Consider the following 56,467-nt stretch of genomic DNA (forward strand, 5'->3'; position numbering starts at 1 on the left):
GCTCGGCCTGGGAGCCGCAGTGTGCTTCGGGGTGGCCGCCGTCATCCAGCAGCGGGTGGCCTTCCGCGCGCCCCCCGGTGACGTCCTGCGCCTGCGACTGCTGCTGTGGCTGGTGCGCCGGCCGCTGTGGGACTTCGGCGTCGCCATCGGCGCCCTGGGCAGCCTGCTGGCCGGGGCCGCGCTGACCCACGGCGCCGTCGCGCTCGTCGAACCGCTGCAGATCTGTCAGCTCCTGTTCGCCCTGCCGCTCGCCGCGTTGCTCGCGCGCCGCGTGGTGCCGCGGCGGGACTGGACGGCCGCCGCCGCGACTGCCATCGGGCTCGCCCTGTTCGTGTACGCCGGCAACCCGGACGCGGGCGATTCCGAGGCCGCGACCTCCGGCGGTTGGGTGCTGACCGGAGTCCTCGTCGGGCTGATCGTGTTCGGCGCGGTCTGGGGGACGCGGGGGCTCGCGGCCGTGCGGCGGGCGCCGTTGCTGGCCGGCGCCGCGGGCCTGCTGTCCGCGCTGCAGGCCGCGCTCGTCAGCGCCGCCGGCCACCTGGCGACCGCCGACGGCGTCGACGCCCTGGCCCGGTCCTGGTTGCCCTGGGCGGTCGCTTCCGTCGCAGTGATCAGCGCGTTGCTCGCGCAGAGCGCCTACGAGATGGCCCCGCTGCCCGCGTCGCTGCCGGCGTCGGTCAGCGTCGAGCCGCTTGCCGGCGTCGCCATCGGCGTGGGGCTGCTCGGCGGTGGACTGCGGTTGACCCCGCTCGCGCTCGCCGGCGAGCTGCTCGGTCTGATCGTGATGACGGTCGGCGTCCGGGCGCTGGCACGCTCGCCGCTGATCACCGGCCAACTCTCGCGGCTGGCGGCGCGGCAGGCGCAGGGCCGGCTGTCCCGGCTGGAGGAGCAGGTGCACCACGATCTGGAGCGGCTGCGCCACGACCTGCGGCGCAGCCGACAGGCCGGGTCGAGCGGCCCGGCGGTGCGGCGCCTGCGCCGACGCCTGCAACGCGACCTGGACCGCATCGGCGAGGAGCTCGCGAGCCTCGCCGACGAACGGGACCGCTTCGAGGAACAGCTCCGGCCGCGGCGGCCGGCGCGGGCGGTCGCCGCGGTCCAGGCCGTGCGCCCCGATTCCCACCGGCGGCGCCCGATGCCGCGCGCCGCCGGTGCTCCCGGTGCCGCCGGTCCGGCCGGCGCCGGTGTGGTCTGGGCCGGCGCCGCCGCCGCCCGGACAGACCTCGCCGCCCGGACAGACCTCGCCGCCCGGACAGACCTCGCCGCCCGGACAGACTTCGACGCCCGGACAGACCTCGACGGCCGGGTCGTGAGCGCCGGTGCCCACGTGCCGATGCCGGGTGGGCTTCCGGCCGATTCGACCGTGCCGGCGTCCGCGCCGGTATCGGTGCCGGCGCCGGTGCCGCGAGACGTGCTCGGCGGCGACGCGGTGCCCGCCGCGGGACTGATCGCGGCGCGGCGCGAGCTCGACGCGAGAGCTGAGGAACTGCGCCGCCAGGCCGACCGGTTGCGCCGCGCCACCCGCCGGATCCTCGCCGCCGACGCCGGTGGCCGGAGCCCCGACCGGCCGCGTCGTCGTCTGCAGGGAGCGCGCCGCTAGCGGGCGCCGGTGACGCGGTGGTGCAGGTGCACGACGCCGCCGGCGAACCTGTGCTGCCCGAGCAGCTCCAGCCGCACCCGGACGCCCTCCGGCAGCGCGCGCACCCCTGCGCCGACCACGACCGGTGTGAGGAACAGGTGACACTCGTCGACCAGGCCGGCCCGGATGGCGTGGCCGGCGAGGGTGGGCCCGCCGATGGAGACGTCGCCCTCGGCCGACGCGACCAGCCGGCGGATGGCGTCCGGGTCGAATCTCCGCTCGATCCGGGTGCGCGACNTGGAGGGGCCGTCGAGGGTCGTCGAGTACACCACCTTGTCGGCCGCCTGCCAGATCCGCGCGTAGTCCAGCATGACCGGACGCCTGTCGCCACCGGTGGGCCTCCGATCGCCGTCGGCGGGCCGGGCGTCGGTGGGCCGGGCGTCGGTGGGCATCGTCTCCCAGGCCGCCATCACCTCGTACAGGCGGCGCCCGTACAGGTAGGTGCCGATCGTCCGCTCCAGGTCGTTGACGAAGGCGTGCACCTCCTCGTCGGGTACCGCCCAGTCGAAGCGGCCCTCGGCGTCGACCACGTAGCCGTCGAGCGACGTGATCGCCGAGTAGATCAACCTGCCCATCATGCGCTCCCTCGGTTCACCCGACCGGTCGGCAGCGGGTGCAGGACGACGTCGTCGAGGCGACCTCGGACGACCATCGCGGTCATATAGGTGGGCGCGGGCTGGCGGCGACGGTCGGTGGGGGAGCCGGGATTGAGCAGGCGCAGTGGGCTCGCCACCGTCGACGGCGTCCGTGCCCCCGGGCCGCCCGCACCCGCCGGCCCGGGGGAGCGCTCGACCGTCGAGTCCCACGGCACGTGCGAATGACCGAAGACCAGCACGTCGGCGTCGGGGTAGGCGGCGGCCATCCGACGTTCCCGTCCCCGGGCCGGGCCGGTCTCGTGGACGACCACGAAGCGCAGCCCCCCGAGCGTGGCCCGGGCGATCTCCGGCAGGACCGCGCGGACGTCCGGGCCGTCGTTGTTGCCGTAGCAGCCGATCAGCCGCCCCGCCCGCGCCGCGAGCTCGTCGACGGCGTCCCGGCTGATCCAGTCGCCGGCGTGCAGCACGACGTCCGCCTCCTCGACCGCCGTCCAGATCTCGGCGGGCAGCGCGCGTGCCCGCGTCGGAAGATGCGTGTCGGACAGCATGACCAGCCGCATCCGGCCAGTATCCGATGCAGCGTCGGAGCCGGCCGGGTGACCCCGTCGCCGGGCGGCCGGTTGGAGACCGGGTGACGGGATGAGGCGTGCGGCCGTGACCGGCGGGAACAGCCCGTCGCGGCGTCGGAACCTGAGCCGCGCTCGGGTCGCTACCATGATCGCGCTGTTCGTTCTGGCTCTGGTGTTCGCGAGCTGGGCACCGCGGGTGCCACAGATCAAGACCGACCTGCGCCTCGGCGACGGACGGCTCGGGTTGGCCCTGCTCGGCGCGCCGGTCGGTGCCGTCCTGACACTGTGGCTCGTCGGCATCGCGGTGGCCCGCTTCGGCAGCGTCCGGGTGGTGCGCGCGGCCCTGCCCAGCTACTGCGCCGTCGGATCGTTGTTTCCGCTGGTGGGCGGTCAGTGGTCGCTGTTCGCGCTGCTTTTTCTGTGGGGCGCCACCAGCAGCGGCCTCGACATCGCCGCGAATGCCCAGGCCATCGGGATCGAGCGCGGGTACGGTCGGCCGATCATGGCCACGGCGCACGCGGCGTGGACGGCCGGCGCGCTCAGTGGAGCCGGGATCGGCACCGTCGCCGCGGCGCTGGCGGTGCCCGTCGGCGCCCAGTTCGCCACGCTCGGCGCGGCCGGCCTGGCCGTCGCCCTACCGGCCACCTGGTGGATGCTGCCGGACCTGGCGGGGCCGGTCGCCGAACCGTCCGGCGAGCGGTCGGGGGCGCGGCCCGCTGCCGACCAGTCGGTGCCGGCGCGGGTGGCGGCAGGGGCGGCGGCGGCAGGGGCGGCCGCGGCGACCGAGCGGTCGCGCGTGCGGCGCGGCCGCCGGTGGTCGGGGCGGTTCGCCGCGCTGTGCGCAGTCTCGTTCGGAAGCTTCCTGTGCGAGGGGGTGGCCGCGGACTGGAGCGCCGTCTACCTTGCCGAGGTGACGGGCGCGGCCGCCGGGGTCGCCGGGGCGGGCTTCGTGGCGTTCACGGTGTGCATGTTCGCCGTCCGCCTGGTCGGCGATCGCGCGATGGCGCGCTACGGGCCACCGCGGACGGTGCGAGCCTTCACCGCGGTCGCGGGCGTGGGGTTCACGGGCGCGCTCGCGGTCGGCGCCCTGCCGTTCGGCTCCGCCGCCGGGGTGATCGGGTTCGGCGCCCTGGGCATCGGCACCGCCTGCGTGGCGCCGGCGGTGTTCTCCACCGCCGGCCGGCTCGGCGAGTCGGCGGGAACCTCGATCGCCGTGGTCAGCACGGTGGGCTACGCCGGCTGGCTGACCGGACCGCCCGTCGTGGGCGGGCTCGCCGAACTCGTCGGCCTCCACCGTGCCCTGACGGTCGTGCTCCTCCTGCTCGCGACGATCATCGTCTTCGCGCCCGCGCTGCGCGCCCCCCGTGCCGACTCCGCAACGGACGGGCGAGTCTCCGCCCCGCCGGCGACCGACATCGCCCCGCCGGCGACCGACATCGGCGGGCCGGCGACCCCGTGAGCCGCCCGCGCCTTACTTCCGCGCACGCCTGAACCCGGGCAGCAACGTCTGGACCAGAGCGTCCGTCTCGGCCTCGGCCCGGCCTCCCCGGCGGCCTCCACCGGCACCGATGGTCCGATACATCTCCGTGGTCACCGCCTCCAGAGTGCGGCGATCGCCTCGGGCCGACACGGTGCGCAGCAGGTCGCGCCACAGCGCCTCGGACGCGGGCACCNCCCGCAGGCCGGTGCGGCAGGCGGCCATGGCCGTCATCGTGTCTCCGAAGCCCAGGGTGAGCTCGGCGAGGCGGTGGGCCACGTCGACGACGCCGGCCCGGGTGCTGCGCGCGATGGGGCCGGTGGTCGCCCACCGGTACCGGCCGGTGGGCAGGTTCGTCCACAGCGGCCCGCTGACCATCCGCAGGGCCGTCGTCAGGTCCGCCTCGGTGTCGCCTCCGGGCATGCCCGCCCGATGGGTGTAGGCGACGAACAGCTCCCAGTCGCAGCGCACGTCCGAACTCAGTCGCCACCGGCCCTGCGGATCGACGGACAGCCGGGGCCGTCCCTCGACGTCGGCTCCCAGCCAGCGGCGGGCCTCTCCCAGCGCCGCGTCCACGGCATCGTCGTCGGCCTCGGCGTCGGCGGGCCAGATCTCCTCGGCGAGCAGCCGGCGGTGCGCGCCCTCACGGTGCAGCGCGAGGTACACGGCAATTTCGGTGAGCAGATCGAGGTCGTCCGTCGGTTGCCGCCCGGGTCCCTCGACGGTGGGCACCCCCAGGACGCGGACCTGCGCCTCCCCCGTGGCCATCGGCTCGTCGGGGCGCGACTCGCGCACGGGTCGTAGTCCGGTGGCCGATGGCGGTTCTGGCGCTGCGGTCGCCGGCCCTGCGGTCGCCGGCCCTGCTGACGCCGGCCCCGCCGACGGCGGCCCCGCTGACGGTGGGGCTGTCCCCGGCGACGGCGGGACCGGACCGGCTTGCCACGTGCGGCCGCGCGGAGTGGTCGTTTCCCCGTCGGAATAGCTGACCGGCGGCTGCGGGCGCGCGATCTGCCCGGACGGCGGCCCGGAGTGTTCCGGCGGTGCCGAGGATGGCTCCCGGGGCGGCGCGGCGGTGGGATACCGCCCGCTCGGCCTCTCGTTGGGCGGTGGAATCGGCGGGCGCGGTGGGGGCGCCGCAGGCGGCGAGGGAGTTGGGCGTGGCGGGGTTGGTACCCGCTCGGGGGGTATCGAGGACCGGGTGGACCCGAGCGGAGTCCCGGGCATCGCGGTGGCCGGGGCTGGCGCCGCGGGCTGCGGCACGGAGGCGGGCAACGCAGTGGCAGTCGGCGCTGTTCCGGGCGGCGGACTCGCACCCGGGACTGTCGCGGCCGGTGGTGGTGGTGGTGGTGGTGGAGACGGCGTCGCGGCGCCAGCGGTTTGGGCTCCCCGGGCCGCCGGAGCCTGGGGCTGGGCTTGGGCCGCACGGTTGGCCCGCATCCGCGGGGTCTCGAAGTAGAGCACCGGGGGCACCCGGGGAATGTCGGTGGGCCGGATCAGCGGACTGCTCGGATGGGACAGCAGCATGGCGTCGGTGTCGTGCGGGCCGGCGTCCCCGGGTGCTGCCAGGAACGGCGTGGGAGCCGGGGCGGATGGCGTTACCCTTCCGGGCGCGGGCTCAGCGTCGGAGGCTGCGGAGTGTGGCGACGCCGCCCGTTCGGGCGACGCCGGACCACCGGGAGAGATGAGGGGAACAGGCGGCGGCCCGAGCGGCGCCCGGCGACCGTTCGCCGGGGGCCGGGTGAGATCCTCGTCCGCCGACGCCGGAGCGGAAGCCTGCGAGCCGGTCGCGGGTGGGATCGCCGCGAGTGGCGGCGTCCACGGCAGGACGCCGGGAACCGAGTCGGCTCGAGCCGGCGGTCGCGTGATCTCGTCGTCCGGAGTGGGTTGCGCCGGCGCGGGCACCGCCTCGCCCGGGTCTGCCTGCGCCGCCCCGACGGCGCGGGCAGGATCGGTCATCGCCGGTGGTGGCAGGGGTGGCGGCGCCGGCGGGGCCGCGATGGACGAGGCGGGCGCAGGCGTGGCCTGCGGCGGCGGTTCGTCCTCGGCAGGTCCGGCGGGAGCCGGAACGGTCGCCGCGTCGGCCGCGCGGAACAGGGCCGCGATCGCCCGGCATTCGGGCCCGGAGATGGACTGCGCCCACACCTCGACACCCAGCACGCCCAGCGACATCCGGCGGTCCGGTCCGACCGTGAACCGCCACCGGGCGGCCGGGGAGTCGCCCACCGTGAGGACGCCCACCGCATGCCGGCGTCCCTGCGCCATTCTCGCCAGCCGAGCGATGTCGGCCTCGGCCGGCGGCTCCGCGAGGACGAGCAGGTCCGGGGCCAGGGCCCCCGGATTGCCGGCGATCCGCTGGCCCGCTTCGAGGGGAAAGTCGTCACCGTAGGCTCCGACGTCGAGGACCGCGTCCTCGTCGTCGGGACCGGACAGTTCGTCGAGGGCCTCCGCGACGCTGACCGCGGTCCACAGCCGTTCCGGGGCGATCGTCAGNAGCTCGTCGAGGTCGTCGTCGGCGGGAAAACCGATCAGGCAGACCCGCAGGTCGTCCGACCAGACGTTGGTGGCCAGCTCGAGCGCGACGGCGATCACCACCTGCATCGCGATGACGCGGTCGCCGAGGAGGCTGATCACACCGGGTGCGCCCTCGAGGTCGACGAGAATGCGCGACCCGGCGTCGTCATGGCCGAAGCTGACCAGTGCCGGGAACGGCGCGGGCACCCCAAGGACCGGCTGGGCGAAGGAGCCGTCCCCCGACACTGCCAGAAGTTCCGGAGTGCGCTCGATCCACCAGGATCCGGGAACCTCACCGACCGCCCAGGGTGGCGGTGGCGGCTCCTCCTGCGCCGGCGCCATGTGCAGGATCAGNGCATCCTCGGTGAGGATGGCCGCGTAGACCGCGGGAAGCAGACGCGCCTGCTCCGTGAGCGCGGCGGACAGTACCCGCAGTGACCGGTCGATGAAGCGGGCGGCCTCGGTGTCCGAGGCGAGCAGCAGCGCCCGTTCCGTGGCGTCCTGGGGTGGCTGGGCCGGACCGCTTCGGCGCCCGGACAGCGCCACCATCACCCCGGCCGCGAGCAGGCCGGCGGCCGCGACGCCCAGGAAGTCCTGTGGCGGTGCGAGGGAGGCGGCCAGCATCGGACCCGCCGCCTGTTCCGGTGCGTCCGGCCCCGAGGGCAGGCGCGATGACGCGAACGGGTTGTCCGGTGCGTAGCGATCACCTGCTGTTTGCCGGTCATCGGCCGTGTCCCGGTCGTGGGCTGTGTACCGGTCGTCGGCCGCGCCGGGCCAGGCCTCGAAGGCGGCGTCGTCGTCGGCGTCTGCGGCGTCGCCGAAGCTGTCGTGATCGAAAAGCTCGGCCAGTTCGCCGTCGCCAGCGGGGTCAGCCGCAACCTGCGGCCACTCGGCGGTGCCTTCGGGCATCCGCAGGACGCGCAACCCGTCGCCCTGGGCGTCGGCGGGCAGTAGCAGGACCCACCCGGCGTGGATGAGGGACGGCTTGGACAACGTCCGGCCGTCCGGTTGGGTGCGGCCCTCGTTCAGATCGAAGATCTCGCGGTACCGCAGCCCATCACCGAGAAAGCGCTCGGCGATGCCCCAGAGGGTGTCGTGATGACGTCCGTCCGCCGGGCGCACCTCGTACAGCTTCACCATGCGCTCGCCGAGGACCAGGCGGCTGTGCTGGTCCGCGGCCGGGCTGATCAGCTCCGGGCGGTCGCCAGGCCATGGTGGCGGCAGCTCGTCCTGACCGGCGACAGGCTGCTGCGCCGGGAGAACCGGCCCTGCGAACTCCGCCGTCCGCACCCCGGCCAGGCGACCGACACGGTCAGCGCCAGCGACACCGTCCGAACGACCCACGCCGTCCGGGCCGACGCCGTCCGGGCCGACGCCGTCCGGGCCGGTGCCGTCCGGGCCGGTGCCGTCCAGACCGTCGGGATCGGCCACGTCGCCATACCGGTCGCCGGGATAGGGAGCGTGTTCGTATCCGCCGTCGCCCGGGAGCTCGTCAGGAGGCGAGACGCCAGCACGCGGCGAGGCTCCATCGAGGGCCCAGGTGGGGCGCGCGGCAGGTGAGACGGGCAGGGTGGCCCAACTGCGGGAGGCCTGGGCCGTTGAACCAACGCCGTCGGGCGTGTCCGGATGGTCGGGCGAATCCGGGTGGTCGGGGGCCCCAGGTCCGTCCAGGCCGTTCGTGGTGCCGTCCCGCAGGCCGGCCCCGTCCGCGACCCGGGGCGGCGCCAGTTCCGGGCGCGGACCCGGTGCGGGCATCCCTCGCAGCACCCCGCCTGGTCCGGGGCGCTGCCCACGTGCCGTCTCCTGCCCGTAGGTCNCCGGAACCACGAGGGCTGTGGTGCCCGAGAGCAGCAACGCGGTGACGACGAGGCGGCGGGCGAGNATCTGGGGGGCACCGCCGAACGGAATGCGCGGAGCCAGACCGCTGCCGCGAACCTCCGCGCGCCACTCCGCGACGAGACAGGCGATGAAGTGCGCCCACGCCGCCCAGAAAAGCAGGGAAAGGATGGCCCGGACGACCCCGCCTGCCCCGCTGCCGCTCCGGATCGGCGGACCGAGCACCAGCGCGAGGACCACGGGGATGCCGAGGACCGCCACCGTGATCGCCGCGAGCGCGCCCGCCGCCTGCAGCCGCTCGCGCGCGCGATCCTCGGGCGGGACCATAGGCACCGCCTGCCGGGTCGGCACCGCCTGCCGGGTCGGCACCGCCTCGCCGCCGGTGGCGCGCCGGCCGGCCGCACCCCTCGCGGCCGGGCCACGCCGCCGCTTCGCATCCGGCTGCGGCGTGCCTGGCCGCACGGCGGATTCCGGCACGGACGGTGGGGTGCCCGTGGGGTCGGGCGGATGCGAGGGCGACGGTGCCGAGGGCAACGGTGTGGTCGACATGGTTCGTCCCCGATCAGGCGCAGGGTCGGGCGCACGTGCGTGCCGGGCGAGGGGCGTCGTCGGTCCGCTGGGCACGTCGCGTGGCGCTCATGCTAGGTCGACTGCCGCGGCGATCCGGGGCGAAGTGAGAGTTCTCTGGCCTTCTTGTGACGATTAACCAGATCGAGATCCTGGGTGCCCTGATCGTCCAACGTGCAGGCTCTCCGGAGCGGCGGAGAGGAAACAGGGAGCGGCCGGAACGGCTGCCGGGCGGCGTCCGGGGCTCCCTACGCAGGCGGCGCGCAGTGGGCATCCGGCCTCCTCACGCTGCTGCGCCGAGACGGCGACAGCGGGACGAACCCGGTGTAACCGTACCAGTGCGATCGCAGAGCGGGAACGTAGGGATGACAGATACGGGATCTTTCACGCACGATGAGCATTCGGTACCCGATCAAACGCTAAATGTCCGGTTTGAACCTTGCGCTGAGTAATCTCCGCATCCTGAAGCTGCGGTACTGATCGGCGCGTGTCGAGCACAGGGATGTGGCTTGAGTGGATACGCGGCGGCGAGCCGGCGAGCTCCGGATCGTTTCGCCATCACGGTGCCCGAGAGCTGGTTCACGTTGGATCTGAGGTCCGGCCTGACCATGCGTTCGATCGATCCTCTCGTTCACGCCCGTATCCGCGGCACGCCGATGCTGGCCGACCGCCGGGCGGTCATGGCCGCCGTGCTGCGCGACGCGGCACGGNGCGCGACGGCGAGCGGCGCGGTCTACTGCGGCGTGATGGCGGAGGCCATCGACGGTGCAGGCCTGTCAGCCACGGTGTCGGTCAGCTCTTTCCGCCATGACGCGGGGCCGGGGGAGTCGGTCCCCACGGTGGGTGAGCTCGTGGTGGGACTNCAGGAGGAGTCCCTGCCGTCCCTGTCGGGTGCCTGGCGCAAGGTGCAGATCGTGGATCTTCCTGCCGTCGGCCTTGCCGCCCGCATGCTCGGTGCGTCGGCCTCCGGCGGTGGGTTGGACATCGAGCCGAGCCTGGTTGCGAGCATGCGCACGTTGATCCCCGTGCCGGGTGCGCCGCGCGTGGCCCAGGTCGAGTGCCGCAGTCCGAATATCGCGGTGACCGACGCGCTGCACCGTCTGTTCGACGCCGTGACCGCGACGTTCCGCTTCGTTCCCGACGGTCCCGACTTTCGCGCACCCGTCTGACCGCACGTCGCCGGCACAGGTCGGCGGCGCAGGTCGACAGGGGTGTGGCCAGATTCCGGTGCCTTCGCGGCTGCTGTCCGCGGTGCTGGAGCACCAGTCCGGGAGAGATCGGTCCAGCAGGTGCAAAGCATGACCGCCAGCTTGTGGNGCATCATCACCTCCTCCATTAAGTTAGGCGAACTTAAGTAAGGCTCGTGGTTCGACGTGGAGGCATGGATGACGGACCGGCGGCGACGCGTCGACAGTGCACCGATCATGGCGGCCCGGTCCCTGATCCAGGGCGCCCCGTACGGAAGCCTCGCGCTGTGGGGTGGCGCGGTCGCGCATGGCCTGCGTTTCGCGACGGCGCCTGTGGATGTGCCGTTGGACGCGCCCACCGGCCCGGTCGCGGTGCCCCGGCCGCAGTCCGGCGTCTCTCCTGCTCACCCGGTCAGTGGCCGGGTGTCACCGGCGGAGGAGCCGTACATCNAGTCGGCGCCGGGCGGCCCGGCGATTTCCCGAGTGCTCCTGCTCGCCCCGACGCCCTTTGCTGCGGGCCTCGGCGGGGGCGACCTCGCGACCCGGCTGAACCTGTGCGGGTCGGCAACCGAAGGCGGGCGCTGGGTCTCGGTCGCATTCGGGGGATGGGTCTCCCCGCTGCCGGCGCAGGCGTGGCCGGTCGCCGCCGTCGGCTTCTCCCTGCGACATCCGACCGCCGATCTGCTCGATCTCGGCGCCGGCTGGTCGCTGCTGCAGATGGAGGTTGCCGAGGCCGTGGTGCGGACCGCTCGCGCCTGTGTCCTGCTCGCCACCGCTGCTGCCGTCGGTCTGCTGGCGGAAGCGTCCGGGACTTGTCCGTGAACCGGCGGGCTCCCCGAACTGGCGGGTCCCGGGGTCCCTGTGGCGGCGGGGTCCCTGTGGCGGCGGGGTCCCTGTGTCGACGAGGTCGCTGAGCCGATGGGCCCGGTTCGGTCATCCGGCGCTCTGGATCTCGCTCTGGATCTCGGCAAGGCGGGTGCGCAGCTGGTCGAGCCGGGCGTGCAGCTCGGTGAGCGTGCGCTCGTAGCCGGGCCAGACGGTGGTCCGGAACTCGGTCGCGCCGCGGCCGTCCCAGCTCTCCGGATCGGTGAGGGTTCTCGCGGTGGACCGCAGCTCGTCGAAGTGGGTGAGCAGCGGTCCGTTCACAATCGAGGCAAGGTCCGAGATCGCGGCCACGGCCTGCGGGGTGCTGCGAACGGTGACGTCGGACGACAGGGTCACGGTGTCCTCCACGGGGATTCTGGTCGATGGACGAACGGCGCCGGGGGGTCGGGGAACGATGATCAGCTTCCCGCCGCGGCGGTCCGCCTGTTGATCTCGGTGATGCCGCGGGCCAGCTCGGTGAGGTTGGCGTGCAGGTCCGTGAGCGCCTGCTGCACCTCCGGCCAGATCTGCGCGCGGAAGACCTGGGCCTTCGGGCCCTCCCAGTTGCGCGGGTCCGCAAGGGTGTTGCCGTGGTCGATGAGGTTCACCGCCGTCGTCTNCAGGCCGGGTAGTTGCTGACTCATCCGTGCGGCGGCCTGCAGGGCCGCCGGCGTCGTGACAGTTCTCATCCGATTCCCTTCGCACTGTGTCGCGGATGGGGCAGTTGTCGAGAGCGGTGCTGGAGGTGGGGCTGATGCCGGGAGCGGGGCCGGTCGCCAGGTTGAAGGTCGACGGGAACGGTGGCCGGTGGGCAGGCGACCTGCACGGGGAGTAGGAGTCCACGCCGGATGAGAACTCCCCGACCCGGCGGTACGGGGCCGGGGCTCGTCCGAGGGAGCCGGACACCGAGGAGCTCCCCGTCGACCGGTCGTCTCGGGGCGAGGAGCAGTCCGTGCCCCTCACGACGGACGTCGACGACGAAGCCGCGGTACTGCAGCACCAGCTCCTCCGTCGACCCGGCGATGACGAGCGCGCCCCCGGCGTCGCGTGCCTGCTGCCAGAAGCTCGCAAGCTCGGCGGCCGCCTGCTCGCCGATCAGCTCGGCGTCGTCGACGAGGACGACCGGCGGCCGCCTGCCCGGCGGGACGGCCCAGGGCGCGGCCACGCCGGCGCCGAGGTGGGCAGTTCCGGGAGGTGGGATCGGCCGCCCCGGGCCACCCTCGTCGCCGGCCCCGCCCCCGGCCAGGTGGCGCAGAACGGAATCCACCACGGCCAGAACACCCGGTTGGCCCGCCAACGCACGTAGCGCCGAGGGGCGCGGTGTCACCGCGACGACGTCGACACCACCGGCCAGCAGTGACAGTGCGAGGGTGAGCAGCGTCGAGCTGCGTCCCGATCGCGGCGGCCCGCCCACGACGAAGCCGGGCTCCTCGTCGAGCGCGAGGTCGACGACGTCCAGTTCGTCCCCGCCGAGTCCGAGAGCGGCCCGCAGCCGGGGCCCGGGTGGGCGGTGGGGAGCGGTGGCGGATCGACGAGCCTGGGCGGTCGCCATCCGAGCGCTGGTGACGCACTCCGGGAGCGCTTCGACGCGGAAGGGGCGGTTGCCGTCCCGTGCCGGTCCGCTCGTGTGGACGTCGGCCCGCACTCGCGCACCCAGGGCCCGAAACGCCGCCACCTGCGCCCGGCCGGTCGCTTCCAGAGTGAGCACGGCGACCTGAACCTCGACCGGAGCCGTGAAGCGGCCTCCGACCGCGACACCCCGCCCGGGAGACAGCCGCTCGGGCATGTCTGCGGCGCGGATGNCAGCCAGTGCGTAGTCGCCGGGATCGGCCATCCGCAGGATCAGCCGCTCATCGATGAGGGAGGCCAGCCGGCCGGTGAGCCCGCGCCGGTCCGTGGACAGGATCACCCGCAGCCCGGCAGCCGGGCCCTCCCGCAGCAGCCGGAGAAGGCACTCGACGAGTTCGCCGCCGTCGGCATCCTCGGACGCGGCGAGCAGAGCCTCGAAGCCGTCGACGAGAAGCACGAGGTAGGGCGGCCGGACGACGGCACCATCCGGGGCCGGGGCGACGCTGCGCCGTGCCTCCTGCAGATCCGCGACCCCGTTCGCGGCGAGTCGCCGGCGGCGCTGCTCGACGGCGACGGTCAGCCGGGCGAGCAGTCGTCCCACCCGATCGGGATCATCCCGCCCGACGAGCGCGCCGGTGTGCGGCAGGCTGGTCATGGCCGCCAGCGCTCCACCGCCGTAGTCCAGCCCGTAAAGGTGGACGTCGAGCGGGGACAGTGCGCCGGCGATCGCGCCCGCCACCGTCCGCAGGACCGTGGACCGTCCGGACCGCGGCGCGCCGACGACCATCAGGTGGCCGCCGTCCTCCAGGTCCAACGCGAAGGGCTGTTGCGCCTGGCGGTCACAGCGGTCGGACAGGCCGATGGCGACCGGGGTGAGCACCGTGCCGGGAAGCTCTGGCCTGCCCTGGCGGGACTCGGGGCGGCGCCGCCCTGGCGTATCCGCCGGGTGCGGGTAGAGCTCGTCGGAGCCGACGACGGCCGGCAGTGCGCCGAGCGCGATGCGCTCCGGCATGGGTGGAAGCCAGGGACTCGGCTGGGCGGGGATCCCCATGGCCGCGGCGGCCTCGCGGACCGCCCCGACCAGGACGGTCAGCTCGGTGTCGCCGGGTGCGGTATCCCGCGACGTCGCCGCGGGATACGGCCGGGCCGGTTCCGACTCCGGCACGTCCGGCCCGGGCCACGCCAGCAGGCTCACCCGCGGCGCGGCCCCGTCGGGGTCGTCGCCCTCCGTGCGGACCGGGCTGCCCACCCAGGCGGTCTGCACGGTCGTGACCCGCTCGGGCCCGGTGCGCACCACCGCCCGGCCGGGGGTGGCGGCATCGATCGCGGCGGCGTCCGGACACCCGACGACGTCCTCGCTTTCGGCCACGTCCGTGACCCGCAGCGCGACGCGCAGGTTCGTGTTCGCCCGGATCTCGGGGGAGACGACGCCGCTCGGACGCTGGGTGGCCAGGAGCAGGTGGATGCCGAGGGAGCGCCCGCGCTGGGCAAGACTGACCAGGCCGGTCACGAAGTCGGGTAGCTCGCGGGCGAGGGTGGCGAACTCGTCGACGACGAGAACCAGTCGGGGCGGGACCGCCAGCTCGCTCGGACCTGCACCCGACGCCGCCCGACGCAGAGCGTCGAGATCTTTGGCGCCGAACCGCGCGAGGAGCGCCTCGCGGCGGTGCAGCTCGGCGGACAGCGAGATCAGAGCCCGGCGCACGAGGTGCGGATCGAGATCCGTGACGAGCCCCACGGTGTGCGGCAGGGCGGCGCATTCGGCGAAGGCGGCGCCCCCCTTGTAGTCGACGAGCACGAACACCAGCTCGTCCGGCCGGTAGGCCACGGCATGCGCAGCGATGATCGTCTGCAGCAGCTCCGACTTGCCCGATCCGGTCGTGCCCGCGATCAGCCCGTGTGGGCCGTCCCGGGAAAGATCGAGCGCGAACGTGCTGCCGCCGGCGACTCCCACCGGGACGGGACGGCTTCCCGGTGGGGTCTGCGAGCCCGAAGCGAGCGACCATGCCCGCCGGATCGCCGCTGCGGCCTGCCGGCTCTCGCCGCTGATGTCCGACAGCCGCACGGCCACGGGGAGAGCGGCGCGGTCGTCGGCCGCCAGCCGAAGCGGCGCAAGTGCCCGCGCCACCGACTCGTACCAGCGGGCCGCTCCGGACGGAGTGTCGCCGCCGTCCCCGGCCGGACCGATGAGGTCGGGGCGGACGTGCCCGATCACCCCAGCCTGATCCCGACGCACGGTGAGAGACTCGCCGTCGGGTGTGACGACGGCCCGGCATTCAGCCGGGAGATCACGCACGTCGGACTCCAGGCAGATCACGTGGATGCCCACAGCCGGGCCGGCGCGCAGCACCGGGATCAGGCCGGCGATGGATCGCAGCGAACGAGCACCGTCGAGCACGAGCAGGATGTCGGGGCCGGTGGGGCGGCGGTCGGGCGGCAGACTCTGGCGGCGTTGCAGCAGGGACCGCAGTTCGGCGACCCGGGCGACCCGGCCCGCCGCGTCCGCCGCGAACCACGGCCCCGCGTCCCCGGCGGCGGTCCGGCAGTGCGGCAACCAGCGAGTCCACCGCCATCCGGCGGCACGCCCGGCATCGGCCGCCAGCACGCAGATCGCCAGCTCCTCGGGGCTGTGCAGAACGGCGGCCTGGGCGAGGAGCCAGCAGCCGATGTCCTGGGACCGGGCGCTCGCCACCCCGACGACGCCGTCCTCGCGCAGGGCGACCACGGCGGGCAGATCCGCGTGCATCGGCGCGGCCGGCAGGCCGGCGGCGGTGATCCTGACCGTGCTTGGCTGGTTCGCGATTCCGACGCGAAGTCGCAGGTAGTCGGCGTCGCCCTGACGACGCCGCCAGAGCCCGGAGTCCCGCCGCCAGGCCGTGGCGAACAGGCTCGCCGGGTCGGGCTGTTCGGCGTGGCGCTCGGCGCATTCCGTCTCGAGCGCCGCCTGCGCCGCGCGCTCCACGTCGGCACGGAGCCGTCGATGGCGCGCGGTGGCCGCGCGGAAATCGCGGCGGTCCCGCCGGCGCCCGCTCACCACGGACAGAGCGAGGTTCAGCGGCCCGAGGACGGCGAACAGCAGGACGTAGACCGTCCGCAGCACCGCGGCCATGCCCAGGGCGGCAAGCAGGGGGAGGAGGGTGGCCAGCACGGGGACGGGCGCTCGGCGGGGCTCCTCGGGCGCCGCGGGCAGAGCGAAGGCGGTCGCCCGCGGGGGTGGGCGCAGCCGCGGCGGGCGGTTGACGTCGAGCCGTCCCGCAACCGCGGTGGAGGGAAGGGCCAGGGGGGCGACCGCGGTGGGACGCAGGAGCCGCAACGCCGTGCTCGGAGTGTGCACGGAGGCAAGGACCGAGCTGTCTGCCTTCGGCCGGTCCCAGCCGACGATCCTCGCGCCGGGGCCGGGAGTGACCGAAAGGCGTCCGTCGGCGGCGACCCGCACCGTCAGCACGGGTTCATCGGTGGCGGGGCCGGCAAGCAGGATGGCGCTGCCGGGAGCCGAACCGACGGTGTGCTCGCCGACCGGCAGCGGATGGATGACGCCGGCACTGGGGCCGGCGGTGATCATCAGCTCGGCCAGGCCCGCGCCGGAGGCCCGCCGGGCCGGCGGCGCGTCGAGGATCACGACCGAGCCCTCGGTCAACGGTGAGCTGGCGAGCGGCAGATCCGGGCTGAGCGGGCGGCCGCCGCCGGCGAGGGTCAGCGAGGGGCTGGCCCTCGCCGCGGCCCGGCCGGGGCGGGGCGGCCGGACGGCGGTCGCCAGCGCGTCGGCCACGACGCCGAGCGGTGTGTCGGCACCGGCGCGCAGAAGCACGTCGACGTTCGTTCCGGTGCGTACATCGTGAACGGTGAAAGCGATTTGCATGGGCCGAAGATACGACCCGAAAAGCCTCCCGGCGACCTCGGGCGACGCTGCGTATATGAATGTGGCCCTGTGGTTGTCGACCTATTCTTGTCGGCGACCGCAAGGTCGAGTTACGGACCGGAGCGGGATCGGCGGTCGTGGCCGGCCCGTAGCCTGGACCGTGCGCGGGTCACCTCCGCTCCGGCTCGCGCGACCAGGGCGTCCCCCTCCTCGGCCGGGGCGCCGGTGGCCTGGATTCCTGGCTGGCGTCCCCGTTTGTGCTGGTCAGGAGGCTTGTTGCTGGGGTTGGACGGAGCCGCGCCCACGAGGGCGACCCCCACGCTCACCGACAGCCGCAGGCGGTGGCCATGCACGTCGAGCGGTTCGTCGAGGGCCGCCACCAGCCGCTCGGCGAGGTCGGCAACATCCGGCGCGTCACCGGAGCCGACCAGCACGACGAACTCGTCGCCATCCCATCGGCCGAGAATGTCGGCGGGGCCGAGTACGCTCGAAAAGCGGCGGGCGACGGCGTGCAGGGCGGCATCACCGGTCGGATAACCGAAGGAGTTGTTGATTCGACGAAATGCATCCAGGTCCAGGAAGAGAACGGCGGTCCCGGCCTGCTCCGGGGAGGGAGGCGTTCGTGCGGATGAGGCCGCGCTCACGGCACGTGCTCTGGTGGCGTCCAACGCGCCGGATCCGCCAGGGGTGAGCCTGGCCGCGAGCAGGGCTCGCAGTGCCGTCCGGTTCGCCATACCGGTGATCGGATCCGTCGTGGCCTGACGGCGGAGGTCCTCCTCGCGCTGGCGCCGTTCGGTCACGTCCTCGACGACGACGATCAGTCCGTCGCCGCGCATGAGGGTGCTCAGGCGGACGTCGAGCCAGCGGTGGCCGCGCGGCGCCGACTGCGGCAGCTCGATGCGGGCCCGAGTCCGTCGCCGGTCGATCATCTGCCGGGAGAGGAACGCCAGGGTGCGGACCGGCGTGACCGGATCGATCGCGGCGAGGTCGGTCAGTCCGGCGGCGGGTGAGGAGCGGGCCGGGTCCGCGGAAGCGCCGGCCGAGCGCGCCGCGGCCGCGGCCTCGGCCGCGTGATCGCATGCTGCCAACCAGCTCATACCGGGCCGCACGGGGAGCAGGGCCACCCCGGTCGCGGCGCTGCGGCGCCACGCCTCGTTCAGACGGACCACGGTGCCGTCCGGCCCGAGAACCGCAACGGGGGAAGGGAGGGAGTCGAACACGGCCGCCGCGACGTCATCGGTGGGCACGGAGTTGGAATCCTTCCGGCTGCCGCCCCGTGGCGTCGAAGGGGCGCGGGGCGCGACCTCGACCCGCACGGCGCGGGTGATGTGCCGTGGGACCGCCCCGGGCGGGTGTCTCCCGCGCCGAGCAGGGCTGCCGCGGCGGTGCCTTCCGATCCTCGGGCGGCTGCCGACGGGTGGATTCCGTTTTGTCGAACCGTGTGTGGCGAAAGGTGCGGGAGAGAGGAGCGGGTGATGGGGAGTAGTGAATGTGCGGCGTGTCGGAGCCGTCCGTGGCTCGATACAGGCTCGGGAAACCGTCGGCGGGCCCGGCGCGGCNGGATGGTGGCCGACGTCGCAGCCACCATCCCCTCCTGCATCGGGCCGGTCAGATTCTGGTGAGCAGGTCCTGCATCCTGACGATCTCGGCCGCCTGAGTGCGTTGAATGTTCTCGGCGAGCTGTTTCGCCGGGGTGTGGATGCCGTCATGGATCTCGGTCTTCGCCATGGCGACGGCGCCCTGGTGATGCTCGATCATCATCGCGAGAAACATCTCGTCGAAGGCCGGTCCGGTCGCGTTCCGNAGGGCGGTCATGTCCGCGCTGGACATCATTCCCGCCATGGCGGCGTCCGGTGCCTCGGTCTGGACTCCGTGATCGGCCATGCCGTCGTCGCCCAGGCCACCGCCGGCCGTGCCGTGGTCACTCGCGGTGTGGTCAGCCGAGCCGTGGCCACCCGTGCTGTGCCCGGAGACAGCCGGGTCGGTCGGGGAGGCGGTGGGCTGTCCCCAGGCGGTGAGCCAGCCCGCCAGGGTTGCGATCTCCGGTGCCTGCGCCGCCCGGATCTCCTGCGCGAGGGATCTGACCTGCGGGTTCTGCGTGTGGGACGGGGCCAGCTCCGCCATCTCGATGGCCTGCCGGTGATGGGGGACCATCATCTGGGCGAAGGTGACGTCGGCCGCGTTGTGGCCGCCGATCGTGGTCGTCGCTGTGGCGGTGGGTGCACCGGCGCTGCCCCCGCTGCCGCAGGCGCCGACGGTGACCGCGGCGACAACCGCCGGGATGAGCAGGATGAGTCGTTTCATGCTGAAGTTCCTCGTCCTCCAGATGCGTGCGGACTCCGGCTGCGTGCTCAGCCGAATACCGGTCCACCGGTCGGGAGTCGTCGACGACCCACCCGGCGGAGCAGCGGGTCTACACGCGCAGCACGCAGAGGCGGGCGAGTGAAGGCGCGAGGGGGCGAGGCGGTCCCCACGGTGGTGATCGCTCGGGAGGGCGGGGTGCCGGGCGCGAGCGGGCTCGTGCGCCCCCGGCCGTCCGGACGGCGCGGGCGAGCAACAGGGCGACGAGCAGGATGCCCGTCAGGCGAAGGAACGCCAGGCACAGTTCGCCGACGTGCCCGCAGTGACGGTCCGCGGTCGGGTCCGACGCCATGGCCGCGGCTGCGCCCTCGAGGCCGGCCGGGTGGCCGGGGGCGGACCGCTGGTGCGCTGCCCCGCCGTGCGGCGCGCCCGGCCGGCTCCCCGCCGCGACCAGCAGCCCGTCAGAGCCGCAGAAGGCGCCCGGATGGGCGGGGTGGTCGTGGGGGCCGGCATGCGTGGACAGGCCACCGTGCATGAGCAGAATGCCGAGCAGCACGGGCACGAGGAGCACCAGATACGGCCCCCGAGCGGAGATCTGTCCGCGGGCCCCGACACTCACCGCGCCATGATGCCTGAGGGGGCGCGCGGCGACGGGATCCGACGCCACCTCCGATCCGCGCCCCCCGTGAATGGTCCGAGGGTCCGGCCTGGTCATCGGCACCGAGCGTGCCGGCCGGCCAAATGATCGAGGTGGTGGGATGCGTCACGAGATCAGCCGCCACTCGCCGGTGCATCGCGGGGACGGGACCCGAGGACGCCAGGTCCGCGGGCCCCGCCACCAGTCCGACCACCGGCGCCGCGGCCGGCGGGCGGCCGCCGGGCCGGCGTGCGGCCATGGCCCGTCGGCCTGCGTGGCACCGCAGGCTGCCGTCACGGGGACGACGTTTGCGTCTCGGGGTGCAGCCGCCGTCAACCGGAGGACATCGTCAGGCCGCGACCCAGCGCCAGCCGTTGTCGTTCGCGCAGACGATTGCCCTGCCGTCACCCGCGATCCCCTGCACGCCATGGTCGACATTGCGGCAGATCTGGCCGGGCTTGTAGCAGTTTCCGCTGGCGGCCAGTGGGTGACAGGCGGGAGCAGCCGCGGCCGGTGGAGCCGCCGCGGCCGGCGGGGCGGCTGCGGCGGGTGGCGCTGCTGCCGGTTGATGGTTGGCCGGTGGCTGTGCGGCCGGTGGCTGTGCGGCCGGTGCCTGTGCGGCTGGTGGCGCTGCCGCACGGGTCGCGGGCGGTGGGGCCGGGAGCTGGGTGGCGCCTGGGGTGGCGACCCTACGTGTGCTGGGCGCGGCCTGCCCCACCGAAGCCGCTGTCGCCCGAGGCGCCGGAACGGCCGTCGTCGAGGGAGGCATCGCCAACACCGGTGCCGCGGATGACGTCGGTACTGCCGAGGACGTCGGGGTCGACGACGACGTCGGGACTGCCGACGGCGTCGCTGTCGCTGACGCTGTCGGTGTGGCGATCGTCAGCGACGCCGGCCGCATCGACGCGGTCTGCTTCTTGGGCGGATCCGAGGCCGCACCGATGATGATGACGAACAAGGCGAGCAGGACGGTGACCGCCCCGCTGGTCTTGGGATGGCGCCGGCACCAAAGCCAGGCGCGCCGAAAAAAGACCACCGTTCCCCCCGAATGTGGCTCCCAGTCAAACCGGGGTGGGACGTTACGCTCTTCCCTGAAGGAAGTAGAAGAAAAGGCGCACCGGATCCCCTCGCGAGGGAAAATTTGGTGTGTCCATTGAGGTAGGAGGCAGGTTGTTGTGCCGTGCGGCGCTCACTCCTCGTGCGGTGACTCCGTCCGGTCCCACGACGCCGGGCGTGTAATCCCGGTCGGCAGCCGCGTCGGCCGGTGTTGGTGAGGTCTGCCTCGTCGAGCCAGGCGTGGGTCAGGTTCGCCCCGCTCAGTACGGCGCCGGTGAGGTCCGCTTTGCTGGGCAGCGCCCAACTGATACTCGAGAGATACCGCCGGTGTACCCGGACAGTGGTGGTCCGTGGCCGGGCAAGGGCACGATCGGGGCATGAACGAACTGACCTGGTCCGCGGACGCCTTGGAGCGGATCGACACGGCTCGAGAACTGGAGATCGCGGTCAGACGCGCCGACGGGGCCCTGCGACACCCGCTGCCGATCTGGGTCGTCCGCGTCGGTGACCAGGTGTACGTGCGGACCTGGTACCGGCGCGACACCGGCTGGTTCGGTCGCGCCCTCGCCTCACGCCGGGCCCGCATCCACGTCCCCGGCCTCGACGCCGACGTCACCGTCCAGGACGTCGGTGAAGGCACCGCCCAGCTGCGCGCGGACATCGACGCCGCCTACCGCACCAAGTACGGCGACGCGGGCGCCGAATCCATGGTCACGGCCTCCGCCGCGATCACGACCCTGCGGCTCGGTCCCGCGTAGGAGGCCCGGCGAGCAGGAGCGACAGGCCGGTCCGCGATCGCCACCCAAAGCCCGCTGCCGCCGAGAAGGGCACACGGCTTCTGGAAATCCTGGCCAGCCTGCCGGTCGACCCGACAGGCCTGGGCTGCCTGCTGCTGACCGGGTCCGCCCCCGGCTTCACCAGCCACCGCGGAACCGCGTCGCGCGGCGAAGCGGCTCCCCATCGGAAGGAGTTCTCGGCGAGGAGGTAAGGACAGTCAAGAAGGCTGATCTGATCTGCTCAGCGGGCCAGCCTGAGAGGCTGGCCGCGCGGACGAGGGGCGGAGGCTCCGGGATTTGAACCCGGGAGGGGGTTGAAGCCCCCAACCGCATTAGCAGTGCGGCGCCATAGACCGGACTAGGCGAAGCCTCCCAACGTGCTCGCCCATCATAGCGTCTCCCCTGAGGGTGCCAACGGCCCGGGTGCGGCGCGGGCGGGCGGGATGGATCACAGCCGTTGGCCGGCGGAGTCCACCGAGCCGGCGGAGCCCACGGAGCCGGCGGAGCTGGCGCGTTCGGCCGGCGGCGCCGGCTGGTCGGGGAGATCCTCCACCCCCAGCGCGGCGAGGACCGCGCGGGCGATCTCGCGGCGGCGGGTGTCGTCCGCCACCGGCCGGCCGTCGGCCTCCTGGACGTAGAAGGCGTCGACGACGTCGAGCCCGAGGGTGGCGACGATGGCGGTGGCGACGTCGAGCCGCAGCTCGGACAGCGCCCGCACGATCCGGAACAGCACGCCGGCCCGGTCCGGGGCGCGCACCTCGAGGACGGTCGTCGAGCCCAGTCCGTCGTCGAAGATGACCTGCGGCGGCCCGGGGGTGGTCCACTGCTTCGCGCCGGAGTAGTCGCGTTCCCGGGCCGCGAGCCGCTCGGCGATGTCGAGGGTGCCGGCGAGGGCGGCCCGCAGGTCCGCGAGCAGCTTCGCCTCCTCCGGCACCCGGCCGTGCGGGGCGGCGACCGCGGCCTGCAGCAGTGCGCGCCCGTCGGCGCTGCGGGCGGACGCCCGCCGGATGTCGAGCCGGTTGAGTGCGAGGACACCGGCGGTGACGGCCAGCAGCCCGACCTGGTCGGCACTGACCACGACGATCTCGAACATCCCCTCGTCGGGCAGCGGATTGACCTGGACGGTGTGCTCCGCCGCGAGGGCGAGCAGGCTGCGCTGACGATCGTCCAGCCGCGGCGGGCANGGCACCCGCTCGCCACCGAGCAGCGCCCGGGACCGTTCGACGAGGTCGTTGATCAGGCGTGCCTTCCAGGCGTTCCACGCGGTTGGGCCGGTGGCCCGGGAGTCGGCCTCGGTCAGGCGGTGCAGCAGGGTGAGGATCCGGTCGCTGCCGGCCGCGGTGGCGACGGCCTCGATGGTCGCGAGATCGTCGATGTCGCGTCGGGTGGCCGTCTCGCCGAGCAGCAGGTGGTGGCGGACCATCGCGACGAGCACGTCGACGTCCTCGGGGGGCAGGCCGAGCCGGGGGCCGACGAGCCGGATCTGGTCGATGCCGGCGTCGGTGTGGTNGCCGGGGAAGCCCTTGCCGATGTCGTGCAGCAACGCGCCGAGCAGCAGCAGGTCGGGGCGGTCCACGTCGCGGGTGAACGCGGCGGCGCGGGCGGCGGTCTCCATCAGGTGCCGGTCGACGGTGAAGCGGTGGTAGGGGTTGCGCTGCGGGCGGCTGCGCACGGCGGCCCACTCGGGCAGCAGCCGGACCAGCAGGCCGACCTGGTCGAGGGATTCGAGCACGCCGACGGCCGCGTCGCCGGTGGCGAGCAGCGCGACCAGCGCGTCGCGCGCGGCGGGCGGCCACGGCTGCGGCATCGCCGGCGCCTCGGCGGCGAGCCGGTCGACGGCGTAGCGGCCCAGCGGCAGCCCGGTGCGGGCGGCGGCCGCGGCGACGCGAAGCACGAGGACGGGGTCCTTCGCCGGTTCGACGTCCAGGGCGAGCTGGATCTCGCCGCCCTGGTCGATCACCCCCTCGTCGAGGGGGCGGCGGACGGGCCGCCGGCCGCGCCAGCGGGAGGTGTTGCGCAGCCCGGCGGCGGTGCGGTACCAGGTCGCGTCCCAGGCCCAGGAGATCGTCCGGCCGGCGTCGGCGACCGCGTGGGCCAGCGCCATCGAGTCGGGGTAGCCGAGCGCGGCGGCGACCGCCGTGCCGTCCTGCAACAGCAGCCGGTCCTGCGGGCGGCCGGCGGCCAGGCGGCGGATCTCGCCGCGGGCGTCGAGCAGTACCTCGGCGGCGGCGAGCACCCGGTCGGAGGGGACCTCCGCGACCCAGGCCGCGGCGAGGGCGTGCAGGGCGTGCACGTCGCGCAGGCCGCCGCGGGACTCCTTGAGGTCCGGTTCGAGCAGGAAGGCGACCTCGCCGAGGCGGGCGGCGCGCTCGGCGACGGCGGCGGCGAGGTCGGGCAGCCGCTTCGGGGCGCGGGTGCGCCAGCGGGAACGGGCGCGGCGGGCGAGATCGGCGGTCAGCGCCGCGTCGCCCGCGACGTGGCGGGCGTCGAGCAGGCCGAGCGCGGCCTTCAGGTCGTCGTCCGCCACCGTGATCGCCTCGTCGACGGTGCGCACGCTGTGGTCGAGGCCGACGCCCGCATCCCACAGCGGGTACCAGACGGCGTCGGCGACGGCGGCGATGTCCCGGTGGGTGTCGTCGTGGAGCAGGACCAGGTCGAGGTCACTGCCGAACGCCGGCTCCGCCCGGCCGTAGCCGCCGACGGCGACGAGGGCGACCCCGGGGCCGGGCTCGCCCAGCAGGTCGGTCAGGGCCGCGTCGGCCAGGTCGGTGAGAGTGCGGCGCAGCGCCGGCCCGGTGGCCGTGGGCAGCGGCTCGGCGCGTCCCCTGAGGATCTCCAGACGGTCCTTCATGGCTCTGTGCCTCCTGCGGCGCCGGCCGCTCCAACGGACCCGGCCCGCGCGGGCCGGGCCGACACATGGCGCGGCACCGCGTCGATGATCGCGCGGTGCCGCCTCATGTGGTCGGGCGAGGAAGGAGACGCCCGGGCTGGGGCCCGGAGCGTCCGCGACCTCTGGTGCTTCCTGCGTGGTGCGGTTGCCGGGTGGTGCTGTGGTGCTGTGGTGCCGGGTGGTGCTGTGGTGCCGGGTGGTGTGCCGGTGGCCAGGGGTGGTACGCGGAGAGCATGGCGTGGCGCCCTGGAGCCGCCACGTGGTGCTACAGCGCGTCGGTGCCCCGCTCGCCGGTGCGCACCCGGACCACGGAGTCGACCGGGACGACCCAGACCTTGCCGTCGCCGATCTTGCCGGTCTGCGCGGCCGTCGTGATCGCCGCGACCAGGTCGTCGGCGGCCTCGTCGGTCACGACGACCTCGATCTTGATCTTCGGAACGAAGTCGACCTTGTACTCCGCGCCGCGGTAGACCTCCGTGTGGNCCTTCTGCCGACCGTAGCCCTGGACCTCGGAGATCGTCAGGCCGTGCACGCCCAGGTTCTCCAGCGCCGCCTTCACGTCATCGACTTTGAAGGGCTTGATGACGGCGGTGACGAGCTTGGTCATGCCTGGGCCTCCTCAGGCACCTTGACGGGGGTGACGCTGGTGGAGAGCGAACCGCTGCCACCGATGGTGGTGAACCGGTACGCCGTCTCACCGTGCAGCGCCTCGTCCATGCCGGTGAACTGGTCCTCGTCGCTCAGCTTCAGACCGATCGTGTACTTGATCGCAAGCGCGATGATCGCCGTCACGACGGCCGAGTAACCCAGTGTCGCGCCGACGGCCAGGGCCTGCTCGCCGAGCACGCTCCACGGACCGCCGTAGAAGATGCCGTCGTGGCCCGCCGAGTTGGTGTCCACGGTGGCGAAGAAGCCGGTGAGCAGAGCNCCGAGCACACCGCCGACGAGGTGGACCGCGCCGACGTCGAGCGAGTCGTCGATGCCGACCTTGCCCTTGATCGAGGTGGCCAGCGCGCAGACGACGCCGGCGATGCCGCCGACCGCGATGGAACCCATCGGGGAGACGAAACCACAGGCCGGGGTGATGGCGACCAGTCCGGCGACCNCACCGGACGCGGCACCCAGCGTGGTGGCCTTACCGTCCCGGATCTTCTCGATCGCGAGCCAGCCGAGGATCGCCACACCGGTCGCGATCTGGGTGTTGAGCAGGGCGAACCCGGCGAGCTTGTTCGACCCCAGCGCCGAGCCGGCGTTGAACCCGAACCAGCCGACCCACAGGATGCCGGTGCCGAGCAGGACGAACGGCACGTTGTGCGGGCGGAAGTCCCCGCTCGGCCAGCCGGCCCGCTTGCCCAGCACGAGGGCCAGCACGATCGCGGCGATACCGGCGTTGGCGTGGACGACCGTGCCGCCCGCGAAGTCCATCGCACCGCGCTTGAACAGCCAGCCGTTGGCCGACCACACCCAGTGCGCGATCGGCGAGTAGACCAGCACCGACCACAGCGGCACGAAGACCGCGAAGGCGCTGAACTTCATGCGGTCGGCGATGGAACCGGTGATGAGCGCGGGAGTGATGATCGCGAACATGAGCTGGAAAGCCACGAACACGACATACGGGATATTGTTGTCGCCCTCGGAGAGGTTCTGCAGCGCGAAGAAGTGGAATCCGCCCCAGAAGCCGTTNCCCGCACCGAAGGCGACGCTGAAGCCCACCACCGACCACACGAGTGTGACGATGCCGATGCAGAAGAAGTTCTGCATGATCATGCCGAGGACGTTCTTCGCCCGGACCATGCCGCCGTAGAAGAACGCCAGTCCGGGCGTCATAAACAGCACGATCGCGGAACTGATGAGCATCCATGCGGTATCGCCCGTATCCATTTTGACCATGTCTCTCCTGTCATCCCCCCGCGCGGTGCGCGGACTGCGCTCACCCGGTCCCCGGCCACGCTGCGCTCGTNCCGGATCCTCGGGTCCNAAGAGTCGATAAGATCTGTTCCCGACCTGTGTCTTAGCTGTTTCTGGCGTGTGAAATCGCTAAATTGGGCGGCCTGTGGCCCGTTTAGGTCGCCTAGCGGTGGGCGTGCGGAGACTCTCCGCCCGGATCGGCGTGCTTCCGTGACTGTATAACTGCGTACAGTTACCGTCCGGCGGTGTGAGCAGTGTCCCTACGGAGGGCTGGCATAGCGTCGGCGAACCGGACCCCGAGACCCGCCACCGCAGCGCCGCCGGCCGGCGTGTCCCCATCGACCCGATTGGCGCCGCTGATCCCGGCGGATGCGCCGAGCCCGTCCTGCCCATCTCCCGACAACGACCGGGCCTGTCGCGCGCGCGCCCTGGCCGCCCGAAAGTCGCAGCGGACAAAGGAGCGCGCGACAACGTCGCGGGCCCGAAAGTCGCAGGCCTCTTTGTCCTCGGCCTGGTCGGCATTCTGTTCGCCGGTCCTGTGACGATCGGCGGCCCGGCGGGCTCCGCCTGGGCGGTTCCTGCGACGTCGGCCGCTCGCCCGACGTCGCAGAGTCTCGCCGACGTTCAGGCCGACATAGGACGTACACGCTCAAAGCTAGACGAATCGGCCCAGCAGGCGGCCAGCGCCACCGAGGCCTTCAACGCCGGACGGATCCGGCTCGCCGAGGCGGAACGGGCCGCCCGGGACGCCGCCGACCGGGTCGACCGGGCCGACCGGGCGGTGCGTGAGGCCGCGGATCGACACCGGGGCCTCGCCGTGTCGGCGGACCGGGCGGGGGGCTTCGCCCAGGTGTCCCTGCTGCTCACCGGCGATCCTCGCCGCGCTCTGGACCGGGCGGGCGCCGTCGAGGCCCTGGCTCGCCGGCAGCGGGTCGCGGACATCGGTCTGCGGCTGGCGCGCCGAGATCTCACCGAGGCCCGCCGCGGTGCCGACGCTGCCCTCGCCGACAAGAAGAAGATCATCGAGGATCTCGCCCGGCGCAAGCGGACCATCGAGGCCGCGGCGGACGAGCAGCAGGGGCTGTTGCAGCGGCTGGAGTCGCGCTACGCCGAGCTGGAGCGGCAGGCCAAGGCTCGGCAGGCGGCCGCCGCGCGGGCCCGGAAGGCGGCTGAGGCCGCCGCGGCGGCGCGGGTGGCCCGCGAGGCAGCGGCGGAGCGGGTCCGCTATCAACAGGAGACCGGGGTGGCCGCGGCGGCGGGCCGGGCCTTCGCCGCGGCGCCGGTCACCGCTGCGGCGGCCGCGCCGATGGGTGGCGGTGGTGGTGCGGTGGCCGCGGTGCGGGAGGCCTACGCCCAGCTCGGGAAGCCCTATGTGTGGGGGGCCGAGGGGCCGGCGACCTTCGACTGCTCCGGGCTGACCCAGTGGGTCTGGGGAAAGGCGGGCGTCGCTCTCAGTCACNACACCGGATCGCANTGGGACGAGGGGCGTCGGGTGAGCCNCGCCGCGCTGGTTCCGGGAGACCTCGTGTTCTTCCACCCGGATGTCGACCACGTCGGGATCTACGTGGGGAACGGGAAGATGATCCATGCTCCCCGCACCGGAGAGGTGGTTCGAGAGGAGAACGTCTGGTGGTCGAGCTTCCAGGGAGGCATTCGGCCGGGAGCCTGACGCCGGCCACCCGGGGAACGGGTGGCCGGCAGGCCCGACGTCGGCAGGCCCGACGTCGGGGGTGCGGCGTCGGCAAGGTGCGGCGCCGAAGGGGGGCTGGGGGTGCGGCGAGGTCAGCGGTCCACGTAGACGAGGGCCGCCGTGCTGCGACTGATCTCCGCGTCGCTCTGGCCGTTTGGAGAGACGACGTGGATCAGGTCGCCGCGCGAGCCCGGCATGATCTGAGCGCCGGGCACGATCGCCGCATCCTGNAGGCGGCGCATGGCGACCTCATCGGTCTGCAGCCGTTCGGAGATCCAGCTCACCGTCACCGGCCTGCTGCCGTCCGCGGCTGCCCGATCGGCCGAGGCCANCAGGCTCACCGGCGCGGACGCGGGCCGCGGCGCATCGCCTCGCTGGGCGGGCGGGATCTCGTTACCGAACGGACAGCGCTTCGGATCACCGAGCAGCACGGTGAGCCGGGCCTCGACCTCGTCGGAGATCACATGCTCCCAGCGGCACGCCTCGTTGTGCACCAGGGCCCAGTCGAGCCCGATGACCTTGGTGAGCAGCAGCTCGGCCAGCCGGTNCTTGCGCATGACGGCGGTGGCCCGCAGCAGACCCTTCTCGGTGAACTGGACGGTCCGGTCGTCAGCGAGGGAGACCAGCCCCTCGTTGGCCATCCGAGCGGTCGACTCGCTGGCGGCAGGCGCGCTCACGTGCAACCGCTCCACCAGACGCGCGCGTAGNGGGGGGATGCCCTCTTCCCTCAGTTCGTACAGGGTGCGGAGGTACATCTCGGTACTGTCGATCAGTCCAGTCACCGGTCTCCTTCGTCCCGTCCAGAGTACGCCCCGTCCCCAGGGTGCAAGGGCCATGCGTCCCGTGTATGCCGTGTCCCCCGGACAGTTTCCCCGTGGGTCCGGACCCGCCCGCACGCCGGTCAGGCGCCCGCCCGGTCGGCCGCCGCCGAACGGGGGCTCACCCGCCCGGGACGCCGGCGGTGTCCGCACTAGAATCAACACCATGAGCACGACTCAGATCGCACCTGAGACGTCGGACACCCGCACGGACGAGGGCGACGACCACTCCCACTACGCCCGCCGGGAGGAGATCGTCCGCGCGTCCATCGAAGGCGGTCGGGTCACCGCGCTCTGCGGCTACAAGTTCGAACCCGTCCGGGACCCCTCGCGGTTCCCGATATGCCCGAAGTGCAAGGAGCTCGTCGAGATGGCCCAGCAGTTCGGTTGACCGGGCGGGCCGCGCGAACCCGGACGAAGCGGAAGAATCGGGACGGACTTCCGATCTCGCGCGGCATATCGCGGTCGTGACGCGTCAGCCTGCCGTCGGCATCCCCGCCGGCGGCCGTAAGATCGCCCATGGCGTCGATTCGATGCCCCGTCCGCCCCAGTAGCTCAGTNGATAGAGCGACCGCCTCCTAAGCGGTAGGCCGTAGGTCCGATTCCTACCTGGGGCACGTTCCCGCACCGCGCAGAGAGTCTCCCGGTCGGGCCGCCTCTGTGGGAGGCGGTGTNACGCGTCGGCGCTCACCGCCCTGTCCTGCCGGCGGCGCGGGGGGCGAGGCACCCGGGCCGGGCCGCCGGAACGTGCTTGCACAGGTGGCGCGTCCGACGCCGCTCGGGTCAGGATCTCGGTATCGGTGAGAAAATCGGCCAACCGCCGGAAGTACGCATAATCCGCTCCCGCGAGCGGTGGCGCTTCGCCGCGGCGGTGGCGGGCCCAGCGATGGCGCGGCGTCTCCGCGTCGCCGGACCGGACCGGTCCACCGGCTCCGTCCCGGGTGGGACGATCATGGAGAGTGGCTCGTGACAGGGCGGGTACCAGGCCAGGGCGACGCCGGCGGGTCCGGGCCGGCCGCCGCGGCCAATCCGGCATACAGCGTCACGATCCGGGTGCCGCGCGGAGTCCGGGCGGACATCGACGCCGTCATCGCCGCAGGTCCCGGCGCGATCACCTGTTATGCGGACGAGCCGGACCCGGCCGGCCGCCGGATCACGCTCGACGCCGACAGCGGCCCGACGTTGACGTGGCTGCTGAGCGCCCTGCGCAACCGTCTCGGCGCCGACCTGCTCCAGACCGAGGACCCGGTCTTCGTCGTCGCGTCGACGGGCAAACTCACCCAGGCCCTGTGCGCGTCGGTGACCACGGGGCACGATCTCGCGCTCCTCGACGCGGACGCGGATCGTCGGGTGATCCGCCATCTGGCCACCCACCCGACCCACACCGACCTTTTCACCGGGCGACCCCGCCGGGTGGNGCTGCTCTCCGACGCCAGCGCCGTGCTGGACTTCGAGCCGCTCGCCGCCGAGGCGGCCCTGCCCGCGGTGGAGTCCCAGGCGGTCCACCTGCACCGGGCCACCGGTCTGGACGTCATCCCGATGCCCATCGCGGCGCGGGATGCCGCGGAGCTCGGCCGGGCGATCGGCATGCTGGCACCCGGATTCGCCGCCACGGTGCTGGTCCACACGCACGTCAGCCACATCGACGCTGTCCGCGCCGCGCAGCTGCCGAGCGCCACGCCGCTGCTCGACACCGTCAACGACGGCCTCGCCGTAGCCGCCACCGCCGCCGTCCTGACCCACCTGCGCGGCCGGGGAGTGCGGCCGCAGTCGGCCCGGGTCGCCGTCGTGGATCCCGCCCGCGGTGGCGACCTCGCCGGCCTGCTCCTCGCCGCGGGGATCCGGGACCTCACCCTCTACGATCCGCTCGCCTTCGGGATCCAGCCGCTGCATCGGCTCGCGGCCCACCTCGACCTGCTCGTCGACCTCATCGGCCTGGCCTCGCCGCCGGAGCAGGTACCGGTCCTGCGGACCCGGCCCGAGACACCCCCGCCGCTGGCCTCGGCCACCTCGGGTCCGCGTCCGCTGCACGCCCTGCCCGGCCTGTTGCGCGCCGCGGTGCGCACCCACCGACCGATCAGCGCGGCGGCGCGACTGGCCGCCGTCCAGGCCCTGGTCGACCTGACCCCGCCCGGCGGGCTGCTGCCGCCCGTCGACCATCCGCGCCTGACCCCGGCCGTCGCCGACGCGGCCGCCCGGGCACTGGCCGCGGACTGACGACGGCGGTGGTACGTGACGGATCGGCCGGATCGGCCGTGGCCGGATCAGCCGGACGAGGAGGGCACCAGGCTGAGCAGTGCCTGGGCGGCGAGCTCGTAGCCCAGCGGGCCGAGGCCGACGATCACTCCGCGGGCCAATGCCGACAGAATCGACTCGTGCCGGAAGGACTCCCGCGCCCAGACATTCGACAAATGGACCTCGATCCATGGATTCGGGTAGTTCGCGAGCGCGTCCCNCAGGCTCCAGCCGTACATCATGAGCGCCCCGGGGTTGACGATTGCGCCGACCGAGTCGTAGTTATCCTGAATCGCGTGGATCAGCTCGCCCTCGGATTCCCGTTGGNCGGAGACCAGTTTCCAGCCGCGCTCGGCGATCCGGGCGGTGACGGNGGTTTCAATGTCGGCCAGAGTGGCCGTGCCGTACACCTCCGGCTGCCGCCGACCGAGTATGCCCAGGTTCGGACCGTTCACCAGAAGAAGCGTGCTCACCAGACCTCATCACTCGCGCCGGCACCGGTGCCGACCGGCCGGGTCGGTCGGCGTCCCGTGGACGATATCGCAGCTATGGCGCGGTCAGCGACGGGCCATATCGACCCGTAGACGACACGACCGAGCGCGTTGGTAGTGTCTCCGTGGCGTGTCGATTGCTCTCTCGTTGGTGAAGCGGTAGTCCCGTCCGGGGGACGACAGGCGAGTCCGAGGCGTTGAGGTACCGTCCGTCGCGCACCTCTCGCGTAAATCCTTCGGTCAGCTCACGGTAATGAACCGTAGACGGCCTGGATCCTTGCGCGAACCTTATCGTCACGTAAGAAAAGGNTGGGGACCATGAGCGGTGTAGTGCGACGCGCACCGGAGTTGCCGGCCTGGCCGCAGTACTCCGACGAGGAACGCGCCGGACTGATCCGAGCCTTGGAGCAGGGTCAGTGGTGGCGCATGGGCGGCAGCGAGGTCGACAGCTTCGAGCGGGAATTCGCCGACTATCACGGCGCCGACTATGCGCTCGCCGTCACCAATGGCACCCACGCCCTCGAGCTCGCCCTCCAGGTTCTGGGCGTCGGCCCGGGCACCGAGGTCATCGTTCCGGCGTTCACGTTCATCTCCTCATCCCAGGCCGCGCAGCGCCTCGGCGCGGTCGCCGTGCCGGTCGACGTCGACCTGGACACGTACTGCATCGATCCGGNGGCGGCGGCGGCCGCGGTCACCCCCCGCACCAAGGCGATCATGCCGGTGCACACGGCCGGTCAGGTCTCCGACATGGACGCCCTGGCGAAGCTGTCCGCCGACACCGGCGTCCCGCTCATCCAGGACGCCGCCCACGCGCACGGTGCCCAGTGGCAGGGACGCAAGGTCGGCGAGCTCGGCTCGGTGGCGGCGTTCAGCTTCCAGAACGGCAAGCTGATGACCGCGGGCGAGGGCGGCGCCGTCACCTTCCCGGACTCGGAGCTGCACGAGATCGCCTTCCTGCGGCACAGCTGCGGACGACCGCGCACCGACCGCCGGTACTTCCACCAGACCTCCGGGTCGAACTTCCGGCTCAACGAGTTCTCCGCCTCGGTCCTGCGCGCCCAGCTCGGCCGCCTGGCCGGCCAGATCGACACCCGCGAGCAGCGGTGGCCGGTGCTCGCCGAGGCCCTGTCGGCCATTCCCGGCGTCGTGCCGCAGAGCCGCGACGAACGCTGCGACCNCAACCCGCACTACATGGCGATGTTCCGCCTTCCGGGATTCAGCGAACAGCGGCGCAACGCCGTCGTGGACGCGCTCGTCGAGCGGGGCCTGCCCGCCTTCGCCGCCTTCCGGGCGATCTACCGTTCCAACGGGTTCTGGGAGACCGGCGCTCCGGCGGAGTCCGTCGACGACATCGCACGGCGGTGCCCCAACACCGAAGCGCTGAGCGCGGACGGCGTCTGGCTGCACCATCGCACCCTGCTGGGCAGCGAGGAGCAGATGCACGAGGTCGCGGCAGTCGTGGCCGACACCCTGGCGGCGCAGTGACGGCGCCGTTGCCGGTGCGGGTCGNCGTCGTCGGGCTGGGCTGGGCCGGCCGGTCCATCTGGCTGCCCCGGCTGCGCGAGCACCCCCGGTTCGCGGTGGCCGCGGCGGTCGATCCCGATCCCGCCGCCCGCGCCGCGGTGGCCGCCGAGCACCCGGACCTGGCGCTGCTCGCCGACGTCGCCGAGCTCGGCTCGGCCCGGTTCGACCTCGCCGTCGTGGCGGTGCCCAACCATCGGCACGCCGACATCGCCGAGCGGCTGCTGACCGCCGGCATCCCGGTCTTCCTGGAGAAGCCGGTCTGCCTGAGCTCGGCGGAGGCGGACCGGCTCGCCGCCGCCGAACGGGCCGGCGACGTTACCCTGCTGGCCGGCAGTGCCGCGCGGTACCGCGCCGACGTCAGCCGGCTCTACGAGGTCGCCGCGGGGCTCGGCGCGATCCGCCACGTCGACCTCGCGTGGATCCGCGCCCGCGGCATCCCCGACGCGGGTGGCTGGTTCACCCGCCGGGAGCAGTCCGGCGGTGGCGCGCTGGTCGACCTCGGCTGGCATCTGCTGGACACCCTCACCCCCCTGCTCGGCAGCGTCGAGTTCCGCCAGGTGGTCGGGACGACGTCCGACGACTTCGTCAGCGACGGCGCGTGGGCGGCATCCTGGCGGCACGGTGAGCAGGTCGCTTCCGCCGGTCCGGCCGGTCCGGCCGGTCCGGCCGCCGGCGGGGACGTCGAGGACACGGCGCGCGGATTCCTGGTGACCGAGAACGGGACCTCGGTGTCGTTGCGGGCGAGCTGGGCCTCGCACGAGGCCCGCGACCTCACCGCGATCAACGTCGAGGGGGCCGCCGGAACCGCCTCGCTGCGCTGCACCTTCGGCTTCGGGCCGAACCGGCAGGATCGGTCGGTCCTGTCCCTGACCCGCAGCGGGCAGACGACCGCGGTGGCGCTGCCCGACGAGCCGATCGGGACCGAGTACCGCCGCCAGCTCGACGAGCTGCCGGCCATGCTGACCGATCCGGCCTCCCGAGGGCGGGCGATCGCCGAGGTCCGGCCGACGATCGCGGCCATCGAGCGCCTCTACGACTCGGCGCGCTCGCACCGCCCGACGCCGCAGCTCGTCCGCGCGGGCTCATGATGTCCCGCAGATAAGGCACCGTTGTTCTCGTCGTCGAGCCCGGGGGGGCATGTGGGAACGGAACCGGGGGGCCGGCCGATGGCCGGCGGCGCGCACCGGCAGACAGTGATCTTCGATCTGGACGGCGTGCTCGTCGACAGCTTCGGCGTGATGNGGCAGGCGTTCACGATCGCCTACGCGGAGGTGGTCGGTCCCGGCGAGCCGCCCTTCGAGGAGTACAACCGCCACCTCGGCCGCTACTTCCCGGACATCATGCGGATCATGGATCTGCCGCTGGCGATGGAGGAGCCGTTCGTGCGGGAGAGCTATCGGCTCGCCCGCGAGGTGGTTCTCTTCGACGGCGTGGAGGAGCTGCTGCGCCGGCTGCGCGCCCGCGGCCACGGGCTCGCGGTCGCCACCGGCAAGTCCGGCCCGCGGGCCCGCCACCTGCTCGGCGAGCTCGGCGTGCTGTCGTTGTTCGACCACGTCATCGGCTCCGACGAGATCCCGCGGCCGAAGCCCGCCCCGGACATCGTGCTGCGCGCGCTCGACCTGCTGGGAGCGGCGCCGGGGGAGGCGATGATGCTCGGTGACGCGGTCGCGGACATCGACAGCGCCCGCGCCGCCGGCGTGATGGCGGTCGCCGCGCTGTGGGGCGAGACGGACGGCGTCGAGCTGCGCGCGGCCCGCCCGGACGCCGTGCTGCACCGTCCCGCGGAGCTGTTGGCACTGCTCGGCGACGCCGCCGTCGATGGGGATCCGCCGGCCGGGCCGCCGTCGCTGGCGGCCGCGGCCGGCGGGGCCGGGAGTCTGCTCGCGCGCGACTGACCCACGAGCCGGCGGGGCCGGGTCAGGACCCCTGGCGTGCCAGCAGGATCGCGCCCGCCAGGGACGACAGGCCGCCGAGCGTCGCCGCCCGCACCGGCGCGGGCGGATGACCCGGGCGGCCGAGCTCGCGGGCGCGTTCGTCGACGGCCTGGGCGAATCCGGGCAGCCCGTCGGCGAACCCGCCCCCGACCACCGCCATCGCCGGATGCAGCAGCTCGGTCAGCCCGACCACGGCGACGGCGGCCGCCTGCGCGCTTTCCCCCACCGCCCGCGCCGCCCAGCCGGTCCCCGCGAGCCAGGCCGCGCGTAGCTCGGCGAAGGTCACCTCCGCACGGGACGCCGACCCGCCGTCCCCGCCGTCCTCGGCGTCCTCGGCGTCCTCGGCGACACTGTCGACATCGCCGTCGCGGTACCGCGCTGCCCGGTGCAGGGTGGCGGGGCCACTGGCCGTGGCCTGCACGCAGCCCCGCCGACCGCAGGTGCACCGCGGGCCTCCCGCGGAGATCACCAGATGGCCGATCTCGGCCGAGCCGTGGCCGGGTCGCGGGCAGGGCCGACCGTCCAGCACGATCCCGCCGCCGACGCCCGTGCCGAGGCCGAGGTACACCAGGTCGGGGCAGCCGACCGCGTGCGCCTCCGCGAGCGCGGCGAGGTCGCCGTCGTCGGCGCAGGCGACGGTCGCCCCCGGCACGAGGTCACGCAGCGCCTCGGCCAGTGCCAGTCCCGTCCAGCTCGGCCGGCCCGGCCAGGTCGTCACCCGGCCGGCGGCGTCCAGGGTCGCGGGCATCGCGACCCCGACCGCGGTCACCGGCCCGGCCCACTTCGTCCGCAGTGCGGCGACGTGCGCGGCGAGATCGTCGAGATCCCGCGTGGCGCTCGCCGACGGCTCCCAGCGGAACGTCGCCTCGACCGGCGTGACGGTGCCGTCGGGAGCGTCCACGCGGCCTGGCCCGCCGACCTGGGTCAGGCCGCCGGTGGTGGTGGGCGTGGTGGTGGATGTCGCGGCGTGGGCGGGCGCGGTGACGTGAGCCGGTTCGAGGCGCAGCGCGACCTTGGTCCCGCCGATGTCGATGCCCAGAACGCCGGGCGTCACCGGCGGGGCGAGGGTGTGCATGTGCAGTGCATGTGCAGCCTCCGGGGCTCGTCAGGGGCGGTCCGCCGGGCCGAGTTGGAAGAACGACCGGTACAGGTCCACCTGATGGGCAAGCATGTGGATGCCCGGATGGGTCGCCAGCCCGAGCGCGCCGGCCGCGTCGAGCAGCCGGGTCCGCGGGGGCTTCATGATGATGTCGGCGACGACGCATCCCGCTGGCAGCGCAGCGGGCGGGAAGGGCAGCGGGTCTTCGGGACGCAGGCCGAGCGGGGTCGCGTTCACCGCCAGGTCCGCGTCGCCCAGCGCCGGCTCGGCCACGGCCACCGCGGCGGCCCGGCCCGGCCAGTGTTCGTCCAGTCTGGCGAGCAGGGCTGCGCACTTCGCCCGGTCCGGGTCGTGGACCGACAACGGCCCGCAGCCGGCGTCGAGCAGCGCGACCGCGATGGCGCTGCCGGCTCCGCCGGCCCCCATGAGCGCGACCCGCCGGCCGCGCACGGGATGGCCGGCGGCGGTCAGCCCGCGGACGAACCCGGCCCCGTCGAAGTTGTCGGCCCGCCAGCCGCCGCCGGGAATCGGGCGCAACACGTTGGCGCTGCCGCTGATCCGCGCGGCGGCGCTGTGCTCGGTGGCCAGGGCGCAGGCGGCGACCTTGTGCGGGATCGTGACGAGAACGCCGTCGAGGTTCCCGGTGGCCGCGAGCCCGCGCAGGACGGTGGCGAAGCTCGCCGGTCGGGCGTGCACCGGGACGAGGACGGCATCGATCGCGAGCCGGGCGAACAGCGGATTGAGCAGCGACGGCGCCTGCACCTGGGCGACCGGGTCACCGATGACGGCATACAGCCGGGTGGTGCCGCTCACCGGCAGCCCCGCCGGGGCCGTCACGCCGGGTCCTCGCGGGGCATCGCGGCGAGCGCCGCCAGCACCACGTCCTCGTCGACATCGGGCACGAGTTCCGGGCCGTGCGCGCCGTCGAGGACGAAGGTCAGCCCAGTACTCGTCGACTTCTTGTCCAGCCGCATCACCGCGACGAGCTCGGCGGGCTCCACCCCGGCGGGCAGCGCGGCGGGCAGCCCGTAGCCCTGCACGACGTCGAGGTGTTCGCGGATCCGCTCGGGCCCGATCCGGCCGAGTGCCCCGGCGAGCCGGCCGGCGAACACGGTGCCGACGGCGACGGCCTCGCCGTGGCGCAGTGCGTAATCGGTGGTGCGTTCCAGGGCGTGACCGAGGGTGTGCCCGTAGTTGAGGATGTGGCGCAGGTGGGAGTCCCGCTCGTCGCGGGCGACGACCCCGGCCTTGAGCNCCACGCTGGCCGCGATCTGCTCGGCGACCGGCCGGCCGAGCAGCCCGGGTGCCCCGATGAAGTGGGCTCGCGCGATCTCGCCGTAGCCGTTGATCCATTCCCGGCGGGGCAGGGTCGCCAGGTAGTCGGTGTCGCAGAGGACGGCGCTGGGCTGCCAGTAGGCGCCGACCAGGTTCTTGCCGGCCGGCAGGTTCACCGCGGTCTTCCCGCCGACGCTCGCGTCGACCTGGGCGAGCAGCGAGGTCGGCAGGTGCACCACGGCGACGCCGCGGTGGTAGAGCGCGGCGGCGAGCCCCACGACGTCGGTGGTCGTCCCGCCGCCGCAGGAGATGACGACGTCCCCGCGGGTCAGCCCGAAGTCCGCGAACCGGCTGCACAGCGCCTCGACGTTGGCGAGCGTCTTGTCCGCCTCGCCGTCGCGGGCGGCCAGCCGCAGCGCCGGCACGCCCGGGTCGGGCACGGCGTCGAGGGGGCGGGCGGACACGATGGCGGCCCGCCTCGCCCCGATGGCGGCCACGACGTCGGGCAGGGTCCGGCGGACCCCGGCGCCGATGTCGACCGGGTAGCTGCGCGGACCGAGTTCCACCGGGATGCGCCGGTGGTCGGCGGCGATCCGCTCGATCGGGCTGAGCGGAAGGGTTGCAAGCATGCCCGTCACGTTTCGTCTCCGGATTTGCGAGGTGTCGTGGCCGTCCGCCGTGCTCCCCGATGGTCCGCCGCGGCGCCTGCGCCCCAGTCTGCCGAAGCGCCGCCAGGACGCCCCACCCGGGGCACCCGACCCGAAGATCGACGTTGTGTCCCGGTCCGCGTGGCGGGTCCCCAGGCGTGTCCTGGTGTCCACCAGATGGCGGCCGGCTCGTGCACCGTGCACGCAGAGTAAGGTCGAGCGGTGGGATCAGAGGACGGCGCCAGGCTCGCCGCCGCGCTGGGGATGCTGCTCGCNCGGCCGACCCGGATGCGGCTGTTCGGAGACCTGCTGGCCGCGGGCGATGTCAACCTGGACGAGGCGACCTACCCCGTGCTCAGCGGTCTGGCGCGGACGGGCCCCACGACGGCGCGCAAGCTCAGCACGGAGATCGGCATCGACCGGTCGGTGGTGAGCCGGCACAGCGACCGGCTTGAGGCGCTCGGGTTGCTGCGTCGCTCGGCCGATCCCGACGACGCCCGGGCCACCCGGCTCACCCTCACCGACGAGGGGCACGCCGCCATCGAGCGGCTGCGCGGCCGGCTGGCGGGCGCGTTCCAGCGCAGGCTCGACGCCTGGCCGGCCGAGGACGCGCGGGCCTTCGTCGCGGGCATGGAGCGTTTCGTCGAGGAGAACCTGGCCGAGCGGGGCCGTTAGTCGCATTTCACCGAGGCCGCGGGCGACGGCGACCTATGTCACGGTCGGTGGCGCTTTCGGGTGGCCGATGCCTCCGCGCGGCGTGCCTTTCGGGAGGATCTGGGACACCGGCGGGATTCTGCGTCAGGCTCTGTGGCCACGGGCCGGTTCTCCGACCGCAGATCCGTCGAGAAACCCGGAAAGTACGTAAACGAGGAGTCCGTGATGACCAAGCCGNCCCCGGTGACCAGCGCTGATTCCGGCTCGCTTCCCGCGGAAACGCCCGCCGGTGCACCGGGCACGGCGCCGGACGGGTGGACCGCAGCGCAGGTCGGGGATGGTCGAGGTCGCTCCACGCCGACGTCGAAGGAGCCGGAACAGGCCGGGACCGCTTCCCCCGTTCCCGCTGGGGCCCCACCTGCTCCGTACCCTGACGGTGGCCTGGACCAGGGGGAACACGCTGCGTCGGCGGTGTCGGAGGAGGCGGAGGAGGCGGAGCTGCCCGGCGCCCGCGCGCTGTGGATCCTGGCGTTCACCTTCGCCGCACTCGGGCTGTTCTTCCCGCTCGCCGGGCTGATCGCGATCGGCTGCGGGGCGATGGCCTGGCGGAAGGGCAGCGGGCGAGGCAGGATCGCGACGTTCGTCGCGCTCGCGACGACCCTGGTCGGCCTGATCCTCACGATAGTCGTCGTCACCACCTGACCGNCGGTCTCCGACGGGATCGACGGGGCCCTTTCCTCGGCTGGCCTCGCTCTGACCGGCGGAGGGTTCTTTCCCGGCTCGCAATGTGCGGTGGGGAACGCGGCGCGGCTGGTGGGCCGACCGCCGGNATGCTTTTCGGGAGTTCCCCCGACGGCACGTACCCTGCGGAATTGTCCGTACCCGGCGGGCCTGCGCCGGGCGGCGCCTTCATGGCGCAGGTGAGGCCGCCCAGCTCGGGGGGTGCCGGGCGGCCTCTGAACCGATGATGACATTCAACGGGTCGCCGGCACAAGTCCATGGGATCGCGCCACGGCGTGCCGGTGGTCAGACCGGCCAGGATGAGCCGCTTTGGACCAGGTCGACCAACAGACCGGAGCCCGCGTCCAGACAGGCCTCGACCGGATGCCGCGCATCCGGCCTGACCTGCTCGATCCGGGCCCCGGCGGAGACCGGGACGCGAAGCTGGGCGGCCACGTCGTCGACGAGGTAGCCGATGGCGAAGAGGCCCTCGCCGCGCCGGTCGAGGGTCTCCCGCGCCGCCGACGGCTGGCAACCGGGGGCGATCAGCTCCACCAGGCCGGCACCGAGCCGCCCGATCGCGACGCGGGCGCCGTCGAGCGCGACGGGCCGGCCGCGGTACACGGCGGGCCCGGACAGCGCCCGGGTGTGCCAGGAGTCGATGCCGAGGGAGACGGTGTAGAGCTCGCGGGCGAGCTCCAGATCCGTCACCACGATGGCGAAGTGATGGAACGTCAGCCCGGCCAGCGCCGCCTCGACGGCGCCGAGACCGGTGAACGGCGCACCGGCTGGCGGGGGATCCATGGCGCCGTGACGTGCGGGAATGACCCCGGTCGCCATCCAGGCCCTGGGGTGAAAGATTGATTCGGTTGTCACGACGCCCCCTCCGCGCCCCGCCTGAACCGGGGGAGCGCGACCGGATCGTACCGTCGGCCGTCGCGACCTGCCTTCCACCGTCGCCGGGCCGGCGGCCAGGCACGATGATGCATCCCATGCCGACCTTCATCGAGTCCCCGACCGTCGTCGAGGCCGCCGGGAACCTTCCAAAGATCATTCGCGAGTACGTGGGCGGAGTGAACACGGGCACGCGGAGCCTGAGCATCGCGCACATGTCGAGTCCGGGCGGCTGGGCCGAGCCGGGGCAGCGGCCGGAGTTCGACGAATACACGATCGTCCTGCGCGGCTCGGTGACGGTGGAGCACGCCGACGGGATCATCGAGGTCGCGGCCGGCCAGGGGGTGCACACCGCCGCCGGGGAATGGGTCCGTTACAGCACGCGTGGCGCGGACGGCGCGGACTACATCTCGGTGTGCCTGCCGGCCTTTCTCCCGGAGACCGTCCACCGGGACGAGGGTGAGTAGGGCGACTGTTTGTTGCGTATGCAACGATTGTCGTAACGTTGGGGGATGAGTGGACCCGTTCTGCCCGTCGACGTCGCCCCCGTGCCGGCGGAACCGCCGGTGCCGAGTCTCCCCCCGTCACCGCCGTCGGGAGCCGACCGGGCCTCGGCGGTCGAATCGGAGCGGGCGGTCGGATCGGAGCGGGCGGTCGGATCGCAGCGGGCGGTCGGGCCGGAGCGGGCGGTCGGGCCGGCGCTGACGGTCATCGAAGGGCGGACCGCCGAGGTGGGCGGCATCCCGGTGCGGCGGGTCCTGCCCCGCCGGGCCCGGCGAACCATCGGTGCCTGGTGCTTCGTCGACCACCTGGGTCCGATGGCGATCTCACCGTCGAATCCGGTGTCCGTCGGGCCGCATCCGCACATCGGGCTGGCCACCGTCACCTGGCTGCTGAGTGGTCGCCAGGTCCATCGGGACAGCCTCGGGTCCGAACAGGTCCTACGTGCGGGCGAGCTCAACCTGATGACCGCCGGGCACGGGGTGACCCACGCGGAGGAGTCCGAGGATCACCGGGGTGACCTNCACGGCGTGCAGCTGTGGGTGGCACAGCCCGAGCACACCCGGCACGGCCCACCCGCCTTCACCCACCACGCCGAGCTGCCCGTCGCCCGATTCGGGGCGGCCGAGGCGACGGTGCTGCTCGGCGAGCTCGACGGCAACGTCTCCCCGGCGCGCACCGACACCCCGCTCGTCGGCGCCGACCTCGTGCTGCGGACCGGCGGCACCGTTCTGCCGCTGCGGCGCGACTTCGAGCACGGGCTGGTGGTTCTGGCCGGGGCGGTGCAGGTCGGCGCGCAGGTCCTGGGCCCCGGTCGGCTGGGCTACCTGGGCGCCGGGCACGACGAGCTGCCGCTGCGCGTCGGCGACGGCGCCCGCGCGCTGCTGCTCGGCGGGGAGCCCTTCGCCGACCGGCTGGTCATGTGGTGGAACTTCGTCGCCCGCTCCCGGGCCGAGATCGACGCCGCCCGCGCCGACTGGCAGGCCGGGGCGGACCGGTTCGGCGCCGTGGCGACCGCCACCGGGCGGATCCCCGCGCCCAGGCCCCCCTGGGCAGTCCGCTGACCCGGGCTGATCGGTGGCGGCGCGGGCTAGTCGGTGGCCCGGCTTCGGCGGGCGCCGAGACCCTGGACGACGAAGCCCAGTCCGATGCCGAGCAGCCAGACGTCCTTGGCGATGGGCAGCCCCTGCTGCGTCGGCCAGATCGTGCCCTCCTCGCGCATGCCCTCCGTGTGGGCGTAGAGCCCGAGCAGCCCCCCGGAGAAGGCGGACAGCCCGAGGCCGGCGAGTGCGGTGGGGACGACGGGGGTGACGAGTGCCGTACCCAGGGCGATCTCGGCGCCGGCGAGCACCTTCGTGAAGGTCACCGGGTCGAGCTTCGCCAGGAACGGATAGGTGTTCGCCGCCAGGCCGTGNAGTCCCTCGGCGGTGGCCCGGTCGGCCTTCCACTTGCCCAGACCCGAGTGCAGGATGAACGCCCCGGCCGCGGCGCGGCCGGGGACGTCACGTGCCTTGAGGGGCAGTCCCATGGTGGGCAACCTTCCGTCAGGCGGCGCTGCCTCCGCTGGCCGCTGGGTGCCGGACGGCTCGCGCCGGCCGACGTGTCATCCCAAACGTAACGTCGCCGGCGGCCGGACGGCGAGCGGGACCGCCCGACCGGCGGTACGGGCGGACCGCGCCCGACCGGGGCCCGGCGGTGTCAGAAGACGGCCGGTTGCGGCGTCCCGCCCGTGCGGGTCAGCAGCTCGTCGAGGTCGTAGTCGTACCAGCGCCGCAGCGGCGTCGGGGAGTCGGTCCGACCCCACTCGTACATCCGGCGCTGGGCCTCGAAGGAGCCGTCGTGCCAGCGTCGCAGCACGTCGCCGAGCCGCAGCGGCGCGGGCAGGAAGTCGGCCCCGCCGAGCAGGCCGGCGAGCCGTTCGACCGCGGCCGCCGGGGCCAGCCGGCTGGCCTCCACCTCGACCATCACCGCGCTCAGGGAGTCGAAGAACGGCTGGAACTCCGGCAGGTCCGGGCAGAAGGTGCCCAGGTGTGGGGCGTCGAGCAGCCGGTCGAACAGGGCTCGGTCACCCTTCTCGAGATAGCCGAAGTAGGTCCCGACGATCCTCGCGATGCCCATGTTCCAGCCGAGGAACCACACCTTCGACCAGGCCCGCCACAGGTCGAAGTCCCGGAACGAGACGTACGAGCCGTGCACGAGCTTGTCGTTGACGTCGAGGATCGTCTGGTTGAGCGTGTCGATGTGGCCGAACCGCTCGGCGGAGAAGTCGTCGTCGGCGAGCGCGGCCAGCAGCGTCGGGGTGAAGGCGTAGATCACCTGCATGGTGTTGGCCATGCCCCGGGAGAACAGCGCGTCGATGGCCCCGGCGGCGTGACTCATCATCGCCCAGCGGTCGCCGACCGTGNGGGTGCTGGAGTACTGGGTGCGCCCGGTGGAGACCCAGTCCCAGGCGGGTCGGGCGCCGGCGAACTGGCGGGCCACGCTGGGGAAGCGGTCGAGGTAGGCGGCCCACTCCTGCTCGGCGGTGCGCCCCGGCTCCTTCGGGAAACGGCCGGCGTCCAGGTTGAGCCCGACGCTGCACAGCGGGTTGGTGGCCCTGCGATGGTTGTCGAACGGGATGNCCCACAGCCAGCCGCCGTCGAAGATGTGGTGCAGGGTGCCCTGGTGCCACAGCGACGGCTGACCGCTGGGGGTCGTCACGTCGTCGAACGGGGTGACGCCGACCATGTGGGTGAACAGCGTCCGGGAGTTCGTCCGGAACCGGCAGGGCTCCTCCCGCAGGGCGAACTGGTTCGCGAGCACCGAGTTGCGGCCCGAGGCGTCCACGACGTACCGGACCCGCAGCGTCTCGCCGGACTTCGTCGTCAGGGTCGCCGCGTCGGCGGTGAACTCGACGCGCTCGACCATGGTCCGCTGGCGGGGGTCCGCTCCGTAGCGGACCGCGGAGTAGAACAGGTAGGAGTCGATGTCCTGACGGTGCATGTGCATTTCAGGACCGTTCGGGAACTCCGAGACGCTGCACTGGGTGACCTCCTCGGGGTTCTGCACCTGCCCGTCCCGGTGGTACACGAAGCCGAAGTTTCGCTTGACGCCGCAGGCCGAGGTGACGTGCGAGCGCACTGCCTCGAAGCTGCTCACGTGGCCGAGTTCGGGTANGTCGAACCGCTCGGCGAGCAGTTTCAACAGGTATGTCGTCTCTCCGATCGTCGACTCGCCGAGCGCGAAGCGTGGGTGGGTGCCGCTGTCGACGAGGACCACGCTGTGACCGTGTCGGGCGAGGATGTTGGCCAGTGTCGAGCCGGCGATGCCGCTACCGAGGATGGCAACNGAATAGTCGTACCCGCTCATTACGAGACTCCCTGTACGCCGCTACACGAAGTGGGCCGGCTGCGTCCGTCCTCTCGTAAAGATCACAATCACCGCAACCGGTGCACAAATAACACCTAACCAGCTCGACGGATCATGGTTGAGGTAAACGGCGCATCAATGCCAATGCGTAAGCGATCATCCCGAATCTGAGCTTTTACCCGTATGTCGGAAAGTTGCCGCTTGGTCCGGATGGTCCGACGGGGACCTGGGGTGGCGGTGGCTGGTGACCTGGGNGGACGGGTGTCGGTCGTGTCGACGCCGGGTCGCATCGTGAACCGCGTGTTTCCCAACCATTGTTGAGGTAATGCAGGCGCGCGCACCGGCCGGACACGGATGATCGGATCTTGCTAGTGGTCGCCGACCCGCCGCCGCTCGTGNCCGGTGTCGTTCTCGCGGCCCTCCGGGCGAGGCGGCGGGTCCGCGTCCGAGCGGACCTCGATGAGTCGGACGGACCGCCAGTTGACCAGCATCGTCCGGCCGTCCGCGAGGTGGAGCTGCTCGACCTCGCAGCGGAAGACCGCCTGGGCGATCCGCCTGCGCAGTTCGTCCGGATCGGTACCCGCCGGCAGGAGGTAGGGCTGCCCGTCGATCACGATCTGCACTGCCACGGCCCAACACTCGCACGCCTGTTCGATTCACGCAAACGCCGGGTGGCCCGGACGGGTGATGCGTCCCCGGCGGGCGCGACCCCGGCCGCCGGCGGCGCCCTGGCCCCGTGCGGGTGTCAGGGGGCCGGGGCGGTGACCGGTAGGGAAGAACCATTCTGGTATCAGGTGGAGGCATTCGTCCGGTCGCGGACCCGTGTCGGGAGCACGCTCGTCGTCGTGATCCCCCGCCGGTGGCCTGCCGGGCCGGCGACGACGCGAGGGTCCGGGAGGGGGTGTGCGGGGGTGCGCGGGCATGAGGGGGCGTGCGGACGTGAGGGAGCGCGCGGACGTGAGGGAGCGTGCGGACGTGAGGGGCTCGCGGAGGTGAGAGGGCGGGTGGACAGGGGCGAGAACATGAGCCACGTCAGCGAGGTCGCCGAAGCCATCCCCCGATCGCCGCTGGCCCGGGTCTTCGACGACGCGCTGGTCACCGCGGGCTCCCGCGCCGACGTGGGCGAGCGGGTGGCGGCCTTCGTCGACCTGGCTCGGCGCTACCAGGAGCCGGGTAGGCACTACCACACCCTGCGACACGTCGCGGAGATGTCGGCCGCACTGCGGGTGCTGCTCGCCGCCGACCGCCGGGCGCCGGCGGCCTGCGCCGTGCACGTCTGCGTGCTCGCCGTGTACTTCCACGACGCCGTCCACGAACCGCGGCTGGCGGACAACGAGCGGCGGTCCGCGGAGTTGGCGATCGACGTGCTTGCGCGACTGGGCTGCCCCGAGCGGATCGGGGCGGATGTCGCCCGGCTGGTCCTCGCCACGGCCTCGCATCGCTCGACCCACGACGACGAGGCCCTGGTCAACGACGCCGACCTGCGGGTGCTGGCGCGACCACCGGCCGCCTACGACCGCTACGTGCGCCGGGTCCGCCGGGAGTACGGCTGGGTCGGCGAACGCGCCTGGCGCGAGGGGCGAGGGGCGCTCCTGCGCGGCCTGCTGGACGGCGGTCCGCTCTACGCGACCGCATGGGCGCGGCGGAACTGGGAGCCGCTGGCCCGCCTCAACGTGACCCGGGAGCTGCACGCCCTCGGCCGAGGCCTAGACGCCGGCCCGTGAGCGCGTCTTCGCCCCGGCCGGGTGGCTTCGGTCGGGTTGGCGGGCGCCGGCCGGCGGGGGGTGGCGCCGGGCCCACGCCGTCGCGACGACACTTGCCAGCAGCACCCCGCTGACGATCGGACCGGCGCTGAACTCGGTGGGTGTGGGTGCCAGGCCGGGCCAGGCCACCGCGAACAGCGCGAGGGAACCGGCCGCTCCCGTCCCGGTCGCGGCCAGCCGGTACCGACGCGCGACGGGCAGCCCGGCGAGTCCGGCCCCGCCGACGGCGTGGCCCAGCACGGCGGCGGCCAGCAGCACCCCGCTGACCGTCCAGACCGCCCAGAGGGGCAGCCACCCGAGCAGCTGCGTCTGCCCGTCCCAGCCGTAGCGCTCGCCCGGCGTGCCGGTCGGGGCGCCGGGCCAGACCAGCAGGTGGACCAGCCCGTAGCAGAGCAGGGCCGAGCCACCGGCCGCACCGGCGAGTCGGCGCCCGGCGTCGGCGACGGCGGGGATGTCGCGCAGCCGGGCGCGGCTCACAGCGCCCGCCGATCCGCTACGGCGATGGGCGGGATCGCCAGGGACTCGACGGTCACCATGTCCGCTGCCGCGACGGCGCCGCCCGGCGCCTGGATGCTGCCCGCCACCGCCGAGCCGCCCGCCACCGTCGGGATGCCGCCCGCCATTGCCGACCCGCCCATGCTCGCCGACCCGCCCATGCCCGCCGACCCGCCCATGCCCGCCGACCCGCCCACCGTGGCGACGGTGTCGGACGGCGCTGTGCCGTGCGGCTCGGTGGGGGCGTCGGTGAGGACGGCGGCGCCGGCCTCGGTCGCCGCGGCGAGGACGGCGGCGGCGAGCACCGGATCGAGCTCCGCCGGCACGGTCCGCAGGTCGAGCAGGCAGCAGCCCTGCTCGACGCGCCCGAGGACGGCCGGCTCCCCATGGCGCAGCGGCGCGGCGATCATCGCGTCCAGCGCGACCGCCGCGCTGGGCAGCTCGGCCCCGACGCACCCATACCCTCGTGCACCGCAGGCTGCTCGCCCGGCGGCCTGATCGACTCCGGTGGCGTACCCACGCCGACATCCGCAGGCGTGGATGTCCACCGTCGCGCCGGTGCCGCCGTCGACGAGCGCGCGGCTGGCGACGGCGGACGCCGCGATCCCGGCGCGGCGCAGCCAGGCCGCCAGCGTCTCGGCACGGGCGGCGAGGCGTTCCGGCCGGGCGCGCAGGGCCTGCCGGACCGGCGAGTCGGGGTGGCGCAGGGTCGCCTCCAGCGCGGCGAGGGTGAGCTTGCCGGCGCGCAGCGCCCGGGACATCGGATGGCGGCGCAGCCGGTCGATCAGGTCGGCCCGGCCGAGGAGAAGACCGCACTGGGGGCCGCCGAGCAGCTTGTCGCCGCTGGTCGTGACCACGCCGACCCCCCACCCGAGCCAGCTCGTGACGTCGGGCTCGGCGGCGAGCAGCGGCTCGTGATGGAGCAGGCCCGAGCCGCAGTCGCCGACGAGCGGCACCTCGAAGTCGGCGCAGAGGGCGGCGAGATCGCTGATGGCGGGGCTGTCGGTGAACCCGACAACCTGGTAGCTGGCCGTGTGCACACGCAGCACCAGGCCGGTGTCGGGGCCGATGGCGTCCGCGTAGTCGCCGAGGGTGGTGCGGTTGGTCGTGCCGACCTCGCGCATCCGCGCGCCGGTGGCAACCAGCAGTTCCGGCAGCCGGAATCCGTCGGTCGTCTCGACGAGCTCCCCCCGGCTGACCACCACCTCGCGCCGCCCGGCGAGCGCGGCCACCGCGAGGGCGAGGCCCGCCGCGTTGTTGTTGACGACGTGCACGCCCGCCGCCGCCGGCACTGCCGCGGCGAGGGCGGCCAGGGCGGTGCGCCCCCGGCGGTCGCGGCGGCCGGTGTGCAGGTCCAGCTCGAGATCGGTGGTGCCGGCGGCGAGATCCACCGCGGCACGCGCGGCCGCGGACAGCGGGGCCCGACCGAGCGCGCCGTTGAGGATGACCCCGGTGGCGTTGATCACAGGGTGTAGTCCCGTCGCTGTGCGGGCGAGCGTCATGGGCGCCGGCACCGGACCGTCCCCGGCGCGGTACGCAAGGGGAAGCGCGTCGTCCATCACTCCACGTGAAGTTAGTGCTTCTTTCCGAGATTTTCACGGACGCCACCACCGATGGATGGTGTCCTTTCGTGTTCCTGTGGCTCGTTCCACGTCAGGGCGCCCGTTGGAGCGGAGTCGGGGAGAACGAGGCGGATGCCGACGGTCCGCCCAGGCTGTACTGTCTCCCCCGAAGGGGAGTAGCCCCGCCGAGCGGCCCGATCCCGGTGTGCGCGGCCTGGGACGACGGACGTGACCGTCGCCGGGCCGGCCGGGTGCGGCGCCGAGCGGCCCGGTCGTCGACATGCTGGCGTCCGCCGATCGACCCGTCGTGGGCCGGTCTGCGGGTACCCGGCGGCCGGGCCCGGCCCACGCGGCCGGGTGGGCGAGACCTTCGACACGGCAGGCATGCCGGGTCGAAGGCGCGTCCCCGCTCCCGGCCCGGTTCCACGGAGAGGTCCCGGGCATTGAGCATCACCGCAGCACTCATCACCTTCGGCGTGATCTTTCTGGCCGAGCTGCCCGACAAGACGATGGTCGCGAGCCTCGTGCTGGGCAGCCGCTTCCGGCCGCTGCACGTCTGGGCCGGGGTCGCACTCGCCTTCGTCGTGCACGTCACCGTGGCCGTGGCGGCCGGCAGTGCCTTCTCGCTGCTGCCGCACCGGATCGTCGACACGATCACGGCGGTGCTTTTCATCGCCGGAGCGGTGCTCGTGCTGCGCGAGGGCCGCGAGAGCGACAGCGGGGACCAGAGCGGTACGGACCACAGCGGCGGCGGGAAGCCGGACGACGGTCTGGATCAGGACGGTCTGGATAAGGACGGGCCGGATCGGGCCGACGCCGCGGCCCGGCGGCCCGCGTCCCCGGCGCCGGTCGCGGCCCCGACGTTCTGGCGGGTGGCGGCCACCTCCTTCGGGGTCGTCTTCGTCGCCGAACTCGGCGATCTGACGCAGATCTCGACGGCGAACCTGGCCGCCCGCTTCGACGCGCCGGTGGCGGTCTGGATCGGCGCGGTGCTGGCGCTGTGGACGGTGGCCGGCCTGGCCATCGCCGGGGGACGCGGGCTGCTCCGCCTCATGCCCATCGCGGTGATCACTCGGATCGCCGCGGGTGCCTTTCTCGTCCTGGCCGTCGTGTCGGCGATCGAAGCGGTGCGCGGCTGAACCGGCTCGCGGCGGCTACCGGGGCACAGGCCAGCGCGGGTCGTCCGTGGCAAACACGAGGACGACGTCGGTGTCCGAGGTGAAGTCGACCAGTCGCGCCCGGGCCGGCAGCAGCGCAAGCGCATGGCGCAGCTCCTCGGCCGCGGATCCCTCGGCGACGCACACGACGTGGTGCGAGCGGACGGCGGCCCGTCCGCCGCCGTCCTCGCCGCAACGGTCGGCGGGGGTGGAAGGCGCCGCGGCGCAGGCGGCCGCGGACAGCAGCCGCGCGAGCCGGTCCGCCTCGTCCGGTGCCAGCCGCAGGACGGCCGGGTCACGGTGGGGACGCTGGGTGGTCAGCACCACCTCCGGCGTCGGCGGGGTGCCGGACGGCGGCCCGACGGAGACGGCGGCGCCGTCGAGCTGGCCGAGGAAGGTGACGACGTTCGGATGATCGGTGCCGCCAGGGGTCCGGGGCGGGTTGGTGTTCATGGGTCGACGTTCTCATCCGGCGACTGGTCATCCCATCCCGCGCGGCGGGGAGAAGGCGGAAGGGAGCGCCCGTAGGGCAGGCCGCGGGCGGCGGCGGCCCGCCACCCCGCCACCGCCACCGCCACCGCCGGTACCGGTGATGGCAGTGTCGGTCTGGTGTGAGGAAAACCGCTTCCCGGTGGGAATCGGGCGGGTGTGGGAGTGGTGTGGTGGGGGTAGGTGACCATCGTCGCGCTTGCCAGGGGCGCGGCGCGTAGCGGGAGGCAGCCCGGCCGGCTTCCCGTGGCGCCCATGCCGTCCGGTCGCCAACGGAGCCATGGAACCCAGCGTTCGCGTCGAAGTGATCGGCCGTGAGGCCATCGTCGTGCACCCGGTCGGCGACATCGACTACTCTTCCCTGGACCCCCTGCGCGAGGCGTTGCTGGACGCGCGCGTCGCCGGAGTCAGGGACATCGTGGTCGACCTGGCCCAGGTGAGCTTTCTGGACTCCCAGGGGCTGGCGGTCATCCTGTTCGCCCACCAGCGGCAGCGTTCCGCCGGCGGCCGGCTGGCGTTGCGCAACCTCAACGAGGACGCCTACCGGTTGCTGCACGTCACCAACCTGACCTCGGTCATCGAGGTCGATCACGGCAGCGCGGCCGCGGCGTCCGGTCTGGCGACCCGCCGGGGTGCGTGACCGGCCTCAGTCGGCGGCCGCCCCGCGCCAGTGGTAGGACACGTCTCGCGTGTGGACGGTGAAATCGAGGCCGGTGTACATCCGCACGGCTCGTTCGTTGTCCTCGTCCACGTAGAGCAGGACCGCCGCGAGCCCCTCGGCCTGCAGGTGGCGCAGGCCGATCAGGGTCAGGGCGCGGCCCAGCCCGGCGCCGCCCGCACNGGGCAGCACCCCCACCACGTAGACCTCGCCGATCGGACCGGGCCGCGTGCCCGGCGGCGGGGTCTCGTCCACCTCGTGGATCTTCGTCCAGTGGAAGCCGACCAGCTGGCCGTCGCGTTCGGCGACGAAGAAGCCGCGCGGGTCGAACCACGGCTCGGCCCGCCGCAGGGCCAGGTCGTCGAGCGTCCAGCGGCCCTGCTCGGGATGATCGGCGAACGCGGCGGCGTTGACGGCCAGCCAAGCCTCGTCGTCGCGGCCGGGGACGAACGCGCGGACGGTGACCCCGGCGGGCAGCTGCGGCTCCGGCAGGGGCGCGACCGCGCCCAGCGGCCGGCGAAGCTGGAACAGCACCCGGGTGCGGGCGAACCCGAGCCGAGCGGCCAGCGCCGCCGCGGGCGGCAGATCCCCGTGCGCCCACACGTCGAGTCGGGCCGGCGGGTCGCCGAGCGCCTCGGTCAGCGCGGTGGCCAGCGCACGGCCGATCCCCAGGCCGCGGTGCCCGGGGTCGACCACGATCTCGGCCTGACGGCTGTCGAGCGCGCCGCCGAGATGCGCGTAGCCGACGATCGGGCGCCGCGGACCCGATGCCTCGACACCGGTGGCGCTCACGGCGAGCAGATGACGGGCCGCCCCGACCCGCTGGTCGGGGCGCAGGGTCAGCCGGACGTCCTCCGACACCGGCCCGGTGCCATCCGCCCGTTCGGCGGTGGCGAGCAGGCTCACGATGTCGTCCACGTCCGCGGCGCTGAGGGTCGGCTGCCAGGTCAGGGAGGCGGTCACCGGACGACCGTACGGGCCCTCGGCCACGGCTGTCCCGTGATCTGTCGCTGCGACTCGACGATGCAGGGCGGGAGACGTGGACATCTCCCACCCGGCATCGTCAGGTCGGCCGCGCCGCCCGCCGATGGGCTCCGCCCGCCGCTGCCAGGGCCCGTGGGCGGACTAGACCCGCTCGGGCGTGCGGGCGTCGTCCCGGTCGACGCGGGCGGTCGGTCCGGAGGCGTTCTCCGGCAGGGGCGCGATCGGCGGCGCCACGAACTTGTAGCCGACGTGCCTGACCGTGCCGATCATCGCCTCGTGCTCGGGGCCGAGCTTCGCCCGCAGCCGGCGGACGTGGACGTCCACGGTCCGGGTGCCGCCGTAGTAGTCGTAGCCCCACACCTCCTGGAGCAGCTGCGCCCGGGTGAAGACCCGGCCGGGGTGCTGCGCCAGGTACTTGAGCAGCTCGAACTCCTTGAAGGTGAGCTCGAGTGGGCGGCCCCGCAGCTTGGCCGAGTAGGTGGTCTCGTCGACCGACAGGTCGCCGGACCGGATGACACCGGCCTCGGCCGTGCCGCCGGCGGCAGCGACCCGACCGATGGCCAGTCGCAACCGGGCCTCGACCTCCGCGGGACCGGCGGAGTCGAGGACGACGTCGTCGACCCCCCAGTCCGCGGACACCGCGGCCAGCCCGCCCTCGGTCACCAGCGCCAGCAGCGGCGTCGTGAGACCGGTCGTGCGCAGCAGCCGGCACAGGNCACGAGCGATGACGAGTTCCCGGCGTCCGTCCACCACGATCACGTCCACGGGCGGAGCGTCCAGCAGAGCACTCGCCTCCAGCGGAGCGACCCGTACCGTGTGGGTGAGCAGGCCAAGAGACGGAAACGACTCGGCGGAGGGACCGGGGGCGTTGGTGAGCAAAAGGACGACGCTCAAGACGACTCCTCCAGGTGGTGTGTGGTGGGGCAGCGTCGACCCGGTGAGTAACTCGATGCCCGGCCCTGGGCGTCTCACGACCGTCATGGGCATGAAACGAAGGCCGGTATGTGGGGAGGATAGCGGAGTGTCGTACTCGGCTCCTACCGTCTACGGGCTACTGCCTACCACTGATTCTGAGATTCTGGCCACGAGTCATGATCAAAGAAGCGGGGTCGTGCACGGAGAGTCGCGGGACCTGGCGGTTGTGATCGCTCATGGCTTCTCCTGCTCGATGGCGCATCCGGCGTTACGGCGTGTGGCGACTGGGTTACGAAAATATGTAGGAGTGCTGGTCATGGACCTGCGAGGTCATGGTCATTCTACCGGATCATGCACGTTTGGTGATCGNGAGGTCTTCGACGTCGACGCCGGCGTCGGCGAGGCTNGCCGGCTCGGCTACCAGCGCGTTATCACCATGGGCTGGTCGATGGGCGGGGCGGCGGTTCTCCGTCATGCCGGATTGGCCAAAAACGGTACGCTGAGTNACGAACTACGCTTGCGTCATCCCCCGGATGCGGTCGTCAGTGTGAGCGCCACCAGCAGATGGTTCGTCCGTGACACCGCGCCGATGCGGCGGATCCACTGGCTCGCCGAGCATGCCACTGGCCGGATGGTGGCACGAGGCGCGTTACGAGTCCGTATNGACCCCCGCGCTTTCGTGCCCATTCCCGTCGCTCCGGTCGAGATCGTCGGCACCATTGCGCCGATGCCTTTACTGATCGTTCACGGGCATCGTGACCGGTATTTCACCCTGGAGCATCCGCGTGCGCTCGCCGCGGCCGCCGGAGAGTCGGCCCAGATGTGGCTGGTCCCCGAGTTCGGCCACGCCGAGGCCGGGCTCTGTCCGGGCCTGCTCGACCGCATCGGNGGGCACCTGGCGAGCCTTGCGGCAGCCGGCCCTGGTCGGCGGGGGAAGGCAGACGCCTCGGCGCACTGGGGCGGCGCGGTGGTGCGGACCCGATGACGGCGCCCCCCGGCCCAAGGCCGCCCGTGGCGGGTGCACCTTCCGTGCCGTCCGCACCTTCCGTGCCGGCCGCACCTTCCGTGCCAGGCGAGGCGTCCGTGTCGTCCGAGCCGGGCGTGGCGTCGGCGCCGGGCGCGCTCACGGCGCGGGTCACCGTCCGGTACTGGGCCGCCGCCCGCGACGCGGCGGGGGTACGCGAGGAGACGATCGAGGCGGACACGCTGGCGGCGCTGTTCACGGTCGTCGCGGCCCGCCACGGGGGAGACCTGCCCGCGCTGCTGCGGCGCTGCTCCTACCTGGTGGACGACCAGCCGGTGGGTCGGCGCGACCCGGCCGGGGTCGTCCTGCGCGACGGGGCGGTCGTGGAGGCCCTGCCGCCGTTCGCCGGCGGCTGAGCACCGGCGACGCCGCTGCCCGCCGCCCGCGCGACCCGGCCCGCGACCGGTGCGGCGCCGGGTCCGCGGACGGGGCATGGCAGCATGTCGGCGTGAGCGCTGGCGATCCCGGGCTGTCCCGCGGCGTGCTGTCGGGACGGACGGCCCTGCCGGCCGCCGCACCGCCCCGGCGGGTGCGGCTCGGCGCGCCTCTGGCCGCGCTGGTCGCGACCGGCCTGGCCGCCGGCGCGGCGGTGTTGGCCACGTGGGTGCTGGCGGCCGTGCTGGCCGTCGAGCAGGTCGCGTTCGCGTGGGCCTGGGGCCGCGCGCTGCGCGCCTCCCCGGGCACGATCCCGCTGGTCGCGGCGGGGGCGGTGCTCGCCGACGTCGTCCTGCTGGTCTCCGACCGGCACGCCTACGGTTCGGTCGCCGGTGTCATCGGGGCTGCCGTCGCGGTCGTGGTGCTCTACCAGCTTGGTCTGCGACGGGCCCTGACGCTGCGCGCCCCGGTCGCCGCGTCCGTCGGCGCCGGCGCGCCCGTCGGCGCCGCGCCGGGCCGGGCGGGCCGTCCGGACACCGCTGCGCCGTCGGCTCCCGCGGCCCGGGTGAGCGCCGAACTGGCCACCGCGCTGAGCGGGATCATCCTCGTCGCCCTGTTCACGGGGTACCTCGCGCTGCGGGCGGGGCAGGGTGCACACCATCCGGCCGATCTGCTGGTGATCGCCGGCCTGCTGGGCGCGGGCAGCGCCGTCGTGGCCGCCCGGCTGTTCGGCTGGGCCGGCCTGGCGGCGGTGCCGGCCGACATGCTGGGCGTGGCGGTCGCGGTGGCGGCGGGCGCGATCCTCGGAGCGCTGGGGCCCGACGACCTGACGCTGAACGCCGCACTCGCGACGGCCGCGTCGGGTGCCGCCGTCGCCGCGCTGGTCGACCTGGTGCTCGTCCGCGCCCACGAGGCCGGCTCGCCCGCCGACGAGGTGGACGCGCCGGCGGGTCGGCCGGCAGCTGTCCTGCTCGCCGCGATCCTGCCGCTGGCGTGCGCAGCGCCCCTGGTCTACCTGGTCGGACGGCACCTCCCCGGATGAACGGCCGTGGTCTGCGGATCACGGCCGTGGTCGTGGTCGTCCTGCTGATCGTGCTCGTCGTCGTGGACCGGGTCGCCGCGCGCGTCGNCGCCGGCCAGATCGCCACGCAGGCGCAGCGGGCCGAGCACCTGCCGTCGCGTCCCGCGGTGTCGCTCGGCGGTTTCCCGTTCCTCACCCAGGTCGTCGCCGGGAACTACCGGGACGTGCGGGTGGACGTGCGCGGTCACGTCGAGCAGGACGTCCGCGTGGACCGGGTGCGCGCGGACCTCGCGGGCGTGCGGGTCCCGCTCGCCGACGTCGTCCGCGGCGACGTGCGGCGGATCCCGGTGGACCGGCTCGCCGCCCGCGTGGAGCTGACGTTCGCCGATGTCAACGCCTACCTGCGCCGCCAGGGCTCGGCCATCACCGTCAGCCCGGACGGGCAGGCGATCCGGGTCGCGGGCTCGGTGCAGGTCCTGGGGACCACCTACCCCGTGTCCGGGACGGCGGACATCGGGGTCCAGCCCGCCTCGGTCACGTTCACCCCCCGCGAGCTGGCGGCATCGGTCGGCGCGATCCTGCCGCCCGCGCTGCGCCAGGCCGCCACCGAGCTGCTCACGGTGCACGTGCCGGTCGCCGGCCTGCCGTTCAACATGCAGCTGACCTCGGCGACGGTCGCGGGCGATCGCATCACCTTCGCCGCCGACGGTCGCCACGTCGTGCTCGACGCCGACGCCGCCATCGCGGGCCGATGACGTACCAGATGGCGCCGGCCGAGGAAGAGGCCCGGGCCGGGGAAGAGGCCTGGGCCGGGGAAGGGGCGCGGGCCGGGGAAGGGGCGCCGGTCCGGGAAGAGCGCGTGCCGCCGGCACGCTGTAGGAGCTGTGACGGGAGTCTGGGTACTGGTCGGGGCCGTTGTCGTGGCGGTGGCGCTGGGCACGGCGATGCGCGCGCGGGACGGGCGGTTCCGTCCGTCCCGGGGGCGACGGGTCGCCGCGGACGGCGGGCCGGCCAGGGCCGTCGTGGCTGAACCGTCCCCGGCCGACGGCACCTCCCCAGCCGACGGCACCTCCCCGGTGGCGGCGGGTCCCGACGGCGGGCTGCGGGCAGAGCTCGCCGCGCTCGGCGAGGCGCTGGGGGAGCGGGCGACGTTGCTGCAGTTCTCCACGGCGTTCTGCGCGCCGTGCCGGTCGACGCGGCAGGTGTTGGCCGGGGTTGCCGCGCTGGTGCCCGGGGTGCGCCACGTCGAGGTGGACGCCGAGGCGCACCTTGATCTCGTCCGCCGGCTTGCCGTCCGGCGGACGCCCACGGTGCTCATCGTCGACGCCTCCGGCCGCGAGGTTCGGCGGGCCAGCGGCGCACCGCCGACGCGGCAGGCGGTGTTCGCGACGCTGGCGCAGATCGTCCCGGCGGACGAGATCGTCCCCACGGGCCAGACCGTCCCCACGGACGGGACCAAACGGGCAGATAGTGATTCTTCGGAACCGCCGCCAGCGGGTTAACACAGACGTGACTTTCGCTGCTACCGTGGCACGAACCATGTACCAGACGCAGCTCGTGAGGCGCCGCGCGGTCGACCTGTGCCGCGTGGGCAGCTGCCTGTGTCGTTCTTCCTGATCGCGGGTTGGCGCCCCTGATGTGATCGGTTTACCCGGCGCATCGCTGTGTGTCCGACCGGGTAGCTCGAGCCGGCAGTCAGGAGAAAGTCTCATGGTGGATCCTCGTGGCCTGCGGTTCACCGCTGCCGTCACCTCGGTCGTGCTCGCCGTGGTGCTGGTGACGGGGAGCGGATGGCTGTTGCTCGCACAGACCGTGGTGTTCGTCGTGGGAGCGGTCGCCGGCGTGCGGTACGCCCCCTACGGCCTGCTGTTCCGGGCGCTGATCAGGCCGCGGCNGGGCCCGCCCGCGACGACCGAGGACGCCACTCCGCCCCGGTTCGCCCAGCTCGTCGG

36 protein-coding genes, 2 tRNA genes and 45 pseudogenes (2 of these 83 cut by a window edge) are annotated in these 56,467 nt (G+C 73.6%); 36 read left to right on the forward strand and 47 right to left on the reverse strand.

Features of this window, described 5'->3' with window-relative positions; all coding sequences use genetic code 11:
* Positions 1-1,600 carry the 3' portion of a DMT family transporter gene (locus UK94_RS04325; protein WP_235486454.1) on the forward strand. Its footprint begins 14 nt before the window's first position, so 1,600 of the gene's 1,614 nt are visible here — the last part of the coding sequence; its start codon lies off the left edge, out of view; its stop codon occupies positions 1,598-1,600.
* On the opposite strand, the gene UK94_RS39385 is transcribed toward UK94_RS04325, so the two are convergent.
* The 3 genes and pseudogenes from UK94_RS39385 to UK94_RS04335 all read right to left on the reverse strand — a co-directional run.
* Positions 1,597-1,876: dihydrofolate reductase family protein (locus UK94_RS39385; RefSeq protein WP_235486455.1), on the reverse strand; the 280-nt coding region annotated here is incomplete at its 5' end. The two genes, UK94_RS04325 and UK94_RS39385, sit on opposite strands and share 4 nt — an antisense overlap.
* Before the next feature lies 1 nt (position 1,877).
* Positions 1,878-2,217: pseudogene (locus UK94_RS39390) on the reverse strand (dihydrofolate reductase family protein); the annotation flags it as partial.
* A complete protein-coding gene (locus UK94_RS04335) occupies positions 2,214-2,795 on the reverse strand; it encodes a metallophosphoesterase (RefSeq protein ID WP_041938801.1) in 582 nt (193 codons plus the stop codon). The pseudogene UK94_RS39390 and the gene UK94_RS04335, both read right to left, overlap by 4 nt.
* 154 nt (positions 2,796-2,949) lie before the next feature.
* On the opposite strand from UK94_RS04335, the gene UK94_RS04340 reads away from it, so the two are divergent.
* On the forward strand, positions 2,950-4,263 hold the full coding sequence (locus UK94_RS04340) for an MFS transporter (protein ID WP_235486456.1): 1,314 nt from the start codon (positions 2,950-2,952) through the stop codon (positions 4,261-4,263).
* 2,884 nt (positions 4,264-7,147) lie between these two features.
* Here the strand turns inward: UK94_RS04340 and UK94_RS75755 are convergent.
* A pseudogene (locus UK94_RS75755) lies at positions 7,148-8,547 on the reverse strand (LysM peptidoglycan-binding domain-containing protein); the annotation flags it as partial.
* A 2,033-nt stretch (positions 8,548-10,580) separates the two neighbouring features.
* Here UK94_RS75755 and UK94_RS39400 point away from each other — a divergent pair.
* Positions 10,581-10,832: pseudogene (locus UK94_RS39400) on the forward strand (hypothetical protein); the annotation flags it as partial.
* 483 nt (positions 10,833-11,315) lie between these two features.
* On the opposite strand, the gene UK94_RS04360 reads toward UK94_RS39400, so the two are convergent.
* The 7 genes and pseudogenes from UK94_RS04360 to UK94_RS04385 all read right to left on the reverse strand — a co-directional run bounded on the left by UK94_RS04360 (position 11,316) and on the right by UK94_RS04385 (position 19,594).
* Positions 11,316-11,603: a hypothetical protein gene (locus UK94_RS04360; RefSeq protein WP_011602126.1), complete on the reverse strand. Its 288-nt coding sequence runs from the start codon at positions 11,601-11,603 to the stop codon at positions 11,316-11,318.
* Positions 11,604-11,931: 328 nt separating this feature from the next.
* Positions 11,932-13,048, reverse strand: a pseudogene (locus tag UK94_RS72810) (cell division protein FtsK); the annotation flags it as partial.
* Position 13,049: 1 nt separating this feature from the next.
* Positions 13,050-16,674, reverse strand: a pseudogene (locus UK94_RS39405) (FtsK/SpoIIIE domain-containing protein); the annotation flags it as partial.
* A gap of 110 nt (positions 16,675-16,784) precedes the next feature.
* Positions 16,785-17,921 (reverse strand): GGDEF domain-containing protein, encoded by a 1,137-nt coding sequence (locus UK94_RS04375; protein ID WP_041938804.1) that lies wholly within the window; start codon positions 17,919-17,921, stop codon positions 16,785-16,787.
* Positions 17,922-18,282: 361 nt separating this feature from the next.
* The coding region (locus UK94_RS39410; protein WP_235486457.1) for a DUF305 domain-containing protein at positions 18,283-18,477 on the reverse strand (195 nt) is incomplete at its 5' end.
* Between the two features lies 1 nt (position 18,478).
* Positions 18,479-18,978 (reverse strand): annotated as a pseudogene (locus UK94_RS04380) (DUF305 domain-containing protein); the annotation flags it as partial.
* Positions 18,979-19,087: 109 nt separating this feature from the next.
* Positions 19,088-19,594 (reverse strand): hypothetical protein, encoded by a 507-nt coding sequence (locus tag UK94_RS04385; protein WP_011602131.1) that lies wholly within the window; start codon positions 19,592-19,594, stop codon positions 19,088-19,090.
* Between the two features lie 713 nt (positions 19,595-20,307).
* Here UK94_RS04385 and UK94_RS39415 point away from each other — a divergent pair.
* A complete protein-coding gene (locus tag UK94_RS39415; RefSeq protein ID WP_041938805.1) occupies positions 20,308-20,769 on the forward strand; it encodes a hypothetical protein in 462 nt (153 codons plus the stop codon).
* Between the two features lie 276 nt (positions 20,770-21,045).
* Positions 21,046-21,426 carry a DUF2255 family protein gene (locus UK94_RS04395; protein ID WP_041938806.1) on the forward strand — a complete coding sequence of 127 codons (381 nt, stop codon included), beginning with the start codon at positions 21,046-21,048 and terminating at the stop codon, positions 21,424-21,426.
* A gap of 300 nt (positions 21,427-21,726) precedes the next feature.
* Here UK94_RS04395 and UK94_RS04400 read toward each other — a convergent pair.
* The 10 genes and pseudogenes from UK94_RS04400 to UK94_RS39460 form a co-directional block, all read right to left on the reverse strand.
* Positions 21,727-21,817: transfer RNA gene (locus UK94_RS04400), tRNA-Ser, on the reverse strand.
* 75 nt (positions 21,818-21,892) lie between these two features.
* Positions 21,893-22,627: ACT domain-containing protein (locus UK94_RS39420; RefSeq protein WP_235486458.1), on the reverse strand; the 735-nt coding region annotated here is incomplete at its 5' end.
* Position 22,628: 1 nt separating this feature from the next.
* Positions 22,629-22,953, reverse strand: a pseudogene (locus UK94_RS39425) ([protein-PII] uridylyltransferase); the annotation flags it as partial.
* A 1-nt stretch (position 22,954) separates the two neighbouring features.
* Positions 22,955-24,295: pseudogene (locus tag UK94_RS39430) on the reverse strand ([protein-PII] uridylyltransferase); the annotation flags it as partial.
* A gap of 304 nt (positions 24,296-24,599) precedes the next feature.
* On the reverse strand, positions 24,600-24,816 hold a 217-nt coding region (locus UK94_RS39435), incomplete at its 5' end, for a P-II family nitrogen regulator (RefSeq protein ID WP_235486459.1).
* A gap of 1 nt (position 24,817) precedes the next feature.
* Positions 24,818-24,941: pseudogene (locus tag UK94_RS39440) on the reverse strand (P-II family nitrogen regulator); the annotation flags it as partial.
* Positions 24,938-25,261: pseudogene (locus UK94_RS39445) on the reverse strand (ammonium transporter); the annotation flags it as partial. The pseudogenes UK94_RS39440 and UK94_RS39445, both read right to left, overlap by 4 nt.
* Before the next feature lies 1 nt (position 25,262).
* A pseudogene (locus tag UK94_RS39450) lies at positions 25,263-25,439 on the reverse strand (ammonium transporter); the annotation flags it as partial.
* Position 25,440: 1 nt separating this feature from the next.
* A pseudogene (locus UK94_RS39455) lies at positions 25,441-26,017 on the reverse strand (ammonium transporter); the annotation flags it as partial.
* Position 26,018: 1 nt separating this feature from the next.
* Positions 26,019-26,224 (reverse strand): annotated as a pseudogene (locus UK94_RS39460) (ammonium transporter); the annotation flags it as partial.
* A 556-nt stretch (positions 26,225-26,780) separates the two neighbouring features.
* Here UK94_RS39460 and UK94_RS39465 point away from each other — a divergent pair.
* Positions 26,781-27,701, forward strand: a 921-nt coding sequence (locus tag UK94_RS39465; protein WP_235486461.1) for an NlpC/P60 family protein, incomplete at its 3' end; no start/stop codon positions are given.
* 41 nt (positions 27,702-27,742) lie between these two features.
* Positions 27,743-27,911 (forward strand): annotated as a pseudogene (locus UK94_RS39480) (NlpC/P60 family protein); the annotation flags it as partial.
* Between the two features lie 113 nt (positions 27,912-28,024).
* Here UK94_RS39480 and UK94_RS39485 read toward each other — a convergent pair.
* The 5 pseudogenes from UK94_RS39485 to UK94_RS39505 all read right to left on the reverse strand — a co-directional run.
* Positions 28,025-28,162 (reverse strand): annotated as a pseudogene (locus UK94_RS39485) (dihydrofolate reductase); the annotation flags it as partial.
* A gap of 1 nt (position 28,163) precedes the next feature.
* Positions 28,164-28,263, reverse strand: a pseudogene (locus UK94_RS39490) (dihydrofolate reductase); the annotation flags it as partial.
* Between the two features lies 1 nt (position 28,264).
* Positions 28,265-28,479 (reverse strand): annotated as a pseudogene (locus tag UK94_RS39495) (iron dependent repressor, metal binding and dimerization domain protein); the annotation flags it as partial.
* 1 nt (position 28,480) lies between these two features.
* A pseudogene (locus tag UK94_RS39500) lies at positions 28,481-28,639 on the reverse strand (dihydrofolate reductase); the annotation flags it as partial.
* Position 28,640: 1 nt separating this feature from the next.
* A pseudogene (locus UK94_RS39505) lies at positions 28,641-28,714 on the reverse strand (dihydrofolate reductase); the annotation flags it as partial.
* A gap of 202 nt (positions 28,715-28,916) precedes the next feature.
* On the opposite strand from UK94_RS39505, the gene UK94_RS04430 reads away from it, so the two are divergent.
* The 4 genes and pseudogenes from UK94_RS04430 to UK94_RS39515 form a co-directional block, all read left to right on the forward strand.
* Positions 28,917-29,141 carry a DUF3039 domain-containing protein gene (locus UK94_RS04430; RefSeq protein ID WP_011602139.1) on the forward strand — a complete coding sequence of 75 codons (225 nt, stop codon included), beginning with the start codon at positions 28,917-28,919 and terminating at the stop codon, positions 29,139-29,141.
* Between the two features lie 153 nt (positions 29,142-29,294).
* Positions 29,295-29,367 (forward strand) — tRNA-Arg (locus UK94_RS04435).
* Between the two features lie 349 nt (positions 29,368-29,716).
* Positions 29,717-30,167, forward strand: a pseudogene (locus tag UK94_RS39510) (malic enzyme-like protein); the annotation flags it as partial.
* A 1-nt stretch (position 30,168) separates the two neighbouring features.
* Positions 30,169-30,967: pseudogene (locus UK94_RS39515) on the forward strand (malic enzyme-like protein); the annotation flags it as partial.
* 47 nt (positions 30,968-31,014) lie between these two features.
* Here UK94_RS39515 and UK94_RS39520 read toward each other — a convergent pair.
* From UK94_RS39520 to UK94_RS72815, 4 genes and pseudogenes are all read right to left on the reverse strand, one after another.
* Positions 31,015-31,205, reverse strand: a 191-nt coding sequence (locus UK94_RS39520) for a type II 3-dehydroquinate dehydratase (protein WP_235486462.1), incomplete at its 5' end; no start/stop codon positions are given.
* A gap of 1 nt (position 31,206) precedes the next feature.
* A pseudogene (locus UK94_RS39525) lies at positions 31,207-31,312 on the reverse strand (3-dehydroquinate dehydratase); the annotation flags it as partial.
* Position 31,313: 1 nt separating this feature from the next.
* A pseudogene (locus tag UK94_RS39530) lies at positions 31,314-31,358 on the reverse strand (hypothetical protein); the annotation flags it as partial.
* Between the two features lies 1 nt (position 31,359).
* Positions 31,360-31,458 (reverse strand): annotated as a pseudogene (locus UK94_RS72815) (type II 3-dehydroquinate dehydratase); the annotation flags it as partial.
* A 336-nt stretch (positions 31,459-31,794) separates the two neighbouring features.
* Here UK94_RS72815 and UK94_RS39540 point away from each other — a divergent pair.
* From UK94_RS39540 to UK94_RS04460, 6 genes and pseudogenes are all read left to right on the forward strand, one after another.
* Positions 31,795-32,149 (forward strand): aminotransferase class I/II-fold pyridoxal phosphate-dependent enzyme (locus UK94_RS39540; protein WP_235486464.1); only part of this gene is annotated, 355 nt, incomplete at its 3' end.
* Position 32,150: 1 nt separating this feature from the next.
* Positions 32,151-32,653: pseudogene (locus UK94_RS39545) on the forward strand (DegT/DnrJ/EryC1/StrS family aminotransferase); the annotation flags it as partial.
* Between the two features lies 1 nt (position 32,654).
* Positions 32,655-32,961: pseudogene (locus tag UK94_RS39550) on the forward strand (DegT/DnrJ/EryC1/StrS family aminotransferase); the annotation flags it as partial.
* Positions 32,962-32,986: 25 nt separating this feature from the next.
* A pseudogene (locus tag UK94_RS04455) lies at positions 32,987-34,088 on the forward strand (Gfo/Idh/MocA family oxidoreductase); the annotation flags it as partial.
* A gap of 78 nt (positions 34,089-34,166) precedes the next feature.
* Positions 34,167-34,241 (forward strand): annotated as a pseudogene (locus UK94_RS39555) (3-amino-5-hydroxybenzoic acid synthase); the annotation flags it as partial.
* Between the two features lies 1 nt (position 34,242).
* Positions 34,243-34,895 (forward strand): annotated as a pseudogene (locus tag UK94_RS04460) (HAD-IA family hydrolase); the annotation flags it as partial.
* A gap of 22 nt (positions 34,896-34,917) precedes the next feature.
* Here the strand turns inward: UK94_RS04460 and UK94_RS04465 are convergent.
* The 4 genes and pseudogenes from UK94_RS04465 to UK94_RS39565 form a co-directional block, all read right to left on the reverse strand.
* Positions 34,918-36,009 (reverse strand): ROK family protein, encoded by a 1,092-nt coding sequence (locus tag UK94_RS04465; RefSeq protein ID WP_011602147.1) that lies wholly within the window; start codon positions 36,007-36,009, stop codon positions 34,918-34,920.
* 30 nt (positions 36,010-36,039) lie between these two features.
* The gene (locus tag UK94_RS04470) at positions 36,040-36,870 is read right to left on the reverse strand and encodes a shikimate dehydrogenase (protein WP_197537246.1); all 831 of its coding nucleotides are present in this window, start codon (positions 36,868-36,870) and stop codon (positions 36,040-36,042) included.
* A pseudogene (locus UK94_RS39560) lies at positions 36,867-37,287 on the reverse strand (3-dehydroquinate synthase); the annotation flags it as partial. The pseudogene UK94_RS39560 and the gene UK94_RS04470, both read right to left, overlap by 4 nt.
* 1 nt (position 37,288) lies before the next feature.
* Positions 37,289-37,937, reverse strand: a pseudogene (locus UK94_RS39565) (iron-containing alcohol dehydrogenase); the annotation flags it as partial.
* Between the two features lie 306 nt (positions 37,938-38,243).
* Between UK94_RS39565 and UK94_RS04480 the strand changes: the two are divergent.
* Both UK94_RS04480 and UK94_RS39570 read left to right on the forward strand, forming a co-directional pair.
* The gene (locus tag UK94_RS04480; protein ID WP_235486569.1) at positions 38,244-38,630 is read left to right on the forward strand and encodes a MarR family transcriptional regulator; all 387 of its coding nucleotides are present in this window, start codon (positions 38,244-38,246) and stop codon (positions 38,628-38,630) included.
* Between the two features lie 450 nt (positions 38,631-39,080).
* Complete coding sequence (locus UK94_RS39570) at positions 39,081-39,311, forward strand: hypothetical protein (RefSeq protein ID WP_235486466.1); 231 nt, start codon at positions 39,081-39,083, stop codon at positions 39,309-39,311.
* A 324-nt stretch (positions 39,312-39,635) separates the two neighbouring features.
* On the opposite strand, the gene UK94_RS04490 is transcribed toward UK94_RS39570, so the two are convergent.
* Positions 39,636-40,133 (reverse strand): VOC family protein, encoded by a 498-nt coding sequence (locus tag UK94_RS04490; protein WP_011602152.1) that lies wholly within the window; start codon positions 40,131-40,133, stop codon positions 39,636-39,638.
* A 188-nt stretch (positions 40,134-40,321) separates the two neighbouring features.
* Between UK94_RS04490 and UK94_RS04495 the strand changes: the two genes are divergently transcribed.
* From UK94_RS04495 to UK94_RS39580, 3 genes are all read left to right on the forward strand, one after another.
* The gene (locus UK94_RS04495) at positions 40,322-40,690 is read left to right on the forward strand and encodes a cupin (protein ID WP_011602153.1); all 369 of its coding nucleotides are present in this window, start codon (positions 40,322-40,324) and stop codon (positions 40,688-40,690) included.
* A 45-nt stretch (positions 40,691-40,735) separates the two neighbouring features.
* Positions 40,736-41,247: pirin family protein (locus tag UK94_RS39575; RefSeq protein ID WP_235486468.1), on the forward strand; the 512-nt coding region annotated here is incomplete at its 3' end.
* A 184-nt stretch (positions 41,248-41,431) separates the two neighbouring features.
* A complete protein-coding gene (locus UK94_RS39580; protein WP_268761208.1) occupies positions 41,432-41,788 on the forward strand; it encodes a pirin-like C-terminal cupin domain-containing protein in 357 nt (118 codons plus the stop codon).
* A gap of 26 nt (positions 41,789-41,814) precedes the next feature.
* Here UK94_RS39580 and UK94_RS04505 read toward each other — a convergent pair.
* The 5 genes and pseudogenes from UK94_RS04505 to UK94_RS39600 form a co-directional block, all read right to left on the reverse strand.
* Positions 41,815-42,138 (reverse strand): hypothetical protein (locus tag UK94_RS04505; RefSeq protein ID WP_235486470.1); only part of this gene is annotated, 324 nt, incomplete at its 5' end.
* A gap of 284 nt (positions 42,139-42,422) precedes the next feature.
* Positions 42,423-43,128 (reverse strand): annotated as a pseudogene (locus UK94_RS39585) (FAD-dependent oxidoreductase); the annotation flags it as partial.
* Between the two features lies 1 nt (position 43,129).
* Positions 43,130-43,344: pseudogene (locus UK94_RS39590) on the reverse strand (FAD-dependent oxidoreductase); the annotation flags it as partial.
* A gap of 1 nt (position 43,345) precedes the next feature.
* Positions 43,346-43,879 (reverse strand): annotated as a pseudogene (locus UK94_RS39595) (FAD-dependent oxidoreductase); the annotation flags it as partial.
* 1 nt (position 43,880) lies between these two features.
* Positions 43,881-44,051, reverse strand: a pseudogene (locus tag UK94_RS39600) (tryptophan 7-halogenase); the annotation flags it as partial.
* 1,025 nt (positions 44,052-45,076) lie between these two features.
* On the opposite strand from UK94_RS39600, the gene UK94_RS04520 reads away from it, so the two are divergent.
* Positions 45,077-45,796 (forward strand): hypothetical protein, encoded by a 720-nt coding sequence (locus UK94_RS04520; protein ID WP_231861499.1) that lies wholly within the window; start codon positions 45,077-45,079, stop codon positions 45,794-45,796.
* Here the strand turns inward: UK94_RS04520 and UK94_RS04525 are convergent.
* Together UK94_RS04525 and selA are read right to left on the reverse strand one after the other, a co-directional pair.
* A complete protein-coding gene (locus tag UK94_RS04525; RefSeq protein WP_011602159.1) occupies positions 45,779-46,312 on the reverse strand; it encodes a hypothetical protein in 534 nt (177 codons plus the stop codon). The genes UK94_RS04520 and UK94_RS04525 overlap by 18 nt on opposite strands.
* The gene (selA, locus tag UK94_RS04530; RefSeq protein ID WP_041938812.1) at positions 46,309-47,889 is read right to left on the reverse strand and encodes an L-seryl-tRNA(Sec) selenium transferase; all 1,581 of its coding nucleotides are present in this window, start codon (positions 47,887-47,889) and stop codon (positions 46,309-46,311) included. The genes UK94_RS04525 and selA overlap by 4 nt, the downstream gene beginning before the upstream one ends.
* A gap of 446 nt (positions 47,890-48,335) precedes the next feature.
* On the opposite strand from selA, the gene UK94_RS04535 reads away from it, so the two are divergent.
* Entirely contained in the window at positions 48,336-49,031 is a 696-nt protein-coding gene (locus UK94_RS04535) for a TMEM165/GDT1 family protein (protein ID WP_011602161.1), read from the forward strand.
* 15 nt (positions 49,032-49,046) lie between these two features.
* On the opposite strand, the gene UK94_RS04540 is transcribed toward UK94_RS04535, so the two are convergent.
* A complete protein-coding gene (locus UK94_RS04540) occupies positions 49,047-49,502 on the reverse strand; it encodes a hypothetical protein (RefSeq protein WP_011602162.1) in 456 nt (151 codons plus the stop codon).
* A gap of 316 nt (positions 49,503-49,818) precedes the next feature.
* On the opposite strand from UK94_RS04540, the gene UK94_RS04545 reads away from it, so the two are divergent.
* Positions 49,819-50,178: an STAS domain-containing protein gene (locus UK94_RS04545; protein ID WP_011602164.1), complete on the forward strand. Its 360-nt coding sequence runs from the start codon at positions 49,819-49,821 to the stop codon at positions 50,176-50,178.
* Between the two features lie 6 nt (positions 50,179-50,184).
* Here UK94_RS04545 and UK94_RS39605 read toward each other — a convergent pair.
* The 4 genes and pseudogenes from UK94_RS39605 to UK94_RS39610 all read right to left on the reverse strand — a co-directional run.
* Positions 50,185-50,378, reverse strand: a pseudogene (locus UK94_RS39605) (mycothiol synthase); the annotation flags it as partial.
* A 1-nt stretch (position 50,379) separates the two neighbouring features.
* Positions 50,380-51,186, reverse strand: a pseudogene (mshD, locus tag UK94_RS04550) (mycothiol synthase); the annotation flags it as partial.
* Positions 51,187-51,321: 135 nt separating this feature from the next.
* On the reverse strand, positions 51,322-51,895 hold a 574-nt coding region (locus tag UK94_RS04555), incomplete at its 5' end, for a response regulator transcription factor (RefSeq protein ID WP_235486472.1).
* 1 nt (position 51,896) lies between these two features.
* Positions 51,897-52,074: pseudogene (locus UK94_RS39610) on the reverse strand (DNA-binding response regulator); the annotation flags it as partial.
* Positions 52,075-52,348: 274 nt separating this feature from the next.
* Between UK94_RS39610 and UK94_RS75760 the strand changes: the two are divergent.
* The 11 genes and pseudogenes from UK94_RS75760 to UK94_RS39650 all read left to right on the forward strand — a co-directional run.
* Positions 52,349-52,464: pseudogene (locus UK94_RS75760) on the forward strand (alpha/beta hydrolase); the annotation flags it as partial.
* Between the two features lie 38 nt (positions 52,465-52,502).
* A pseudogene (locus tag UK94_RS39625) lies at positions 52,503-52,600 on the forward strand (alpha/beta hydrolase); the annotation flags it as partial.
* A 1-nt stretch (position 52,601) separates the two neighbouring features.
* Positions 52,602-52,758: pseudogene (locus UK94_RS39630) on the forward strand (alpha/beta hydrolase); the annotation flags it as partial.
* A 1-nt stretch (position 52,759) separates the two neighbouring features.
* Positions 52,760-52,983: pseudogene (locus UK94_RS39635) on the forward strand (alpha/beta hydrolase); the annotation flags it as partial.
* Between the two features lie 195 nt (positions 52,984-53,178).
* A complete protein-coding gene (locus tag UK94_RS04565) occupies positions 53,179-53,475 on the forward strand; it encodes a MoaD/ThiS family protein (protein WP_231861500.1) in 297 nt (98 codons plus the stop codon).
* A 92-nt stretch (positions 53,476-53,567) separates the two neighbouring features.
* Positions 53,568-54,536, forward strand: coding sequence for a hypothetical protein (locus tag UK94_RS04570; protein WP_157734125.1), 969 nt, complete (start codon positions 53,568-53,570; stop codon positions 54,534-54,536).
* Positions 54,533-54,623, forward strand: a pseudogene (locus UK94_RS39640) (DUF2993 domain-containing protein); the annotation flags it as partial. The gene UK94_RS04570 and the pseudogene UK94_RS39640, both read left to right, overlap by 4 nt.
* Position 54,624: 1 nt before the next feature.
* Positions 54,625-55,270, forward strand: a pseudogene (locus UK94_RS04575) (DUF2993 domain-containing protein); the annotation flags it as partial.
* A gap of 129 nt (positions 55,271-55,399) precedes the next feature.
* Positions 55,400-56,017: a thioredoxin family protein gene (locus UK94_RS04580; RefSeq protein WP_011602171.1), complete on the forward strand. Its 618-nt coding sequence runs from the start codon at positions 55,400-55,402 to the stop codon at positions 56,015-56,017.
* Between the two features lie 208 nt (positions 56,018-56,225).
* On the forward strand, positions 56,226-56,409 hold a 184-nt coding region (locus UK94_RS39645), incomplete at its 3' end, for a DUF4395 family protein (RefSeq protein WP_235486474.1).
* A gap of 1 nt (position 56,410) precedes the next feature.
* Positions 56,411-56,467: pseudogene (locus UK94_RS39650) on the forward strand (DUF4395 family protein) (its annotated part continues 178 nt past the right edge of the window); the annotation flags it as partial.

This window comes from Frankia sp. AvcI1 (assembly GCF_001420875.1).
Taxonomy (GTDB): Bacteria; Actinomycetota; Actinomycetes; order Frankiales; family Frankiaceae; genus Frankia; species Frankia alni.

Bases quoted from the DNA above. Each gene is read 5' to 3' on its own strand.
- UK94_RS04335 (WP_041938801.1), bottom strand. From the start codon at position 2,795: ATGCGGCTGGTCATGCTGTCCGACACGCATCTTCCGACGCGGGCACGC.
- UK94_RS04340 (WP_235486456.1), top strand. From the start codon at position 2,950: ATGATCGCGCTGTTCGTTCTGGCTCTGGTGTTCGCGAGCTGGGCACCG.
- UK94_RS04395 (WP_041938806.1), top strand. From the start codon at position 21,046: ATGAACGAACTGACCTGGTCCGCGGACGCCTTGGAGCGGATCGACACG.
- UK94_RS04430 (WP_011602139.1), top strand. From the start codon at position 28,917: ATGAGCACGACTCAGATCGCACCTGAGACGTCGGACACCCGCACGGAC.
- UK94_RS04465 (WP_011602147.1), bottom strand. From the start codon at position 36,009: ATGCACACCCTCGCCCCGCCGGTGACGCCCGGCGTTCTGGGCATCGAC.
- UK94_RS04480 (WP_235486569.1), top strand. From the start codon at position 38,244: ATGCGGCTGTTCGGAGACCTGCTGGCCGCGGGCGATGTCAACCTGGAC.
- UK94_RS04490 (WP_011602152.1), bottom strand. From the start codon at position 40,133: ATGGATCCCCCGCCAGCCGGTGCGCCGTTCACCGGTCTCGGCGCCGTC.
- UK94_RS04495 (WP_011602153.1), top strand. From the start codon at position 40,322: ATGCCGACCTTCATCGAGTCCCCGACCGTCGTCGAGGCCGCCGGGAAC.
- selA (WP_041938812.1), bottom strand. From the start codon at position 47,889: ATGGACGACGCGCTTCCCCTTGCGTACCGCGCCGGGGACGGTCCGGTG.
- UK94_RS04540 (WP_011602162.1), bottom strand. From the start codon at position 49,502: ATGAACACCAACCCGCCCCGGACCCCTGGCGGCACCGATCATCCGAAC.
- UK94_RS04545 (WP_011602164.1), top strand. From the start codon at position 49,819: ATGGAACCCAGCGTTCGCGTCGAAGTGATCGGCCGTGAGGCCATCGTC.